Annotated in this window: 43 protein-coding genes (1 of these 43 running past the window's edge); 34 read left to right on the top strand and 9 right to left on the bottom strand. The window is 69.6% G+C overall.

Features of this window, described 5'->3' with window-relative positions; genetic code table 11:
- The 8 genes from AB0B89_RS05950 to AB0B89_RS05915 all read left to right on the top strand — a co-directional run.
- On the top strand, nucleotides 1-835 hold the 3' portion of the coding sequence (locus tag AB0B89_RS05950; protein WP_358548760.1) for a DUF1702 family protein. Its footprint begins 161 nt before the window's first position; the window shows 835 of its 996 coding nt (coding positions 162-996); the start codon falls outside the window, past its left edge; its stop codon occupies nucleotides 833-835.
- A gap of 226 nt (nucleotides 836-1,061) precedes the next feature.
- On the top strand, nucleotides 1,062-2,021 hold the full coding sequence (locus AB0B89_RS05945; RefSeq protein WP_358548757.1) for a DUF1702 family protein: 960 nt from the start codon (nucleotides 1,062-1,064) through the stop codon (nucleotides 2,019-2,021).
- Nucleotides 2,018-3,985 (top strand): CRTAC1 family protein, encoded by a 1,968-nt coding sequence (locus tag AB0B89_RS05940; protein ID WP_358548754.1) that lies wholly within the window; start codon nucleotides 2,018-2,020, stop codon nucleotides 3,983-3,985. The genes AB0B89_RS05945 and AB0B89_RS05940 overlap by 4 nt, the downstream gene beginning before the upstream one ends.
- A gap of 5 nt (nucleotides 3,986-3,990) precedes the next feature.
- Nucleotides 3,991-4,992: an enediyne biosynthesis protein gene (locus AB0B89_RS05935; protein WP_358548752.1), complete on the top strand. Its 1,002-nt coding sequence runs from the start codon at nucleotides 3,991-3,993 to the stop codon at nucleotides 4,990-4,992.
- Complete coding sequence (locus AB0B89_RS05930; RefSeq protein ID WP_358548749.1) at nucleotides 4,989-10,790, top strand: type I polyketide synthase; 5,802 nt, start codon at nucleotides 4,989-4,991, stop codon at nucleotides 10,788-10,790. The genes AB0B89_RS05935 and AB0B89_RS05930 overlap by 4 nt, the downstream gene beginning before the upstream one ends.
- Before the next feature lie 3 nt (nucleotides 10,791-10,793).
- Nucleotides 10,794-11,222: an acyl-CoA thioesterase gene (locus AB0B89_RS05925; RefSeq protein WP_358548746.1), complete on the top strand. Its 429-nt coding sequence runs from the start codon at nucleotides 10,794-10,796 to the stop codon at nucleotides 11,220-11,222.
- A gap of 32 nt (nucleotides 11,223-11,254) precedes the next feature.
- A complete protein-coding gene (locus AB0B89_RS05920) occupies nucleotides 11,255-11,794 on the top strand; it encodes a flavin reductase family protein (protein ID WP_358548743.1) in 540 nt (179 codons plus the stop codon).
- On the top strand, nucleotides 11,791-13,188 hold the full coding sequence (locus tag AB0B89_RS05915; RefSeq protein WP_358548740.1) for a cytochrome P450: 1,398 nt from the start codon (nucleotides 11,791-11,793) through the stop codon (nucleotides 13,186-13,188). The genes AB0B89_RS05920 and AB0B89_RS05915 overlap by 4 nt, the downstream gene beginning before the upstream one ends.
- Before the next feature lie 404 nt (nucleotides 13,189-13,592).
- On the opposite strand, the gene AB0B89_RS05910 is transcribed toward AB0B89_RS05915, so the two are convergent.
- Nucleotides 13,593-14,318 (bottom strand): helix-turn-helix transcriptional regulator, encoded by a 726-nt coding sequence (locus AB0B89_RS05910; protein ID WP_358548794.1) that lies wholly within the window; start codon nucleotides 14,316-14,318, stop codon nucleotides 13,593-13,595.
- A gap of 419 nt (nucleotides 14,319-14,737) precedes the next feature.
- Between AB0B89_RS05910 and AB0B89_RS05905 the strand changes: the two genes are divergently transcribed.
- The 10 genes from AB0B89_RS05905 to AB0B89_RS05860 all read left to right on the top strand — a co-directional run bounded on the left by AB0B89_RS05905 (nucleotide 14,738) and on the right by AB0B89_RS05860 (nucleotide 26,014).
- A complete protein-coding gene (locus tag AB0B89_RS05905; RefSeq protein WP_358548738.1) occupies nucleotides 14,738-15,307 on the top strand; it encodes a DUF5987 family protein in 570 nt (189 codons plus the stop codon).
- Entirely contained in the window at nucleotides 15,304-16,959 is a 1,656-nt protein-coding gene (locus AB0B89_RS05900) for a GMC family oxidoreductase (RefSeq protein WP_358548735.1), read from the top strand. Before AB0B89_RS05905 ends, AB0B89_RS05900 begins: the two co-directional genes overlap by 4 nt.
- 14 nt (nucleotides 16,960-16,973) lie before the next feature.
- Nucleotides 16,974-18,086, top strand: a complete 1,113-nt coding sequence (locus AB0B89_RS05895) for a carboxymuconolactone decarboxylase family protein (RefSeq protein WP_358548732.1) — start codon at nucleotides 16,974-16,976, stop codon at nucleotides 18,084-18,086.
- 222 nt (nucleotides 18,087-18,308) lie between these two features.
- On the top strand, nucleotides 18,309-19,112 hold the full coding sequence (locus tag AB0B89_RS05890) for a TIGR03084 family metal-binding protein (RefSeq protein WP_358548730.1): 804 nt from the start codon (nucleotides 18,309-18,311) through the stop codon (nucleotides 19,110-19,112).
- 102 nt (nucleotides 19,113-19,214) lie between these two features.
- Nucleotides 19,215-20,255, top strand: a complete 1,041-nt coding sequence (gene aroF / locus AB0B89_RS05885) for a 3-deoxy-7-phosphoheptulonate synthase (protein WP_358548727.1) — start codon at nucleotides 19,215-19,217, stop codon at nucleotides 20,253-20,255.
- 30 nt (nucleotides 20,256-20,285) lie between these two features.
- Nucleotides 20,286-21,176: a prephenate dehydrogenase gene (locus AB0B89_RS05880; RefSeq protein WP_358548725.1), complete on the top strand. Its 891-nt coding sequence runs from the start codon at nucleotides 20,286-20,288 to the stop codon at nucleotides 21,174-21,176.
- 693 nt (nucleotides 21,177-21,869) lie between these two features.
- On the top strand, nucleotides 21,870-23,468 hold the full coding sequence (locus tag AB0B89_RS05875; RefSeq protein WP_358548722.1) for an MFS transporter: 1,599 nt from the start codon (nucleotides 21,870-21,872) through the stop codon (nucleotides 23,466-23,468).
- A 169-nt stretch (nucleotides 23,469-23,637) separates the two neighbouring features.
- Nucleotides 23,638-23,967, top strand: a complete 330-nt coding sequence (locus AB0B89_RS05870; RefSeq protein ID WP_358548720.1) for a YciI family protein — start codon at nucleotides 23,638-23,640, stop codon at nucleotides 23,965-23,967.
- A gap of 209 nt (nucleotides 23,968-24,176) precedes the next feature.
- The gene (locus AB0B89_RS05865; protein ID WP_358548718.1) at nucleotides 24,177-25,250 is read left to right on the top strand and encodes a DUF2855 family protein; all 1,074 of its coding nucleotides are present in this window, start codon (nucleotides 24,177-24,179) and stop codon (nucleotides 25,248-25,250) included.
- 29 nt (nucleotides 25,251-25,279) lie between these two features.
- Nucleotides 25,280-26,014 (top strand): DUF2306 domain-containing protein, encoded by a 735-nt coding sequence (locus AB0B89_RS05860; protein WP_358548715.1) that lies wholly within the window; start codon nucleotides 25,280-25,282, stop codon nucleotides 26,012-26,014.
- A 69-nt stretch (nucleotides 26,015-26,083) separates the two neighbouring features.
- Here the strand turns inward: AB0B89_RS05860 and AB0B89_RS05855 are convergent, their stop codons facing one another.
- Nucleotides 26,084-27,430 carry an extracellular solute-binding protein gene (locus AB0B89_RS05855; protein ID WP_358548712.1) on the bottom strand — a complete coding sequence of 449 codons (1,347 nt, stop codon included), beginning with the start codon at nucleotides 27,428-27,430 and terminating at the stop codon, nucleotides 26,084-26,086.
- Between the two features lie 337 nt (nucleotides 27,431-27,767).
- On the opposite strand from AB0B89_RS05855, the gene AB0B89_RS05850 reads away from it, so the two are divergent.
- From AB0B89_RS05850 to AB0B89_RS05825, 6 genes are all read left to right on the top strand, one after another.
- Nucleotides 27,768-29,339, top strand: a complete 1,572-nt coding sequence (locus AB0B89_RS05850) for a BBE domain-containing protein (RefSeq protein ID WP_358548709.1) — start codon at nucleotides 27,768-27,770, stop codon at nucleotides 29,337-29,339.
- A gap of 98 nt (nucleotides 29,340-29,437) precedes the next feature.
- The gene (locus AB0B89_RS05845; RefSeq protein WP_358548706.1) at nucleotides 29,438-30,679 is read left to right on the top strand and encodes a cytochrome P450; all 1,242 of its coding nucleotides are present in this window, start codon (nucleotides 29,438-29,440) and stop codon (nucleotides 30,677-30,679) included.
- A gap of 26 nt (nucleotides 30,680-30,705) precedes the next feature.
- The gene (locus tag AB0B89_RS05840; RefSeq protein ID WP_358548703.1) at nucleotides 30,706-31,248 is read left to right on the top strand and encodes a dihydrofolate reductase family protein; all 543 of its coding nucleotides are present in this window, start codon (nucleotides 30,706-30,708) and stop codon (nucleotides 31,246-31,248) included.
- Between the two features lie 131 nt (nucleotides 31,249-31,379).
- Nucleotides 31,380-32,258 carry an LLM class F420-dependent oxidoreductase gene (locus AB0B89_RS05835; RefSeq protein WP_358548700.1) on the top strand — a complete coding sequence of 293 codons (879 nt, stop codon included), beginning with the start codon at nucleotides 31,380-31,382 and terminating at the stop codon, nucleotides 32,256-32,258.
- 77 nt (nucleotides 32,259-32,335) lie between these two features.
- Complete coding sequence (locus tag AB0B89_RS05830) at nucleotides 32,336-33,052, top strand: alpha/beta fold hydrolase (RefSeq protein WP_358548697.1); 717 nt, start codon at nucleotides 32,336-32,338, stop codon at nucleotides 33,050-33,052.
- The gene (locus AB0B89_RS05825) at nucleotides 33,049-33,498 is read left to right on the top strand and encodes a TetR/AcrR family transcriptional regulator C-terminal domain-containing protein (protein WP_358548792.1); all 450 of its coding nucleotides are present in this window, start codon (nucleotides 33,049-33,051) and stop codon (nucleotides 33,496-33,498) included. The genes AB0B89_RS05830 and AB0B89_RS05825 overlap by 4 nt, the downstream gene beginning before the upstream one ends.
- A 46-nt stretch (nucleotides 33,499-33,544) precedes the next feature.
- Here AB0B89_RS05825 and AB0B89_RS05820 read toward each other — a convergent pair whose 3' ends face one another.
- Together AB0B89_RS05820 and AB0B89_RS05815 are read right to left on the bottom strand one after the other, a co-directional pair.
- Complete coding sequence (locus tag AB0B89_RS05820) at nucleotides 33,545-33,994, bottom strand: ATP-binding protein (protein ID WP_358548694.1); 450 nt, start codon at nucleotides 33,992-33,994, stop codon at nucleotides 33,545-33,547.
- On the bottom strand, nucleotides 33,991-34,209 hold the full coding sequence (locus AB0B89_RS05815) for a hypothetical protein (RefSeq protein ID WP_358548692.1): 219 nt from the start codon (nucleotides 34,207-34,209) through the stop codon (nucleotides 33,991-33,993). Before AB0B89_RS05815 ends, AB0B89_RS05820 begins: the two co-directional genes overlap by 4 nt.
- 273 nt (nucleotides 34,210-34,482) lie before the next feature.
- Between AB0B89_RS05815 and AB0B89_RS05810 the strand changes: the two genes are divergently transcribed.
- The 4 genes from AB0B89_RS05810 to AB0B89_RS05795 all read left to right on the top strand — a co-directional run bounded on the left by AB0B89_RS05810 (nucleotide 34,483) and on the right by AB0B89_RS05795 (nucleotide 38,143).
- Entirely contained in the window at nucleotides 34,483-35,304 is an 822-nt protein-coding gene (locus AB0B89_RS05810; protein WP_358548689.1) for a helix-turn-helix transcriptional regulator, read from the top strand.
- Nucleotides 35,295-35,492, top strand: coding sequence for a DUF397 domain-containing protein (locus AB0B89_RS05805; protein WP_358548687.1), 198 nt, complete (start codon nucleotides 35,295-35,297; stop codon nucleotides 35,490-35,492). The genes AB0B89_RS05810 and AB0B89_RS05805 overlap by 10 nt, the downstream gene beginning before the upstream one ends.
- A 230-nt stretch (nucleotides 35,493-35,722) precedes the next feature.
- Nucleotides 35,723-36,520, top strand: a complete 798-nt coding sequence (locus tag AB0B89_RS05800; protein WP_358548684.1) for a haloacid dehalogenase-like hydrolase — start codon at nucleotides 35,723-35,725, stop codon at nucleotides 36,518-36,520.
- Nucleotides 36,521-37,030: 510 nt separating this feature from the next.
- Nucleotides 37,031-38,143, top strand: a complete 1,113-nt coding sequence (locus AB0B89_RS05795; protein ID WP_358548681.1) for a methyltransferase domain-containing protein — start codon at nucleotides 37,031-37,033, stop codon at nucleotides 38,141-38,143.
- A gap of 216 nt (nucleotides 38,144-38,359) precedes the next feature.
- On the opposite strand, the gene AB0B89_RS05790 is transcribed toward AB0B89_RS05795, so the two are convergent.
- Entirely contained in the window at nucleotides 38,360-39,529 is a 1,170-nt protein-coding gene (locus AB0B89_RS05790; RefSeq protein WP_358548678.1) for an acyltransferase, read from the bottom strand.
- Nucleotides 39,530-39,900: 371 nt separating this feature from the next.
- On the opposite strand from AB0B89_RS05790, the gene AB0B89_RS05785 reads away from it, so the two are divergent.
- Nucleotides 39,901-41,148, top strand: a complete 1,248-nt coding sequence (locus tag AB0B89_RS05785; protein WP_358548675.1) for an acyl-CoA dehydrogenase family protein — start codon at nucleotides 39,901-39,903, stop codon at nucleotides 41,146-41,148.
- Between the two features lie 65 nt (nucleotides 41,149-41,213).
- Here the strand turns inward: AB0B89_RS05785 and AB0B89_RS05780 are convergent, their stop codons facing one another.
- The gene (locus AB0B89_RS05780) at nucleotides 41,214-42,047 is read right to left on the bottom strand and encodes a methyltransferase domain-containing protein (RefSeq protein WP_358548673.1); all 834 of its coding nucleotides are present in this window, start codon (nucleotides 42,045-42,047) and stop codon (nucleotides 41,214-41,216) included.
- Between the two features lie 286 nt (nucleotides 42,048-42,333).
- Nucleotides 42,334-43,164 (bottom strand): methyltransferase domain-containing protein, encoded by an 831-nt coding sequence (locus AB0B89_RS05775; protein ID WP_358548670.1) that lies wholly within the window; start codon nucleotides 43,162-43,164, stop codon nucleotides 42,334-42,336.
- Between the two features lie 350 nt (nucleotides 43,165-43,514).
- On the opposite strand from AB0B89_RS05775, the gene AB0B89_RS05770 reads away from it, so the two are divergent.
- On the top strand, nucleotides 43,515-45,071 hold the full coding sequence (locus AB0B89_RS05770; protein ID WP_358548667.1) for a methyltransferase domain-containing protein: 1,557 nt from the start codon (nucleotides 43,515-43,517) through the stop codon (nucleotides 45,069-45,071).
- 92 nt (nucleotides 45,072-45,163) lie between these two features.
- Here the strand turns inward: AB0B89_RS05770 and AB0B89_RS05765 are convergent, their stop codons facing one another.
- On the bottom strand, nucleotides 45,164-48,256 hold the full coding sequence (locus tag AB0B89_RS05765) for a hypothetical protein (protein ID WP_358548664.1): 3,093 nt from the start codon (nucleotides 48,254-48,256) through the stop codon (nucleotides 45,164-45,166).
- Between the two features lie 585 nt (nucleotides 48,257-48,841).
- Nucleotides 48,842-49,594 carry an SDR family oxidoreductase gene (locus AB0B89_RS05760; protein ID WP_358548661.1) on the bottom strand — a complete coding sequence of 251 codons (753 nt, stop codon included), beginning with the start codon at nucleotides 49,592-49,594 and terminating at the stop codon, nucleotides 48,842-48,844.
- A gap of 520 nt (nucleotides 49,595-50,114) precedes the next feature.
- On the opposite strand from AB0B89_RS05760, the gene AB0B89_RS05755 reads away from it, so the two are divergent.
- The 4 genes from AB0B89_RS05755 to AB0B89_RS05740 form a co-directional block, all read left to right on the top strand.
- Nucleotides 50,115-51,515: an FAD-dependent monooxygenase gene (locus AB0B89_RS05755; RefSeq protein ID WP_358548658.1), complete on the top strand. Its 1,401-nt coding sequence runs from the start codon at nucleotides 50,115-50,117 to the stop codon at nucleotides 51,513-51,515.
- Between the two features lie 83 nt (nucleotides 51,516-51,598).
- A complete protein-coding gene (locus tag AB0B89_RS05750; RefSeq protein WP_358548655.1) occupies nucleotides 51,599-54,853 on the top strand; it encodes an AMP-binding protein in 3,255 nt (1,084 codons plus the stop codon).
- 5 nt (nucleotides 54,854-54,858) lie between these two features.
- Nucleotides 54,859-56,463 carry a tyrosine 2,3-aminomutase gene (gene cmdF / locus AB0B89_RS05745; protein WP_358548652.1) on the top strand — a complete coding sequence of 535 codons (1,605 nt, stop codon included), beginning with the start codon at nucleotides 54,859-54,861 and terminating at the stop codon, nucleotides 56,461-56,463.
- Between the two features lie 189 nt (nucleotides 56,464-56,652).
- A partial coding sequence (locus AB0B89_RS05740) for a condensation domain-containing protein (RefSeq protein WP_358548648.1) occupies nucleotides 56,653-57,671 on the top strand: 1,019 nt, incomplete at its 3' end.

Genomic DNA, 57,671 nt, shown 5'->3' with positions numbered 1-57,671 from the left:
CGCGCGTGACCAGTGGGAGGTGGAGCGCCGCCTGAGCATGGTCGACCAGGAGTTGCGCGGATTCGCCTATGAGGGCGCGACGATGGGTTTCACGATCGTGGACGCGATGGGCGGAGGCAGGGGGACCCGCACCCGCGATCTCCTGCTCGGCCCCGGGCAGCCGCACATCTTCCTCACCTACATCGGCATCGGCTTCGCCATGGCGCGGCTTCCCAGGCCGCTGTGGAAGAAGATCATGCCCGACCTGAGCGGCTCGGCGTACTACCCGACCATGAGCTGGCTGGCGGTCGACGGGTACGGCTTCGACCGCGCCTACTTCGACACCCGGCGCTGGGTCGACGAGCAGCGCGTCCCCGCCCCCTACGCGTGGGAAGGCTCTCCCGACTACTTCCTGCGAGCCGTCGACCAGGGCATCGGCCGCGCGCTGTGGTTCATCCACGCCGGGCAGGTCCCCGACATCGCCGCGAGGGTCAAGGGCTTCGCCGCCCACCGGCAGGCGGACCTGTGGAGCGGGGTCGGCCTGGCCGCGACGTTCGCCGGCGGCTCGGTGGCCGAGGGCCTCACCGCGCTGCGCCGCGCCGCAGGCGTCCACCACCCCGAGCTGGCCCAGGGGGTGGTCTTCGCGGCCAAGGCGCGCGACTTCGCGGGCTTCGTGCCCGCGCACACCGAGATGGCCGCCGCGATCCTCGCCGACCTGTCGATGGAGGGCGCCGTGGCGCTCGCCGACAGCACCGCGGTGGAGTCCGGCGGTACCGATTCGGTTCCCGCATATGAATTGTGGCGGCGCGCGATCCGCGCGCATTTCATTTCGTCCGGAGACCGTGTTCCGAGCTGACACGGACGACTTCCGGCGGCGCCGGCGAATTTCACAGGGGGCGGGACCGATTTGGCCGGGCGGTCTGTCTCAGGCTGCCCGGCCAACGGTTCCGGGCTTTTACTGAGCACGTTTGAAGTGGACCCGAAGTAAGCCCATATGTCTACATTTAGGCATACATTACCCCACGGTTAAAGGGATGACCCCCGCGGGGAGGGAGAGGCAATTGGCCAGCACTCTACGGTCATTGAGAAGCCGTATTCTGACACCCAACGTCTCGGAGACCAAGCTCTCGACACGTGGTTTCCACGTGAAGAGCCCGGAGGCCCGTGACCTCTTGGAGAAGGTCGGTGAGATGTTCCTCACCGGTTACGCGTACGCGGCCGAGGCACGTACGCCCGCCGAGGCCGAGGACCGTCTGGAGGAGATCCCGAAGCGGTTCCGCGGCTTCGCCTACGAGGGCGCGGGCATGGGGTTCGCCATCCTCGACGCGACGCCGCTCTCACGCGGCCCGAAGGTCGCCGGCTTCCTCGCGGGGCGGGGCGACGCCCAGATCTACCTGATCTACGTCGGCGTCGGCTGGGCGATGGCGCGGTTGCCGAAGTTCCTGTGGTCCAAGCTCTACCTGCCCGACCCGTTGCTGCGCTACCTGGCGCTCGATGGATACGGCTTCCACCAGGCCTACTTCCGCACCGAGCAGTACGTACACGGGCAGTACCAGGACCCGAGGTTCCCGTGGCCGGCCGACGCCCCGCAGGGGTACGCCAACCGCGTCATCGACCAGGGCATCGGGCGGGCCATGTGGTTCGTCGGAGGCACCGACGTCGACGTGGTCACCACGATGATCCACCGGTTCCCCGAGCACCGGCGAGGCGACCTGTACGCGGGCGCCGGCCTGGCCGCCACCTATGCCTGCGGCGCCGAAGAGGACGAGCTGCGGGAGTTCAGGGACCGGGCGGGCGTGTACCGCCCCCAGCTCGCCCAGGGCTCCGCCTTCGCGGCCGAGGCCCGGGTGAAGCCGGGACTGGTGGTGCCCGCCACAGAGATCGCGACCCAGGTGTTCTGCGGCGTGACGCCGGAGCAGGCGGCGCGGATCAGCAACGAATCGCGCCCCGACCAGCAGATCCAGGGCGATGTGCCGGCCTATGAAGTGTGGCGCCGGCGGATTGCCGACCAATTTGTCTCTCTTGGAGGTGTTAGCCCGTGACTGCGACCCTTGGATGGCTGCGCAGGCAGCTCCCGGGAATCGTCGCTCTCGTGCTGGTCACGAGCGTCTTCTTGATCGCCCGTCTGCCTTCGTACTCCGCGGCCGAGACCTCGGCCATCGCGAGCAAGTTCTCGTTCAAGCCGTTGTCGATCGCGCTGCCCAGTGGATACACCGAGCGGACGATCCGCAAGGTGAACCAGGACTACAAGCACATCGACGCCTGGATCTCCTCGGTCGGTGCGGCCATCGCGATGAACGACCTCGACGGCGACGGGCTGTCCAACGACCTGTGCCTCGTCGACACACGTATCGACCAGGCCGTCGTGACGCCGACCCCGGGTGCCCGCTCTGAACGGTATGCGCCGTTTGCCCTGAACCCGGGCTCGCTGCCGATGAACGACCACATGGCTCCCATGGGCTGCGTCCCCGGTGACTACAACGAGGACGGCCGCCTTGACCTGCTGGTCTACATGTGGGGCCGCACGCCCATCGTCTACCTCGCGAAGCCGAACGCGACCAAGCTGAGCGCCGACGCCTACCTGCCGACCGAGCTGGTGCCCGGCGCGAACTCCACCAACGGCGAGTACACCGGCCCGCAGTGGAACACCAACGCCGCCACCGTCGCCGACTTCGACGGTGACGGCCACGACGACATCTTCATCGGCAACTACTTCGCCGACAGCCCGGTCCTGGACTCCACCGTGGCCGGCGGCGTCCACATGAACCACTCGATGTCCGACGGCCACAACGGCGGCGAGGACTACTTCTTCCGCTGGACCGGTTCGACCAAGGGCGACCGGCCCACGGTCACCTACGAGTGCCTGGACAACGTCCTGTCCAAGGAGGCCTCGAAGGGCTGGGAGCTCGGAGCCGCCGCGGCCGACCTGGACGGCGACCAGCTCCCCGAGCTGTACCTGGCCAACGACTTCGGCCCGGACCGGATGTTCTACAACCAGTCCACGCCGGGGCACATCAAGCTCTCGCCCATCGAGGGCGTCCGCACGGCCCTGATCCCCAAGTCCAAGACCGTCGGCCACGACTCCTTCAAGGGCATGGGCGTGGACTTCGGCGACCTCAACCACGACGGCATCTTCGACATGTTCGTCAGCAACATCACGACGTCGTGGGGCATCGAGGAGAGCAACCTCCAGTTCATGTCCACGTCGAAGAACCAGGCCGAACTGCGCGCCAAGCTGCGCGCCGGCGAGGCGCCGTGGGTGGACGAGAGCGCCCCCTCCGGCACGGCGTGGTCCGGCTGGGGCTGGGACGTCAAGATGGAGGACTTCAACAACGCCGGTGAGCTTTCGATCGCCCAGGCGACCGGGTTCGTCAAGGGCCAGATCGACCGCTGGCCGCAACTGCAGGAGCTGGCCACGGCCAACGACCAGTTGCTGCAGAACCCCTTCTGGTGGCCCAACGCGGAGGCCGGCGACGACATCGGCGGAAACCAGACGCTGCACTTCTTCGCCAAGGGCCCGACGGGCCGCTACGTCGACCTCGCCCCCCAGCTCGGCCTCGCCATCCCGGTGCCCACGCGCGGCATCGCCACCGGCGACTCCGACGGGGACGGCCTCGTGGACTTCGCCGTCGCCCGGCAGTGGGGCGAGCCGGTCTTCTACCAGAACCAGAGCTCCTCGGCCGGCTCGTACATCGGGCTGCGGCTCACCCGCGACGATGCCCCGGTCGCCGGGACGCTTCCCGCGCCGGGCTCACCGGCCACCGGAGCGCAGGTCACGGTGAAGACGGCGGACGGCCGCTCGTTCATCGGCCGCGTCGACGGCAGCAGCGGCCACTCCGGCAGGCGCTCGACCGACGTCCACATCGGACTGGGCCAGAACGTCACCGGGCCGGTGCAGGTGCACATCCGCTGGCGTGACCGCACCGGACAGGTGCATGACCAGGATCTTCAGCTGACCACGGGCTGGCACTGCCTCGTGCTCGGCCAGCAGGCCAAGGAGAAGTGATCGACATGGCTGAAACGAAGGCCCCCGCTGAAACGAAGGCCGCCGCGCCGCCGCGTCACGACCCCAAGGTGATCATCGCACTGCGCAACTTCGCGATCTCGATCTCCGTCTTCAACATCTTCGGATACACCGTCCTCGGGTTCGAGCAGCCCTGGCTGTGGCCGTTCTTCGCCCTCGCCACCGGCTACGCGACCGAGATCGGGCTTGAGTACATCGGAGCCAAGGTCGAGAAGCGCGCGCCGCGCTACACGGGCCTGGGGTTCCGCGGCCTGGTGCAGTTCCTGTATCCAGCGCACATCACCTCGCTCGCGATGAACATGCTGATCTACGTCAACGACCAGATCCTGGTGCTGCTCTTCGGAGTCGTGGTCGCGGTCGGCGCCAAGTGGGTGCTCCGAGCGCCGGTCAAGGGCCGCATGCGGCACTTCATGAACCCGTCGAACTTCGGCATCGCGGTCATCCTGCTGCTCCTGCCCTGGGCCAGCATCGCACCGCCGTACCACTTCACCGAGCACACCGACACCTGGTTCGACTGGATCATCCCCGGGATCATCATCCTCGGCGGCACGATGCTGAACGGCAAGCTCACGAACCGCATGCCGCTGATCCTCGGCTGGGTGGGCGTCTTCGCCCTCCAGGCCATCGTGCGCGGCATCTTCTTCGGAACGTCGATACCCGCGGCACTCGGGATGATGACCGGCGTCGCGTTCGTGCTCTTCAGCAACTACATGGTCACCGACCCGGGCACCAGCCCGTCCAAGCCGGCCTCCCAGGTCGCCTTCGGCGGTGGCATCGCCCTGCTGTACGGCCTGCTGACCGCGGTGCACATCTCCTACGCGCTCTTCTTCGCCACGGCCGGCGTCTGCGCCATCCGCGGCGGCTTCTTCTGGGCGCTGCACTTCGTCAACAAGGCACGCGAGCAGCGTGAGGCCGAGGCGCGCAAGGGCGCCTCCGAGGTTCCCGTAGAGAGGGTCCCGACCGCAGGGAAAGAGGTCGCGACCGTATGACCAGGATCGCGATCGTCGGCATGGCGTGCCGGTACCCGGACGCCACCTCGCCGAGAGAGCTGTGGGAAAACGCTCTCGCCGGTCGCCGCGCCTTCCGGAGACTGCCCGACGTGCGCATGCGCCTAGAGGACTACTGGAACGCCGACCCGGCGCACCCGGACACCTTCTACGCGCGCACCGCGGCGGTCATCGAGGGCTACGAGTTCGACCGCGTCGGTTACAAGATCGGCGGCTCCACGTACCGCTCCACCGACCTCACCCACTGGCTCGCGCTCGACATGGCGGGCCTCGCCCTGGCCGACGCGGGCTTCCCCGGCGCCGAGGGCCTGCCCAAGGAACGCACGGGCGTGGTCGTGGGCAACACCCTTACCGGGGAGTTCACCCGCGCGAACGTCATGCGCCTGCGCTGGCCGTACGTGCGCCGCACCGTGGCCGCGCAGCTCAAGGAGCAGGGCTGGGACGACGACCGGCTGGCCACGTTCCTCGCCGACCTGGAGGTCACCTACAAGAGCCCATTCCCCTCGATCGACGAGGACACCCTGGCCGGTGGCCTGTCCAACACGATCGCCGGGCGCATCTGCAACTACTTCGACCTCAACGGCGGCGGCTACACCGTCGACGGCGCCTGCTCCTCGTCGCTGCTGTCGGTGACGACGGGGTGCAAGGCGCTGATCGACAACGAGATCGACGTGGCCATCGTCGGCGGCGTCGACCTCTCGATCGACCCGTTCGAGATCGTGGGCTTCGCCAAGACCGGAGCCCTGGCCAAGAACGAGATGCGCCTGTACGACCGGCACTCCAACGGCTTCTGGCCGGGCGAGGGCTGCGGCATGATCGTGCTGATGCGCGAGGAGGAGGCCGTCAAGGCCCGTCACCGCATCTACGCGACCATCGCCGGGTGGGGCATCTCCTCCGACGGCAAGGGCGGCATCACCCGGCCCGAGGTCAGCGGCTACAAGCTCGCGATGCGGCGGGCCTACGAGCGCGCCGGCTTCGGCGTCGAGACCGTGGAGCTGTTCGAGGGCCACGGCACCGGCACCCCCGTCGGGGACGCCACCGAGCTCACGGCGCTGTCGGAGGCACGGGCCGAGGCCGACCCGGACGCCACGCGCGCGGCGGTCAGCTCCATCAAGGGGATGATCGGGCACGCCAAGGCCGCGGCGGGCGTCGCGGGCCTGATCAAGGCCGCCATGGCGGTGCACGAGCAGGTGCTTCCGCCGGCCATCGGCTGCGTCGACCCGCACGACGTCCTGACCGCCGAGTCGGCGAAGCTGCGCGTCCTTCGCAAGGCCGAGCCCTGGCCGGCCGGGGCGCCCGTACGCGCCGGAATCACGGCCATGGGCTTCGGCGGCATCAACACCCACGTCGTGCTGGAGAACTCCGGGCCCCGCAAGCGCGCGCCGCTCTCGACGCGCACCAAGAGCCTGGCCTCCTCCTTGCAGGACGCGGAACTGCTCCTCGCCGACGCGGCCTCGCCGCAGGCGCTTCGCGAGCGGGTCGCCGAGCTGGCGGACTTCGTCATCAAGGTGTCCTACGGCCAGCTCGCCGACCTCGCGGCCACACTTCAGCGCGACCTGCGCGAACTGCCGTACCGGGCCGCCGTCGTGGTGTCCTCGCCCGAGGACGCCGAGCGGCAGCTCCAGCGGGTGCTGACCGCGCTCGACGCGGGCGAGACCAGCCTGTTCGCCCCCGACGGCCGGGCCTTCTTCGGCCAGGCCGACGGGCCGGGCCGGGTCGGCTTCCTGTTCCCCGGGCAGGGCTCGGGCCGCGGCACCAGCGGCGGCGCGTTGCGCCGGCGCTTCGCCGAGGCCGAGGAGATCTACCTCAAGGCGAACCTGCCCACCACCGGCGACATGGTCGCCACGGCGGTCGCCCAGCCGCGCATCGTGACCGGCTCCATGGCCGGCCTGCGCGCGCTGGCCGCGATCGGCGTGGAGGCGGACGTCGCGGTCGGGCACAGCCTGGGCGAGATCTCCGCCCTGCACTGGGCCGGCGCGATGGACGAGGAGACCCTGCTGAGGGTCGCGGCCGTCCGCGGAAAGGCCATGACCGAGCACAGCGCCTCGGGCACCATGGCCAGCGTCCGCGCCACACCCGACACGGTGACCGAGCTGGCGGGCGAGCTGCCCGTCGTCATCGCCGGGTACAACGGGCCGGAGCAGACCGTCGTCGCCGGACCGGTCGACGCGATCGAGGAGTTCGGCCGCAAGGCCGCCGGCGCGGGCCTGAAATGGACCAAGCTGCCGGTGTCGCACGCCTTCCACTCCCCGCTCGTCGCACCGGCGGCCGAGGAGTTCGGCGAGCACCTGGCCGGGGAGGACTTCGGGCCGGTCGACCGGCCGATCGTCTCCACCGTGAGCGGGGTGACGCTCACTCCGGACACCGACATCCCGGCGCTGCTGCGCAGGCAGATCACCGATCCGGTCCTGTTCACCCAGGCCGTGGAGGCCGCCGCCAAGGACATGGACCTCCTCGTCGAGGTCGGTCCCGGTCGCGTGCTCAGCGGGCTGGCGGCGTCCGTCACCGACGTCCCGGCCGTCGCGCTGGACACCGACGACGAGTCGCTGACCGGACTGCTCCGGGTGGCCGGCGCGGCCTACGTCGCCGGCGTCCCGATCGTCCACGAGGAGCTCTTCCACGGCCGGCTGGTCAGGCCCCTCGCGGTCGGCACCGAGTTCACCTATTTCCAGAGCCCCGTCGAGAAGGCGCCGCAGATCCAGATCAGCGGCACCGTCCGCCGGGCCGAGGAGCCCCTGAAGGCCGCCCCCGCCGTCGCCTCCGGCGCGGCGCCGGCCGAGGGGGACGCCGCGGAGTCGAGCATCGACCTGCTGCGCCGCCTCGCGGCCGAGCGGGCCGAGCTGCCGCTGGAGATGGTCAGCGAGGACAGCAGGCCGCTGGACGAGCTGCACCTCAGCTCGGTCACGGTGATGCACATCATCGACCAGGCCACCCAGAAGCTGGGCGTGCCCGCCTCCCAGGCGCCGACCAACCTCGCGACGGCGAGCCTTCGCGAACTGTCCGAGGCGCTCGACGCGCTGGCGGCCAACGCCGGTTCCGCCACGGCCGCCCCGGCGACGCTGGTGGCCGGGGCCGCGTCCTGGGCACGGCCCTTCTCCGTCGACCTGGACGAACTGCGCCTCCCCGCGCGGACCTCGCCCCAGGAGAACGGCCAGTGGCAGCTCTACGCGGCCGGGGACTCCCCGCTCGCCGGGCCGCTGCGGCAGGCGCTCGAAAGCGGCAAGGTCGGTTCCGGTGTCCTGGTCGTCCTCCCGCGGGACTGCGCCGAGGAGCACCTGGAGCAGGCGCTGCTGGGCGCGAAGGCGGCCATCGCCGGCCCGTCCGGCACGCGGTTCGTCGTGGTGCAGCACGACCGCGGCGCCGCGGGTCTGGCCAAGACGCTCCAGCTTGAGGCCCCTCACCTGCGCACCACCATCGTCCACGTGCCCGCGGCCCCCGAGGCCGTCTCCTGGGTCGTGGCCGAGGTGGCGTCGACCACCAGGTTCGCCGAGGCGTTCTACGACGCCGATGGCGTGCGCCGGGTGCCGACGATGCGCGCCATGCCGGTGAGGTCCGCCCGTACGGAGCAGCCGCTGGACGGCGGCGACGTGCTGCTGGTCACCGGTGGCGGCAAGGGCATCACCGCCGAGTGCGCTCTGGCGGTGGCGACCGACACCGGCGCCAAGCTGGCGGTGCTGGGCCGTTCCGACCCGGCCGCCGACCAGGAGCTGGCCGACAACCTCCGCAGGATGGCCGAGTCCGGCGTGACGGTCCGCTACGCCCGGGCCGACGTCACCGACGCGGGCGCGGTCCGGCGCGGCATCGCCGAACTGGAGGCGGAGCTCGGATCCGTCACCGCCGTGCTGCACGGCGCGGGGCGCAACGAGCCCGGAGGCCTGTCGACCCTCGACATGGCCGCCTTCCGGCGCACCTTCGCCCCGAAGGTCGACGGCCTGCGCAACGTGCTCGACGCCGTCGACCCGGCACGGCTCCGCCTGCTGGTGTCCTTCGGCAGCATCATCGGCCGCGCCGGCCTGCATGGCGAGGCCCACTACTCCACGGCCAACGACTGGCTGGCGGAGCTCACCCGCGAGGTGGGCGAGCGGCACCCGCGGTGCCGCGCGATCTGCATGGAGTGGTCGGTCTGGTCCGACGTCGGCATGGGCGAGCGGCTCTCGGTCGTCGAGGGCCTCGCGGCCAAGGGCATCGCGCCGATCTCCCCCGAGCAGGGGGTGCAGATCATGCGGCGGCTGGTCGCCGACCCCGACGTCCCCACCGTCGTGGTGATCAGCGGGCGCACCGAGGGCATCGACACCGTCCGCTACGACCTGCCGTCGCTTCCGCTGCTGCGATTCGTCGACAAGCCGCTGATCCGCTACCACGGGGTCGAGCTCGTCACCGAGGCCGAGATGAACGCCGGCACCGACCTCTACCTGGCCGACCACCTCCTGGACGGCAACCTGCTGTTCCCCGCCGTGTTCGGCATGGAGGCCATGACGCAGGTGGCCTCGGCCACCATCGGGCGCGAAGCGGTCCCGGTGATCGAGAACGCCGAATTCCTGCGGCCGATCATCGTGCCGCCGGAGGGCAGCACCACGATCCGGATCGCCGCCACCGTCACGGAGGACGACGACACGGTCGAGGTCGCCATCCGCAGCGCGGAGACCGGCTTCGAGGTGGACCACTTCCGCGCGCGGCTGCGGTTCACCGGCGAGGCGGCGCCGGAGGGCCCGCCGAGCCAGATCGGCGAGGGCCTGCCGGTCGTCCCGCTGGACCCGGCCACCGAGCTGTACGGCGACGTGCTGTTCCAGGGCGGGCGGTTCCACCGCCTGCGCCGCTACCACAGGGCCGCCGCACGGCACGTGGACGCCGACGTGGCCGCGATCTCGGCCAGGGACTGGTTCGCCGGCTTCCTGTCCGGGGAGCTGCTCCTCGGCGACCCGGGCATGCGCGACGCGCTGATGCACGGCAACCAGGTCTGCGTGCCGGACGCCACGTTGCTGCCGGTCGGGATCGACCGGATCCACCCCGGCGGCGCCGCGCTGGCGGCGGCGGGCGAGCTGCGCTACTGCGCCACCGAGCGGGAACGCGTCGGTGACACCTACATCTACGACATCGCGGTGCGCACACCGGCCGGCGAGGTCGTCGAAAGGTGGGAAGGCCTGCGCCTGCAGGCGGTGCGCAAGAAGGACGGGCGCGGCCCGTGGGTGACCCCGCTCCTCGGGTCCTACCTTGAGCGCACGCTGGAGGACCTGGTCGGCGCGCGGGTCGCGGTCGCGGTCGAGCCGCACACTCCGGACGGCCCGGACGGCGACGCCGAGCGTCAGGCCCGTACGGCCGTGGTGGCCGGGCGCGCGCTCGGCCGGCGGGTCGAGGTCCGGCACCTTCCCGGCGGAGGGCTGGAGATCGACGGCGGCACGACGGTCTCGGCGTCCCACGGGGCGGGCGTGACCCTGTGCGTCGCCGCCGAGGGCACGCTGGGCTCCGGCGTCGCGCCGGTGACCGAGCGGCCCGAGGCCGAGTGGCTGGAGCTGCTCGGAGCGCACGCGCCGCTGGCCGGGCTGGTCTCCGCGGAGACCGGTGAGGGGCTCGGCACCGCGGCGACGCGCGTGCTGACCGCCGTCGAGTGCCTGCGCGGCGCCGGCCTCCCGCTGGACGCGCCCCTGACCCTCGCCCCGGCGGGACGGGACGCGTGGGCGGTCTTCGCGTCGGGCGGTGCGCGCGTCTCGACGCTCGCCACGACGCTCCGGGACGCCCAGTCCCCAGTCGTGTTCGCAGTCCTCACGGAAGGGCGGTCGTAGGCCATGGGCAAGTACTACGAATACCAGCACACGGTCGGCTTCGAAGAGACCAACATCGTCGGCAACGTCTACTACGTCAACTACCTGCGGTGGCAGGGACGATGCAGGGAGATGTTCCTGAAGCAGCGGGCGCCCGAGGTGCTCGCCGACCTCCAGGACGACCTGAAGCTCTTCACGCTGAAGGTGGACTGCGAGTTCTTCGCCGAGATCACGGCCTTCGACGAGCTGTCGATCAGGATGCGGCTGCAGGAGCTGGCGCAGACCCAGGTCGAGTTCAGCTTCGACTACGTCCGCCTCGACCCGGGAGAGGGCGAGACCCTCGTCGCCCGCGGCCGGCAGCGAGTGGCGTGCATGCGCGGGCCGAACACCCGAACGGTCCCCGCCAGGGTTCCCGACGCCTTGGCCCGGGCGCTCGAACCGTACGCCCAGTAGGCGCGGATGCGACAGCTAGCAAGGAGGACAGCGTGAACGTCGAGAACTCCACGACAACCCGTCCGATGCCGGACGCGAGGTCGCTGCGGCGGGCATTCGGGACGTTCGCCACCGGTGTCACGGTCGTGACGACGGGTGGCCCCACCCCGCACGCCATGACCGCCAACTCCTTCACCTCGGTGTCGCTTGAGCCGCCACTGGTGCTGATCTGCGTCGATCGCGGCGCGGTGATGCACCAGTGCCTCACCGACACGGGCTTCTTCGGGGTGTCGGTGCTGGCCGCCCACCAGGAGGCGGCGGCGCTGCACTTCGCCGACCGCTGGCGCACCTTGGGCGCGGCCCAGTTCGACCACGTCGACTGGACGCCCGGGGAGGTGAGCGGCGTGCCGATGCTCGATGGCACGCTCGCCAGCTTCGAGTGCGAGCTGTGGCGCACCTACGACGGTGGTGACCACACCATCTTCATCGGAAAGGTGATCTCGCTCCACCAGCAGACCGACCGGGACGCCCTGCTGGTCTTCAAGGGAAAGTTCCGGCAGATCAGTCCTGATTGGAGCGAGGTGCCGGCGTGACTGTCACCGGACCACAGCCCCAGGAGGCACCCGAGCGGCCGGCCGGATCCCCGGCCCGCCGCCGGGTGCCCCCCGGCCCGCCTCCCTGGGCGGCGCCGAGCCTGTTCAAGAAGCTGGCGACGGACCGGATCGCGCTGATGTCGCTCGCCGCGACCTACGGCGACGCGGCCCGGCTGTCGATCGGCCCGAAGACCCTCTACTTCTTCAACCACCCCGACCACGCCAAGCACGTGCTGGCCGACAACAGCGGCAACTACCACAAGGGCGTCGGCCTCGTGCAGGCACGGCGCGCCATCGGTGACGGGCTGCTGACCAGCGAGGGCGACCTGTGGCGCAAGCAGCGCAGGATGATCCAGCCCGTGTTCCAGAACAAGCGGATCTCCCAGCAGGACGGGATCATCGCCAAGGAGGCGGAGAACCTGGTCGAGCGGCTGCGGTCCCACGCGGGCGGCGAGCCGGTCGACGTCGTCCAGGAGATGACCTCGCTGAGCCTCGGCGTGCTCGGGCGCACGCTGCTCGACGCCGACCTCGGCGCCTTCAGCTCGATCGGGCACTCCTTCGAGGCCGTGCAGGACCAGGCGATGTTCGAGCTGGTGACGCTGAGCAAGGTGCCGCTGTGGGCGCCGCTGCCCAAGCAGATCCGGTTCCGCCGCGCCCGCAAGGAACTCCAGCGGATCGTCGACCACCTCGTCGCCGACCGCCTGGAGCGGACCGGCGAGGGCGGCGACGACGTCGTGTCCCGCCTGATCGGCTCGACCCGGCAGGAGACCGACCCGCGCGTCGGCCGGCAGCGCATGCGTGACGAGCTCGTCACCCTGCTGCTCGCGGGGCACGAGACGACGGCGAGCACGCTGTCGTGGACGTTCCACCTCATCGACGGGCATCCGGAGGTCCGCGAGCGGCTGCGCGCCGAGGCGGTCGAGGTGCTCGGCGACCGGCTGCCGGTCTACGAGGACCTGCACCGGCTGCGCTACACCGCGATGGTCGTGGAGGAGGTCATGCGCCTCTACCCGCCCGTCTGGATGCTCCCCCGGGAGGCCCAGGGGGACGACGAGGTCGGCGGCTACCACGTGCCGGCCGGTTCCGACGTGCTGATCAGCCCGTACACGCTGCACCGGCACCCGGCGTTCTGGGACGCGCCCGACACGTTCGACCCCGAGAGGTTCGACCCGGACCGTCCCGCGAACCGGCCGAGGTACGCTTACATCCCGTTCGGCGCGGGACCGAGGTTCTGCGTCGGCAACCACCTCGGGATGATGGAGGCCACGTTCGTGATCGCCATGGTGGCCCGTGACCTGCGGCTCACCAAGGTTCCCGGCCACGAGGTGGTCGCCGAGCCGATGCTGTCCCTGCGGGTACGCGGCGGGCTGCCGATGACCGTGCACTCCGTGTGACATCCGCGGTGCCGCGGGCCTGAGACGGCTCGCGGCGCCGCGGCCACGACGGACCACAACCGGACGACAGAAGCACCACGACGGATATGGCGGGCGCCCGGCTCACGGGTCGCCCGCCATCTGTGGTGGCGGAGAAGCCGTGGGGGCGCGGGTTCGCTCGCGGGCCGCGGCGTTGGGTGGTGCGGGTTCGCTCGCGGGCTGTGAATGCCCTTCTCAGAGCGAGGGAAGCGGATCCTGCCCGAGCCCGGGGTCGGGACGACCGGACGGGGCTCGCTTAGGGGGCCAGGATCGGGAGGACGGGGATGCGCCCGGCTCGGCAAGGGGGCCGGAAGGGCCGGTCGCGCATCGGCCGCGGCCGCCCGCCGCTCGTGTGGGGCGGGGTTCGGCGCGCCGGCGGCGGTGGCTCAGTGGGTGAGCTGGGGGACGTTCACGGACAGCAGGTCGCGCAGGGCGAGCAACACCGGAGGGTCGAGGGGGCGCATGGGCCGCAGGTGGAGGTCGGCGACCTTCGTGTGCGTGCCAGGCCGTACCGTGATCGGCCCGTGGCGCCCGATGCAGAGCGCCTCGTCGCCTCCTGGCGCGTGGTCGACGGCGTCCTCGCGGCCCGGGGCCACGGACTGCGCCATCAGGTGCCACTCGCCCTGGGGGACGTCCTCCAGGACGTACGGGCCGGGCTTGGGGAGGATCACGTACCTGACGGGCTGGCCTTCGAGGATCCTGTCGGGGAAGAGTCCGGCGAAGATGGGCTGGTCCTTCAGCGGGGACGAGATGTCTCCCCTGACCGTCGTCACGGGCTCGTTCCCCGTCGTGTCCTCCCAGCCGGCGGCGGACATCTGCGGTGTGATGCTCTTGAGCTGCCGGTACTTGGTGGGGGAGAGCCCCACACTGCTGGTGAACCTTGAGCTGAAGGTGCCGACGCTGGAATACCCGACCCTGTGGCTGATGTCGGTGACGGTCAGCGAGGTGGAGGCGAGGAGCCGCTTGGCCTCCTGGAGCCGCACCGCCGAAAGGAAACGGCCGGGAGAAAGCCCGGTCACCCGCTGGAATACGCGGGAGAAGTGAAACTTGCTGAACATCGCCGTGCGAGCCATGTCATTGATTGTGAGTTGCTCACCGAGGTTCTCGTGCATACTCTTCACGACACGCATCACGGCTTGTTCGATTGCGTTTTCCATTGCTCCCCCCGTGCGTTGGAGGTGTGGTTGCAATTGACCCCGGATTAACACGGGAGAGCTCGTCATCCCGAGCCTCCGTCATCTGGTCTCACCCCATGGCAGCGAATTCTTCCCACCTACATACGGTGCGAAATCCGGAAAAGGCGACGCTCGACGACGCCACATCGACGGCACTTCGCCATGCCATCAGAATTGGCCGCCCCACCTCCTGCGACAACCCCTACCAGCCCCCAGCCTGCTGATATCCCGTTCCGGCGGGGGTGGGAAATGGCGCCGCGTGCGGATGTGAAAGCAACGCAGAAGATGCATCGGAGGCGGCCGTGGGCGAACGATGAACTGGTCAGCAGTCGACCTAGACGGACGAGGACACGCCTATGCGGCCGCCAACTTCAGACGAAGAGCAGACCAGGACGATGACGATCGAGGCGTACGCCGACACGATCGTCCCTGGCGAGAAGCGGTCATCCGACGACAGGGCCATCGCGGGAGCCACCACGGGCGGCGGGGCGGTGGCCGCGGGCGCCATCGAGCTGCTGGAGTGGGACGCGACGGGGCTGAGCGGCGCGCTCGGCGACCTCGCCGGCGCGCTGAACGAGCACACGCTGGCGTACGCCGCCGAGCTCGGGCTGGCGCTCGACGAGTCGGTGCCCCCGTTCGTGGCGCTGTCGTTCGAGCACAGGACCGCCATGGTGAACCGGCTCACCACGCCCGGCCACCCGGAGAAGCCGCTCTGGGTCAGCCTCGCGCTGTTCTGCAACATGGCCTTCGACTCGGCGGCCCACCTCCACACCGCCGACGCCATCGCCGCCGGGCACCCCGGGCTGATCGCGATGGGCATCGAGAAGCCCGATCCCGACGGGCGGTGGCGGTTCCCGAGCTACTCCTACGGCCGGCCGCTGGCCCGCCTGCACCCGGACACGACCCCTTCAGGGAGCCCCGCATGACGAGCACCGAGAGCACCGACGTCCTGGTGATCGGAAGTGGCTTCGGCGGCGCGATCGCGGCGTACCACCTCGCGGCCGGCGGCGCGCGGGTCGTGGTGCTCGAACGCGGCCCATGGCTGACGGGCCAGGACTTCGACCACGACTTCAAGCTCGGATCCTCGTACACGCGGGCCTTCGACTTCGTCGTGGGCGACGGCATGAGCATCCTCGGCGGCAACTGCGTGGGCGGCGGCAGCGTCGTCTACTTCGCCGCGATGCCCCGCGCGCCGCGCTACGTCTTCGAGCGCCACGGGAGCATCGGCAGGCGGATGTGGCCGGCCGCCGTCAGCCGTGACACCCTCGACCCCTGGTACGACCGGGTGGCCGAGTCGATCAAGATCACCAAGCAGGACTGGAACGACGTCTCCTACGCCGGGGGGCTGTGGGCCGCGGCCTGCAACCACGCCGGCCGTACGGCCAATCCCGTGCCGGTCGCCATCGACACCGCCCAGTGCACCAACTGCAACTGGATGATGGCCGGGTGCCACTTCGACGCCAAGCAGTCCCTGCTGTTCAACTACCTGCCCGCGGCCATCGCGCACGGTGCGGAGATCCGGCCGCTGCACGAGGTGCAGAAGATCTCGCGCACCGACGACGGCGGCTACCGGGTGCACTACGACCACATCGACGAGGAGGACTACCGGATCCGCCACGAGAGCGGCACGATCGACGCCAAGGTCATCGTGCTCGCGGCGGGCGCCGGCGCCACCCCCGTCATCCTCCAGCGCAGCGAGGAGACGCTCGGCACCATGCCGCGCGCCGTCGGCCGCTACTTCTCCGGCAACGGCGAGCGGCTGAACACCGCGATCCTCAACGAGGACCGCGTGCGCGACGTGCTCGGGCTGGAGCGCGGCGACGGCCTGGCGTACGAGGCCAACCAGATCGGCAAGGGCCCGGTCGTCGCGAGCTGGGACCGCCTGGACGGCTCGCTGCCGGAGTACTCGCGGTTCTCGCTGGAGCAGCTGTACTTCCCGCCCGGCCTCGGCACCATCCTCGCGCAGGTCCCCGGCGCCACGGGACCGAGCTGGTTCGGCGTGGACAAGAAGGAGATCCTCAAGCGCTGGCGGTCCTGGCTGATCATCTTCCAGATGACCGAGGACGACAACGAGGGGGTCTTCGGCCCGCCTCCCGCCCACGGCAACGCCGACCGGCTGTCGCAGCAGATGCTCGGCGTCGGCCGCCTCAAGTACGACCCGACGCCCAACACGCTGCGCGGCTGGGCCGAGGCGGACGCCGAGGTCAAGGACATCCTGGAGCGTGACGGGCTCGCCGAGGTGGCGGCGTGGACCAACGACGTCGTGGGCGCCTACACCGTCCACCCGCTGGCCTCCTGCCGTATCGGCGACGACCCGGCGACCTCGGCGCTCGACGACCGAAACGAGCTGCGCGGCCACCCGGGCATCTTCGTCACCGACGGCTCGGCCGTCCCCGCAGCGCTGAACGTCAACCCCGCGATGACCATCGCCGCGCTCGCCGAGCGCGCGATCCCCGGCATCGTCCAGGCGGCCCAGAGCCGGGGCGTCGACGTCACGTACGGCGCGCCCGCCCCCGACGGCTCCATCGCCGGCCGGCGCGGAGCCCTGCCCCTGGTGTCCAGCCTGCTGCGCCGGTAGGAGAGGAAGAGACCATGGGCAAGATGCTCAGCCGGGTGACGCTTCCGGGAACGCTGTCCCAGGTCCGCCATGTCTCCCCGGTGCGGCCGCGCGAGGCGACCGCACCGGTCACCCGGGTCTACGCGCAGGCCGAGCGGGACTTCGGGATGCTCGCGCCCCCCCTGCTCCTGCACTCGCCGGCCCCCGAGACCCTGGCGGCCTCGTGGACGATCCTGCGGGAGTCGCTCCTCGCCGGCGCGCTCGTCAGCAGGCCGGTCAGGGAGGCGGTCGCCACCGCGGTGTCGGCCGGCAACGCGTGCCCGTACTGCGTCGACGTGCACCGCGCCACGATGGACGGCCTGGTGCCTGGACGTCACGCCGCCGAGATCGCGGACGGCCGCGTCGAGGCGGTCACCGACCCCGTGATCCGCCAGGTGGCCGCCTGGGCGCGGGCGAGCGGCACGAGCGCGGCCGCCGCCCGCCACGAGGCCCCGCTCCCGGAGGAGCAGACCAGGGAGCTGGCCGGGGTGGCGGTCACCTTCCAGTACCTGAACCGCATGGTCAACATCTTCCTCGGCGACTCCCCGCTCCCACCGGAGGTGCCGGACAGGGCTCGCGGTGGCCTCATGCGGGTGTTCGGCCTCGTCATGCGCCCGGCGGCGCGCAGGGCCGCGGAGCCCGGCGACTCGCTCGACCTGCTGCCGGACGCTCCGCTGCCCGGGGAGCTTTCCTGGGCGGACGGCACGCCGCACCTCGCCGGGGCCTTCGCCCGCGCCGCCGCCGCCTTCGAGGGCGCCGGCCGCCGCTCGGTGCCGGCCCCGGTGCGCGAGATGGTCACCGCCGAGCTGGCCGCGTGGAACGGGGAGCCGGCGGGTCTCGGCCGCGCCTGGGTGACCGGACCGGTGTCGGGCCTGCCGCCCGCCCAGCGCCCGGCGGGCCGCCTGGCGCTGCTCACGGCCATGGCCTCCTACCAGGTCGACCAGGCGGTCATCGACGAGTTCCGCTCCGGGACGCCCGGCGACCGGGCGCTCGTCGAGCTCACCTCGTGGGCGAGCATGGCCGCGGCGCGCCGTATCGCGAGCTGGCTCGTGACCGCCCCGCTCGCCCGTACGGCCGAGGGCGGCGACGGCGGCCCGTCGCTCACCTGAGCGCCACCCCGGCGGCCCGTGGAATACGGGCCGCCGGCGGATCGGGCCGCGAATCGGCGAAAAGCACACACGGAGAAGACACCGGTATTTCAATTGATGCATGCTTGTTTCAGGAACATGAATTGAATTACCTGGATTTATTCATGAATATGAGTGGCCGCCTTTCGGCCGGCGCACCGCGCCAATCGACCAGGCATCCGATTCCAGTGAGAGGAGAGAGGCGTGACCGAGCTGGACAACGTGCTTGAGGCCCTGACCGCGGAGGGCGAGGAGCTCGACCGCCTGGTGGCCGGTCTCGACGCTTCGCAGTGGGAGCTGCCCACCCCCGCCCCCGGATGGACGATCGCGGACCAGATCGCCCACCTCGCCTTCATCTTCCGGCTCGCCGGGACCGCCGCGTCCGACGCCGAGGCGTTCAAGGCCATGATCGCGGGAGCCGAGCACGACTTCAACGGCGCGGTCAACGCCGCCCTCTCGCTCTACGCCGGCGACACCCCCGAGGTGCTGCTCGACCGGTGGCGGGCCGAGCGCGAGACCGTGACCGCGGCGCTCGCCGCCGTGCCGCCCGGCCAGGTCGTGCCGTGGCTGGTCAACCCGCTGCCGCCCATCATCCTCGCCTGCGCCGGGATCATGGAGCAGTTCGCGCACGGCCAGGACATCTTCGACGCGCTCGGGGCGCGGCGCGAGCTGACCGACCGCATCGAGCACCTGGTCGTCTTCGCGGTGCTGACCCGGGACTTCGGCTACCTGTCGCGGGGCGAGACCCCGCCGGCGACCGAGTTCCGCTTCGAGCTCACCGCCCCCTCGGGCAAGCTGTGGGCGTTCGGCCCGGAGGACTCGCCGCAGAAGGTGACCGGGCCCGCCTCCGACTTCTGCCTCCTGGTGACCAGGCGGCGCCACCGCGACGACCTGCGGGTCGTCGCCACCGGCAGCGAGGCCGACCACTGGCTGGACATCGCGCAGTGCTACCGGGGGCCCGCCGGGGCCGGCCGTACGCCCGGCCAGTTCGCGACCGCCCAGGTGTGACGACGCGCCTTCCGGTATCGCTTCCCCTGCTGTGCGCCACCGAGAACGGCGTCACGAAGACGGCCTGGTATCGGAGTGAAAACGAAGAAAGGCCGCAAATACATGGTAATCGTGATGACCGCGGACGCCACCCCGTCGGACATTCAGGCCGTCGTCTCGCTGGTGCAATCGGCGGGAGGCGAAGCGTTCGTCAGCCGTGGGGTCAGCCGGATAATCATCGGCCTGGTCGGTGACGTCGACCAGTTCGCCACGCTGAACCTGCGGGGGATGCGGGGGGTCGGCCAGGTCACGCGGATCTCGGCGAAGTACAAGCTGGTCAGCCGCGAGCACCATCCCGACCGCTCGGTCGTGCAGGTCGGGGGAGTGTCGATCGGCCCCCGCACCATGACGCTGATCGCGGGGCCTTGCGCCGTCGAGACGCCGGACCAGACGCTCGCCTCGGCCCGCATGGCGCAGGCGGCCGGCGCGACGCTGCTGCGCGGCGGGGCGTTCAAGCCGCGCACCTCCCCCTACGCCTTCCAGGGGCTGGGGGAGCGCGGGCTGCGGATCCTCGCCGACGTGCGCGAGGAGACCGGCCTGCCCATCGTCACCGAGGTCGTCGGCGCCCACGACGTCGACATGGTCGCCTCCTACGCCGACATGCTCCAGGTCGGCACCCGCAACATGCAGAACTTCCCGCTGCTGCAGGCCGTCGGGGCGGTCGGCAAGCCCGTCATGCTCAAGCGCGGCATGAACGCCACCATCGAGGAGTGGCTCATGGCGGCCGAGTACATCGCCCAGCGCGGCAACCTCGACATCGTGCTGTGCGAGCGCGGCATCCGCACGTTCGAGACCGCCACCCGCAACACCCTCGACATCTCGGCGGTGCCGGTGGCCCAGCGGCTGTCACATCTGCCGGTCGTCGTCGACCCCTCCCACTCCGGCGGTCGCCGCGACCTCGTCCTGCCGCTCAGCAGGGCGGCCATCGTGGCGGGCGCCGACGGCCTCATCGTCGACGTACACCCCGACCCCGACATCGCGCTGTGCGACGGGCCGCAGGCCCTGGTCGCGGAGGACCTGGAGGTGCTGGCGGACACGATGAGGGACCTGAGCGCCTTCATGGGCCGTCAGCCGTCCACACAGCGGGAGCTTCTGGCCGGCTGAGAGCTCGGCCAGGGCACTTGGGGAGGGCTGATGTATCCGTCCACACTTCGCCGCGTCTCGATCCTCGGCAGCGGCGTGATCGGCACCTCGATCGCACTCGCGCTGCGGCGCTCCGGCGTCCGCGTCGCGCTGTCCGACCGGGACGGCGACGTGGTCGCGAAGGCGGAGCTGATGGGAGCAGGGGTCGCGCTGACGCCCGGCGATCCCCCCGCCGACGTGGTGGTCATCGCCACGCCGCCGTCCACCGTCGTGGACGTGCTCCTCGACGCCCAGGCCCGGGGTCTCGGCGCCGTGTACACCGACGTCGCGAGCACCAAGGCCCGCATCGTCGCCGACGCCGAGCGCGCGGGCTGCGATCTGACCACCTACGTACCGGGGCATCCCATGGGAGGCCGCGAGCTGTCCGGCCCGTTCGCCGCCCGCGCCGACCTGTTCACCGGCCGGCCGTGGGCGCTGTGCCCGCACGCGGCGACGCCGCCGGAGCGCCTCCATATGGTGGCCGAGCTGGTGTCGGTGTGCGGGGCCGAGCCCGAGGTGCTCGCCCCGAGCACCCACGATCGGGTCGTCGCCGCGGTGTCGCACGCGCCGCACCTGGTGGCGGCGGCGCTCGCCGCCGGGTTCGCGGGCGCGGACGAGACCATGCTGTCGCTGGTGGGCAAGGGGTTGCAGGACGCGACCCGCATCGCCACCGGTGACCCGGCCCTGTGGTGCGACATCCTCCAGCACAACGCCGACGCGGTGGCCGTGGTGCTGGAGACGGTGGTGCGGGAGTTGTCACAGGCGGCGCACGTGCTGCGGAGCCTGGACCCCGCCGATTCCGGCGCCCTCGCCGACCTGCTGGTGCGGGGCAACCAGGGCCGCGACCGCATCGTCGAGACGTGGCCGGCCCGCCGGGCGGAGAAGGCGGGCACGCGGGCCTGACACGGCGGGCCCCGGCGAAGGCCCCGGGAAATGTCACGGAACGGTCACCTGAGAATGCGTCAATTACCTAAAAAATAGGAACAATCATCATCTTCCGCCCACGTGAAAGAGCACTTTGAAAGAAGTCTCCACCGAGTGGGCGACGAGATAATGCTGTGGAGAGCATCGGCGGGCGGTCGTCGCCCGGGTTCCGCCGGAAGGAAGGAGCGTGCCGGCCGGCATGACAGGTGGATGGCTTGGCTTCACATCACCAGGAGGTTCGCCCGTGCGCGGGATCGGTGGTGGAGCCGGGAGTATCTCGGGTCGGCTGGTGTCGGCGTGTTCCCTCATGGCTTGCTCTGACCGGTTTCTGACCTCGTCGGTGCGACTTACGAACGTCCCCGCTTTCCTGCCTTTCGTGGCGCGGGGTGTACGGGATTACTGCTCTGTCTCTCGCCGGATCCTTTCGCGGCGGTCCTTGGGCGCGCCTTTCGTCCACGCACAACACGCGCGGCAGGCGCCGTCTGAGTGACCGACCGCATCCGGGATCCCGACGAAAGGGGGCGCCGCTGTCAGCACTCACTGGCCGGTTCGCCCCCTCTCGCGTGTTCCGGAGAATCCGGCATAAAACGAGCAAATCCATGTAAATCGCACCATCTCACTCGGTACCAGCCTTTTTCGCTGATCGCGGCCGACGAAGAGAGGAACGGGAACGTGACAGACGCTGTGCAACCCAAAGCGGGGAAACGCGAGTGGATAGGTCTGGCGGTGATCGCCCTTCCCGCCATGCTCGTCTCCCTCGACATGTTCGTGGTGCTCCTGGCGCTGCCCCACCTGACCACGGCGATCCACACCAACAGCATCGAGCAGCTGTGGGTCGTCGACATCTACGGCTTCATGGTGGCGGGCTTCCTGGTCACGATGGGCAACCTCGGCGACCGGATCGGCCGCCGCAAGCTGCTCCTGATAGGCGCGGCGGCGTTCAGCGCCGCCTCCGTGCTCGCCGCCTACGCGACCAGCCCGCTCATGCTGATCATCGCCAGGGCTCTGCTCGGCACCGCCGGGGCAACGCTCGGCCCGTCCACGCTCTCGCTGATCACCAACATGTTCCACGACGCCAAGCAGCGCGCCTCCGCCATCGGCATCTGGGCGGGCGCCTTCTCGGTCGGCGCCATCATCGGCCCGCTCGTCGGAGGCATCCTGCTCGACCACTTCTGGTGGGGCTCGGTGTTCCTGGTGGGCGTGCCGCCCATGGTGCTGCTTCTGGTGGCGGGCCCGAGCCTGCTGCCCGAGTACCGCAATCCGCAGGCCGGCAAGACCGACCTCGTCAGCGTGGTCCTGTCCCTGGTGGCGCTGCTGCCGATGATCTACGGGGTCAAGGAGCTGGCCCGTGACGGCTGGGCCGTGGTGCCGGTCGTGGCCCTGGTGCTGGGCGCGATCTTCGCGGTGGCGTTCGTACGGCGGCAGCGCGCGCTGACCGACCCCCTGCTCGACCTGCGCCTGTTCAACAACCGCATCTTCAACACCGAGCTGGCGAGCATGCTGTTCTACAGCGCGCTCACCGGCACGACGATGCTGTTCGTCGCGCAGTTCTTCCAGACGGTGGCGGGCCTGACGCCGCTCCAGGCGGGCCTCGGCCTGCTGCCCGGACTGCTCCTCGGCATCGTCAGCCTGACGGTGGGCCCGCAGCTCGCCGGCCGGATCCGCCCGAGCGTCCTGATCGCGGGCGGCCTGCTGTTCGTCGTCGCCGGCATGGTGGTGATCACGCTGTCCGGCTCGGACGGCAGCGCCACGGGCCTGATCGTGGGCTACGCCATCTGGTGTCTCGGCGGCGGCCCCCTGCTGACCCTGGGCGTCGGCCTGGTCGTCGGGACCGTCCCGCCGGAGAAGGCCGGGTCGGCGTCGTCGCTGACGCAGATCGCCAACGAGTTCGGCTACGCGGGCGGCATCGCCACCGTCGGCACGATCGGCACCCTCGTGTACCGGAGCCAGATCGCCGACGCCATACCCGCCGGTCTTCCCGCGGCGGCGAGCGACGCGGCTCGCGACAGCATCGCCGGCGCCGCCTCCGCCGCCGCCGCGCTTCCCGAGCAGATCGCCTCGGCGGTCCTCGTCCCCGCGCGCGAGGCGTTCACCAACGGCCTGCACATCGTGGCCGGCGTGAGCGCCCTCATAGTCCTGGGAGTCGCCATCCTCAACGCGGTCGTGCTCAAGGACCTGCCCCCCTTCGGGCAGGCTCCCAGCGGCCCGGGGGAGGGCCCGGCCGAGGCCGAGCCCGCACCCGCGGAGGTGCCGGCCGCCCAGAAGGTCTAGGTGCCGAGGGCGGGCCTCTCCGGGGGGCCCGCCCAAGGCGCCGGGCCGAATGCGTCGACCACAGGACGCAGGACGACACGAGCCGTACCATCGTCTCCCGGCGGACGCCGGCGCGATGGTGGCCGGTTCGTTGTAGGTAACAAAGTGACGACAACGGAAGGAGAGCCTCATGGCTCAGTTCGCGATTCTGCTTTACGCTCCCGCCCCCGCCGACTGGTCGGAGACCCCCCAGGACGAGCTGGAGGCCCACGGCACCTTCGCCGAGAAGATCGGCGAGCTCGGCGGCAGCATCGTCACCGGCTACGCCCTCCAGCCCAGCTCGGGCGCCAAGGCCGTGCGCAGCGACGGTGTGACCGACGGCCCGCTCATCGACGCCAAGGAGGTGCTCGGCGGCATCACCGTGATCGAGGCGCGTGACCTCGACCACGCCGTCGAGATCGCCAAGGAGAGCCCGGGCACCTGGCGCGGCGGCGTCGAGGTGCGAGAGCTGCTCGGCTGATCCCGCGGCCCGTCCCCACGGGCCGCATGTGTACGCGGCATCGCCGCAGTGAGCCTTCAGGGGCTCGCCGCGGCGATGCTTTTTTGTTCTGGAATGCGCGGTTCACCGGGGTCCCGCCACCGCGCATTCCAGAAGGTGCGGCGCCTGACCTCGCGAGACGACGATGTGATGCGGGGTCACTCATCGCGCGACGTATCTAGGAGACGCAAGTGCCTCAGCCGGACAGATGGGATCTGGTGTTCAAGCTCGACGACCTGACGGTCAGCGAGGTTCGCGACGCGCCGCTCCCCACCCTCAAGCCAGGCGAGGTGAGCCTCGCCGTCGAGAGGTTCGGCCTCACGACGAACAACGTCACCTACGCGCGGTTCTCCGAGCCGGGCTTCTCCTACTGGGACGCCTTCCCCGGCCCCGAGGGCTACGGGCGGGTGCCGGTCTGGGGGTTCGCGCGCGTCGAGGAGTCCCGCCACCCGGACGTCGCCGTGGGGAGCCGATACTACGGCTTCATGCCGATGGCGAGCCACCACGTGGTGGCGCCGGAGCCCACGCCCCAGGGGTTCGCCGACACCACGCCGCAGCTCCACTACCTGCCGCCGTGGTACTGGAACTTCTCGCTCGCGGGCGAGCCGGACGCCCGCGACGACCGCCGGGCCGTCCTTCGCGCCGTCTACCCCGCGGTCTTCAACCTCGCCGGCATGCTGGAGCGGCAGGCCGCGGAGGGCGTGCGGTCCGTCGTCGTCACCAGCGCCTCCAGCAAGGTGGCCGCCGGGCTCGCGCAGCGGCTGTCGGCCCGGTCCACCGGCCTTTCGGTCATCGGCGTCACCTCCGCGGGCAACGCCGCCTTCACCGAGGGTCTCGGCCTGTACGACACGGTCGTCACCTACGACGCGCTGTCGTCGGTTCCCGCCACAGGGCCTGTGGTGCTCGTCGACCTGACCGGCGACGCCGGCCGGCAGTCCGCCGCCTGCGAGCGGCTGGCCGCCGACCTGCGCCACACCGCGCTGGTCGGTTTCACCCACCCCGGATCGAGCATCGAGCCGCCCCCGCTGCCCGGGCCCGAGCCGGAGTTCTTCTTCACCCCGCTGGTCGAGGCGGAGGCCATCGAGAACGAGGGCGCGGAGCAGTACCACGCCCGTTACACCAAGGCCGAGGACGGGTTCGTCGACAGTACCGAGTCGTGGCTCACCATCCGGCACGCACAGGGCCCCGGCGCCGTCGCCGACGTCTTCGGCGCCCTGCTCGCCGGAAAGCAGCCCCCGGACGTGAGCTACGTATTCCGCCCCTGACGGATCCCGTCGAGCAGGAGGAACCAACCGTGACCCTTGACACCCACAACGCCGGCGCGCCCGCGCTCCCGGCCGGCGAACCGGAGGGGCGCCCCCGCCCACCGGCCGCCGCATCCCCCACCCGGCCGACGTGGTGGCGGCGCCCCTGGATCATCCCGCTGCTCCTGGTCGTCGTGGCGTTCCTGTTCTACCAGGTCAGCCCGTACGTGCCCGAGCGCACCGCCCCGACGCCGCCGCACGACGGCTTCCCGATGTACTACCCCTTGCTGGTCGTCCACATGGTGGCCGGCACGCTGGCCATCGTGACCGCCGTCTTCCAGGTGTGGCCGTGGCTGCGCAAGCGCCACCCGGCCTTCCACCGGGTCGCCGGCCGGGTGTACGTGGTCTCGGCCGTGGTCGGCGGCGTGGTCGGCCTGATCATCGTGCGGTTCGCGCCGCAGGTCGGCCAGATCGGCGTCGCCATGGCGACGATCCTGTGGATCGGCACCACCGTGGCCGCGTACGTCTTCGCCCGCAAGAGGCGCTACGACCTGCACCGCCGTTTCATGCTCTACAGCTTCGCGCTGGTCATGAACAACATCTGGGGCGTCCTGATCGTCAACGTCGGGATGTCACTCGCGCTCGACATCGGCTTCACCTACTACCTTGAGGCGGCCCGCTGGATCGGCTGGACCGTCAACCTCATGCTCGTGCAGTGGTGGCTCTACCACACGGCGGGACGTCCCCTCGACGTCCCCTCACCCAAGAAGTTGGTCGCCTCCTGAGCGGCGCCGACAAGAAGAACGGCCGGCGGGGATCCCCCGCCGGCCGTTCTCGTTGTGACAGGACCCGGTCTAGCTGTCGATGAGAAGGCAGTGGGAGGCGCGCGGGCCCGTGCCGCGGCAGTTGGCGCCGTAGTCGTCGAGCAGCAGGGTGGCCTGGCCGGCGGCCTGGGTGAACCGCTCGATCGGGTCGGCGCCCCGCCCCATGACGTCCTCCATGGCGTCCATCATGGCGTGCTGGATCTGGGCGAAGTGCCCGAGCATCGCCCCGCTCGCGCCGGGTGTGCCGCTGGTCGAGGCGAGCTGGTCGATGGTCACCCGGTGGTAGGAGTGCTCGCCGAGCCAGCCGTCCCGCTCCAGCAGGTCGATCGCGCCGTACGTCACCGGGGAGGAGCCGTACACCTTGTGCCACTCGGCGGCGTTGCGCGGGCTGTTGAGGTACTGCATGAAGGCCAGCGCGCCGTCCTCGGTCTCCTTGTCGAGCCCGTCGGCCAGCCAGATGGCGTCGCCGCCGATCCAGTTGCCCCCGAGCGGGATGTCGCCGTTGTGGGGGGTCGGGCTCACCTCGATGTCGAACCCGCCCGCCTTGGCGGCCTTCACCATGTACGGGGCGTCGAAGGAGGAGCTGAACCGGAAGACCACCTGCTGGTCGGCGAAGGCCTTGAACGAGCCCTCCCAGTCCTCGGTCTTGCCGGTGTAGAGGTAGTGGCCGTCCCGGTGCAGGCGGTGCCACCACGTGACGTACGCCAGCATCTCGGGGGAGGCCAGGTCGATGGTCGTCGCGCGGCCGGTCCTGCCGTTGTCGCCGTCGGTGAGCGGGGCGCCGAGCTGGGCCATCGCCTGCTGGAAGAACTTGCCGTCGTTCGCCCAGCTGATGCCGTGGGAGGGGCCGCCGTCGAGCTTGGCGACCGCCTCGCACGCGGCCTCGATGCCCTGCCACGTACGCGGCACCTCCCGCACGCCGGCCGCGCGCAGCAGCGTCGTGTTGGTGTAGAGGTGCATGGTCGACAGGGTCAGCGGCATGGCGCAGAACGTGCCGTCGATCGTGTAGAAGTCTCGTCCCGCCCTGACCACGTCGCCGAGCACGACCGGCTGCCCGAGGATCTCCTCGCGCCCGCCGATGGCCTTCTCCACCGAAGTGAACAGCGGCCTGCCGTCCTGCGTCAGCGTGTCACGGGCCAGCTCGCTCGCGCCGCTGTAGTACGACGCGATCGTGGGCGGGCGGCCGGCGAGGGCGGCCTTGGAGACCTCCTCACCGAGGTTCTGGAAGTAATGGCTGCCGATGTCGATGCGGTACCTCGGGTACAGCTCCTCGAATTCCCTCGCCCGCTTCTTGATGGGGTCGAGGAAGTTCGGAAACGTGTATTCGGAGAACAAGGCGTCGATGACGATTTTGCCGGAGCGGTTCGCCTCATCCACGTGCGCGTCCTTTCATCAGAGGCAGGAAGGCCGGGCCCGCGCAGCACGATCGGCCTGGCCGCCTTTCCGGGGCCAGGCTCGCCGGACGCGAAACTGCCTGGATTTCTGAGCCCAATGCTGGTCACCGTCAGGGGGCGCCGCATCTTTGCGGTTGCTTTGTTTTCACGCCGCCACGCCGTCAGATGCGGGAACAGCGGAGCGATATCCCGCGCCCTGTGTGAAGAGCACACCCGGAGATGACACCCATATCGCCGTGACCGCACGCTGGAAACAGCCGAACTGACCATGACCGGTCGGGCGGTGATCGACGCCGCCGGCCGCCACGGGAGGAACGAACATGACCGACCTACAGAGCCGCGGCTACCCGAACGGCCTTCATGGCGAGGAGGCCGGCGAGAGGCGTCCCGCGGCGTTCGGGGCCTCGACCATCACCCCCGACGACCCCCGCTACCAGAGCATGCTGCGAGGCACCAACCACCGGTTCGTCGGCAGTCCCGACTTCGTGCGCGTGGTCACCTCGACCCAGCAGGTCGTCGACACGGTCAGCGAGGCGGTGGCCACCGGGCGGCGGCTCGCGGTGCGGAGCGGCGGGCACGGCCTGGAGGACTTCATCACCAACCCCGAGGTCAAGATCCTTCTCGACATCTCGGAGATGCAGGACGTCTACTACGACAGCGCGATGCGGGCCTTCGCCATCGAGTCCGGCGCGATGCTGAGCCACGTCTTCCGTGTGCTGTTCAAGGGGTGGGGAGTGACCATCCCCGCCGGCATGTGCCCCGACGTCGGCGTGGGCGGGCACTTCGCGGGCGGTGGGTTCGGCCCGCTGTCGCGCAGCCTAGGCGCGGTCGTCGACTACCTGTACGCGGTGGAGGTCGTGGTCGTCGGCGAGGACGGGGAGGCACGCGCGATCGTGGCCACCCGCGAGCCGGGCGACCCGCACCGCGACCTGTGGTGGGCGCACACCGGCGGCGGTGGCGGCAACTTCGGCGTCGTGACCCGCTACTGGATGCGCAGCCCCGGCGTGGACTCCTCCGACCCTGCCGACCTGCTCCCGAAGGCTCCGTCCGCGACGCGCAGCGGCATCGCCATGTGGTCGTGGGACGCCATGGACAAGGCGGCCTTCACCAAGCTGATGCGCAACTTCTTCACCTGGTGCGAGAACAACAGCGCGGCCGGGACGCCGCAGGCCCGCCTGTTCCCCTACTTCCACGCCACCCACTCCGCCACCCCGCCCGGGATGATGGTCGGCGCCCTGATCGACGAGGGGACGCCCGGGGCGGAGGATCTCATGTCCGCCTTCCTCGACGAGTGCGCCGAGGGGATCGGCGTGGAGCCGTCGTTCCGGTTCCAGGAGGTCCAGCCGTGGCTGTACGCGGCGGCCTACCCCGGCTACGGCGACCCGGGCAACCCGGGTGTGCGCCGGTTCAAGATCAAGGCGGCGTACCTGCGCAAGGGGTACACCGACGGCCAGATCGCCGAGATCCACAGGCACTTCACCGCCGAGGTGTACAACCCGACCCAGCTCCTGCTCGTCGGCTACGGCGGCCAGGTGAACACCGTCCCCGCGGACGCCACGGCGACCGCGCAGCGCGACTCCATCCTCAAGGCCGCCTTCCTCGGCGCCTGGGCGAGCCCGGCCGAGGACGACACCAACCTCGCGCTGATGAGGCGGTTGTTCGCCGACGTGTACGCCGGGAGCGGCGGCGTCCCCGGCCCTGACGAGTACAGCGACGGCGCGTACATCAACTATCCCGACGCCGACCTCGCCGACCCCGTGCTGAACACCTCGGGGGTGCCCTGGCACACCCTGTACTACAAGGACAACTACCCGCGCCTCCAACAGGTCAAGAAGAAGTACGACCCCCGCAACCAGTTCCGGCACTCGCTGTCGATCCGGCTGCCCGAATAACCCGCGTCCGGGTCTCCCGGCGTTTCGGGGGAGGCCCGGTCCGATCGTCCGCCTGTTCCCGCTGGCGTGCGGGCCAGCGCCAGATCTTGGAGACACTCATGGAACAACGCTGTCCCGCCCTCGACATCACCGGCAAGGACATCCACGGCGAGGCCGACAGGCTGCGGCCCCAGGGTCCCGCCACGCAGGTCGAGCTCCCGGGTGGTGTCCTCGCCTGGTACGTCAGCCGTCACGACGTCATCCGGCAGCTGCTGACCGACCCCCGGGTCACCAAGAGCGCCCGCGCCCACTGGACGGCGTTCCTCACCGGCCAGATCCCGCCGGACTGGGAGCTGATCAGCTGGGTCGCGATGAACAACATCTCCACCTCCTACGGCAAGGACCACATGCGCCTGCGGAGGCTGATCGGCAAGGCGTTCACCCCGCGCCGGGTCGAGGCCATCCGGCCGCGCATCGTGGAGCTGACCAACCAGCTCCTCGACGGGCTCGCGGCCACCGAGCCCGGCCAGGTGGTGGACCTGCGTGAGCGGTTCTGCTTCCCGCTTCCCGCCCGGCTGGTGGCCGACCTGATCGGCATGGACGAGACCGCCCTCGCCAAGACGGCCGTGGTCATCGACATGATGGTCGACACCACCGTCAGCCCCGAGCAGGCCGGATCGATCCTCGCCGGCTGGCGGGACGCGATGGCCGGGTTCATCGCCAGCAAGCGCGCCAACCCCGGTGAGGACATCACCACCGACCTGATCGCCGCTCGCGACGAGGACGGCTCACGGCTCAGCGAGGACGAGCTCACCGACACGATCTTCGCGATCCTCGGCGCCGGCTCGGAGACCACCATCAACTTCCTGGACAACGCCACCACGGGCCTGCTCACCCACCCCGAGCAGCGCGACCTCGTCCTCAGCGGCGAGATCTCCTGGGAGAACGTCATGGAGGAGACGCTGCGCTGCCAGGCCCCGCTGGCCAGCCTGCCGCTGCGGTTCGCCGCCGCCGACATCGAGCTCGACGGCGTCACGATCCCCAAGGGCGACCCGATCCTCGTCAACTACAGCGCGGTCGGCCGTGACCCCGCGCTCCACGGGCAGGACGCCGGCAGCTTCGACATCACCCGCCCCGACAAGGAGCACCTGTCCTTCGGCTACGGCCCCCACTACTGCCTGGGCGCCGGCATCGCCCGCCTGATCGGCGCGATCGGCCTGTCCACGCTGTTCGAGCGCTTCCCCGAGCTGAGCCTCGCCGTCCCGGCCGACGCGCTGGAGCCGCTGCCGACCTTCATCATGAACGGCCACCGCAGCCTGCCCGTCCTGCTCGACGCCCGGGTGCCCGCGGACGTGCACTGACGGCCGCTCCACCGTCTGGAGGCTCCATGAGGAAAGTCATACTCGCGCAGTTCGTGACGCTCGACGGCTTCGTCGAGGGTCCCGGCGGGGAGCTGGACTGGAACATCGGCGTCTTCGACAGCGGCATGGAGGGGTACGCCGACGAGCAGATCACCGGGGTCGACACCCTGCTGCTCGGACGCAGGACCTACGAGGTGTTCATCGGGTACTGGCCGGAGCAGACCGGTGCGTTCGCCGACAAGATGAACGGCGTCGAGAAGGTCGTCTTCTCCCGCACGCTGAAGAAGACCGCCTGGGCCAACTCCAGGATCGCCGTGGACCCCGCCGAGGAGATCGCGAAGCTGAAGGAGCGGCCCGGCGGCAACATGCTGATCTACGGCAGCGCCGGGTTCGCGCAGAGCCTGATCCGGCAGGGCCTGATCGACGAGTACCGGATCTGGGTGCATCCCGTCGTGCTCGGCGAGGGCAGGCCGCTGTTCGCCGGACTCAAGGAGCGCGTCGACCTCAAGCTCGTGGAGACCCGGACGTTCGACTCCGGGGTCTGCGTGCTGCGCTACCAGGCGGTGTAGAGCCCGCCCCGGCCTTCCGGAGGAAGGCCGCCGAGGTTCGCGACGGCTCGCCCGCCGCGGTGACGAACCCCGGAGCCGTACGGCTCCGGGGGTGACAGGCAGTGATCATCGAAAGCCGATGGGAGGCCGGCGTGAAAGTTGGCTTGGTAATCGGGGACTTCGCCTGGGAGGGCGGAACCACCCGGATAGCGGACACGCTTGTAGAGATCGCACAGACCGCCGACGACACCGGCTTCTCGCTGATCGGCGTCGGCGACCACGTCTGGCAGGGCCCGCACGCGGGCGGCCCGGAGGCGCCGCAACTGGAGTGCTTCACGACGCTCACCCTGCTCGCCGCCCACACGCGGCGCTGCCTGCTCGCGCCGGTGATGGCGGGCGTCCACTTCCGGGAGCCCGGCGTGCTCGCCAAGACGGTGACGTCCCTGGACGTCCTGTCCGGCGGGCGGGCCATGCTGGGCCTCGGCGTCGGCTGGTACGAGGACGAGGCCCGCGGGCTCGGCATCCCGTACCCCTCCCTCGCCGAGCGCTTCGAGAGGCTTGAGGAGACCGTCCAGATCTGCCATCGCATGTGGGACGGCGAGCAGGGCGACGAGCGGCCGTTCACCGGGGCGCACTACCAGCTCGAACGGCCGCTGAACCTGCCGCAGAGCATCACCCGCCCCCACCCGCCCATCATGATCGGCGGTGGCGGCGAGCAGAAGACCCTGCGCCTGGTGGCGCGGTACGCCGACGCCTGCAACCTCTACCCCGGTCCCGAGCTGCCCGCCAAGCTGGACGTCCTGCGCGGGCACTGCGAGGCAGAGGGCCGCGACTACGACGCGATCGAGAAGACCTGCATCTTCCCGTTCGACATGGGCGCCGGCGTCGACCCGGCCGGCCTGATCGAGATGCTGCGCGCGCTCGGCGAGCTCGGGGTGCGGACGGCGATGGGCATCGTCGCCGGCCCGGACCCGGTCCGGCAGGTGGAGCTCATCGGCAAGCGGGTCATCCCCGCCGTCGCCGGCTTCTAGAAGAGAAAGCCCTTCGTTCATCGATGACGGTAAAACAACACGCGCGACGCGCGAGGTCCGGGGCATGGACGGCCTACATGCGGGCGGCCAAGGGAGAGCCCGAGGGCCGCATCGTCCTCTTCCCCCACGGTGGCGCGGGACCGAACGCCCTGTCACCGCTGCTGGCCGTCCTGCCCCAGGAGTACGACATTCTCGGCGTCACCCTGCCGGGCAGGGAACGCCGCTTCAGCGAGGGCTTCGCCGAGACGCCCGGCGATCCCGGGGCTGTGGTGAACGGGATCGTGGAGGAGCTGGCGCGGCTGCCGGTCCGTCCAACGGTCTTCTTCGCCCACAGCATGGGCGTGGCGGTCGCGGTCGCCGTCGCCCTCGCCGACCCCGGGCTGCGCGCCAGGCTCGTCCTGAGCGCGCACCCGCCGGGCGGGACCAAGGTCGCGCAGGCCGCGGAGTACGACGAGGAGACCCTGCTCGCCGTCATCAGGCTGGGCGGGGGAACCCCCGACGAGATCCTGGAGAATCCGTTCTGGCGTGACTACGTGCTCGGCCTGCTGCGCTCCGACCTCGCCCTGGCGGCCCGGCTGGCGCGGCAGAACCTCACCGGACGGCTCTCGGTCCCGCTGACCGTGCTGGGCGGCGACCGCGACGAGCTAGTGCCGGTGGAGGAACTGCTGCCGTGGGAGGCGAGGACGGACGCCGGAGCTCGCATGCGGGTGTTCCCCGGCGGCCACTTCTACCTCCTCGACGAGGCCAACCGCGACGCCGTCGCCAACGAGATCATCCTCGCCGCGAAACGCTGAACACGAATGCGATCACCGACCTGCGCGGGCTCGCCGTGCGCAGCCGTCAGGCGATACGCGCTCACCCCTGGCTCGCGCCGCTGGCCGCCGCCAGGCAGGCGGCCGGCCCCAACCAGATCCGGCTGATGGAGACGGCCCTCGGCATGGTCGACGGGCTCGGCCTCGGCATCGACGGCATGCTGACCATGGTGGGAACGGTCGCCGCCTACGTCAACGGGTTCGTCGCCTCCGAGCTGGCGGAGGCCGAGGCGCTGCGGCGCACCGGGCTCGATCTCGGCCAGTGGATGGCCATGCAGGTGCCCTACATCCAGTCGGTCATCCAGAGCGGCGACTACCCCCTGTTCACGCGGATGACGGTCGAGGGCGGCCGGACGTACACCGACCCGGAGGAGCGGTTCGCGTACGGCCTTGACCACCTCCTCGACGGCATCGCCGCGAGCCTCTGAAGTCCGTCACCCACCTTCCGGCCACGGATGCCGGATGGACAGGTCCTCACGCACGCTCTGGGCGAGCTACGCCGGTATGCCCGGCGCCGGAACTCACGGTCGCGATCTCGAACCACACCGCGCGTCCCGCTGGGGCTTCTCGCACCCCCCACGACGAGGCGATCTGGTCGACCAGCCACAGTCCCCGCCCGCCCTCTCCGTCGGCGTTCGCCTGCTGGACGCGCGGCGTGTGATCGGAGGACCCCTCATCGATCACCTCGACCCGCAACGCGTGACCGGTGTGGGTCACCACCACCCTCACCACCCCGGACTCCCGGCGTCCGGAGTCCGAATGCCGCGCGGCGTTGGCGAACAACTCGCTCACCAGTAGCTCCACCTCGTCCACCTCCCGCCACCCCGCCGCGCCGAGCAACTCCCGGACGTACGCGCGTGCCGACGAGGCCGAGGCCGGCGTACCCGGGAGGTCGATGGAGCCGAGCAGTCCCGCCGTCCTCACCGCGCCACCTCCCACACCCGCTCGGCCGCCTCGCCCGCGAGCGCGCGTACCCGCTGATCGCGACCCCGGCCCCAGGTGAAGAACCACGTGCCGTTCAGCACCAGGGCCATGACCCTGAGCGGACCCGATGGCCGGGTGACCAGCAGGATCGGCTCCTTCCCTCTCGGCAGATCGACCGCGGCGCTCAGGCCCCGCTTATGCAGATCCCACGCCAATCGGACAAGATGAATGAACTGCTCTTCCTGCCGATTGTGCGCTTTCATTGGAAATCCTCCTGAATCCTCGCCTATTCGCGATATCCGGGGCGCCGAATCTTGTTCAGTGGCGATCGGCATCGCGATACCCCTCACTTGTCGGGAAATTGCCCTTCCAAGGGTGCAGGTGAGGCGGTAGTTTAAAAAGAGAAACAGCCTCACGGTCTCACCACAATGCAGGTGAGATCTTGGCCAGATTAGTGAGACGGTGTGAGACCATAGGAGAAGAAGGACATGCCTAACCCGATCCAGATCAACCCGGACGAATCCCCTCAGGCCCGCTTCGCCTATGAGCTACGCGAGCGGCGGCTTCAATCCGGCTGGACCCAGCTGAAACTGGCACGCATGCTCACCGTGTCGGTCAGCACGGTAGGCATGCTGGAGACGCTCCGGCGCCGGCCCGACCGAAGATTCGCCGACGCCTGCGACAAAGCGTTCAAACTGGACGGCGTCTTCCGCGAGCTCTGGAAGGAGACGAGATGGGAGTCGGCTCCCGAGCATTACCGGAATTTCATGGAGCTGGAGACACAGGCATCAGCGCTGCAATGCTGGGATCCTCTCTTGATCCCCGGTCTATTTCAGATCGAGTCGTATGCCAGGAGGATCTTCGAGGACGAGCCGGGGATCACGCCCGAGCTGGTGGAGCGACGTGTAGCGAACCGCATGCAACGTCAGGCCATCCTCACTCGCGAGAAGTCCCCCCTGATCTGGAGCCTTATCGACGAAACGGCTCTTCGCCGGCCCATGGGCGAGGCCGACATGATGTGCGAGCAACTAGGTTGGCTCCTGGAGGTCGCCAAGAATCCGCGAGTGACGATCCAAATCGTCCCCTGCGCCGCGTGGTCCGCCGTCGGACTGCAAGCCGCTTTCACCATTGCCGAGCTTCGCGGGGCACCGTATAGCGTGTATGTCGAGAGCGCACCGCGCGGCCTCACCGCGGGAGACCGCGAGACCGTAACAGCACTGGTAGGGCGCTACGACTCCCTACGAGCTGCGGCCCTCCCGCAGAATCTATCCCTCGGCATCATCAAGGAAGTGATGGCGCAATGGACCTGAGTAAGGCGGAATGGCGTAAGTCCTCCCGGTCTAGCGGCGACGGAGGGCAGTGCGTAGAGGTGGCCTCCAACCTGCCCGGCATCGTCGCGGTCCGTGACAGCAAGAACCCCAGCGGCCCCTCCCTCGTCTTCACCCCCACGCAATGGCGCGCGTTCCTCCACGGCACGAGGACCGGAGAGCTCGCCTGACTCGATCACCATCGACTGCCCCGCCAGGTGGCGAACAGAGATGCCCGATCGCTTCGGCGGTCGGGCATCGTCATCTCCACGGAACACATCCATTGGGAGTGGAGCCATGCGAGCGGCGCGCACCTCTCCTGGTCGATGCGTTGAGCTCGGACCAGGCCGACCACAGCATGGCCTAGTCGCGGCTTGTGTGTGACAGTCTGTAGCACGTCTGCTGACGAGTGGAGGGGAACATGTCGGCCCACCAAATTGTGCTTTGGGACATCGACCACACACTCGTCGATACGCGGGGCGTAGGTCGTGATTTGTCTGCCCAGGCATTCGAGAAAGTCACCGGACTGCCGATGCGGCAGCAGGCGAAAATCGACGGTATCACCGAGGCGGTGATCTTCCGAGAGACAGCGAGATTGCACGGTCTGACGGCCAACCGACACGACTTCGAGCGGTTCGCTGATGCGCTTGCTGAGGCGCACATCGAACGGGAGGATGAGCTGCGGCAACGCGGACAAGCGCTTCCAGGAGCGGGCGATGCTCTCAATGCCCTCGCCGCAGTGCCCGGTGTTGTCCAAACGGTTCTGACTGGCAATGTCCGTCGCGTCGCTGAGATCAGGCTCAAGACATTCGACCTGGACCGCCATATTCGTTGGGATATCGGCGCGTTTGGCGAGGATAACGACCAGCGCGCCGGGCTGGTTCGGATTGCGTTGACACGCGCGACATCGGCATTCGATGAACCGGTCTCTGCGACAGATGCTGTGCTGATCGGCGACAGCCCAGCCGATGTCGAGGCCGCGCTGGAGATGGGTGTGCCGGCTATTGCGGTGGCGTCGGGCCGCAGCTCCGCAGAAGACCTCCGCAAAGCTGGTGCCCTTCGCGTCTTGCCCAGCCTTGAAGGGACAGATGCTTTCATGGCTCTGATATCTGAGTCAGCATGCGGTCGGCGGGAACTGCATGACGAACCACATCTCCGACTCGGTCATGCCGAAGCCGGACCCCGCTACATCGGCCGGATCCGTCCCGAGCGGCTCTGAGCGTGGGCGGGCATCATCGGGGTTCACCCCCAACCAATGGCGCGCGTTCCTCCAGGGCACGAGGACCGGAGAGCTCGCCTGACTCGATCACCATCGACTGGCCCGCCAGGTGGCGAGCGGTGCTGCCCGATCACTTCGGCGGTCGGGCGTCGTCATCCTCACGGGAACACCTCCATCGGGAGTGGGGCTATGGGAGCGGCGGGTTGCCGCTAGTGTGCGGCTCCTGTGTGTACAAGGCTTCTATTCAATTCTGATCGCCTTCGGGAGTCTGTGCCCAAATTCGTATGGATGAATATGGAACAAATTTCGCATGCCCTTGTCGTATTCGGCTGGCCGAATTACGATCAGCCTGCGAGTTAACCCGAAGAGAAGAGCGCAGGCGGAAGGCGATCAACCAATGGGCAAGCATGACGGCGATAAGCCATCAGACAAGCCGGTGGAGAAGCCGAAACCGAACTCGGACGGATCCCGTCCCGACCAGCCCGGCCAGCACGAGAAGCCGACGAAGAAGTGAGCGTTGATCAACGCGTCACTGCCCTGATTGATCGACTGACAGACCTGGATGAGAGCTGGCGGGGCGTGTTTCACGCTGTGCCGCGTCACATGTTCGTCCCCGACAGAGCATGGTGCGATGCTGTCGACGGCCCCGGCCATCTCATCGACCGGGGAGCCGATCCCGAGGCGTGGATGGACGCCGTGTATTCCGATGCGGCGATCATCACGCAGCTCGACGACGGCGCGACCGAGATAGCGGAAGGGAAAGGCGACTACACCTCTTCGTCGTCCTCGCCGGTCGTCGTGGCGGCGGCCTTGGGATTGCTCGATCCCTTCGACGGCGATGAAGTCCTGGAGATCGGCACGGGCACGGGCTGGACGGCGGGATTACTGGCGCATCGTCTAGGAGACGGGAATGTGACCAGCATCGAAATCGATCGGGCTGTGATCACCACGGCGGCCGAGAACCTGAGAAGGGCGGGACACGCGCCTCGGCTGGTTCAAGGGGACGGCGCTGTGGGATGGGCCGAGGGTGCGCCATACGACCGGATACACGTCACCTGTGGCGTGTGTGAGGTGCCGTACGCCTGGGTGGAACAGACCCGTCCCGGCGGGGTGATCGTGATCCCGTGGACGCCTCGGTGGGAGGGCGGCTACCTGACCGTGCTCACCGCGGCCGGAGACGGCACGGCCGTAGGGAGGTTCTACGACGGCGTCGGGTTCATGCTGCTGCGGTCACAGCGATGGGATCTCCCGCGGCTTGAGGGAAGCTACCGGAAGTCCTCGACCTACCTCGATCCGCGTCGGGTGGTGCGTACCTCGACCGGGGCCGATATCGCCGTGGCCGGACTGCTGCCGGATGTGTACGGCGCACATGCGTACCAGGAGGGCGGCGAATTCCACCTGTCACTGTGGTCGGGGGAGTCCGACGCCCAAGTGCACTACGCGCCCGACTACAAGGCCGTGGCGGTCCTGCAGCGGGGACCGCGCGATCTGTGGGACGAGGTGGAGGCCGCCTATCTGCGGTGGGTCTCCTGGGGCACGCCATCCAAAGCCCGGTTCGGGATGACGGTCACCCCCGAAGGCCAACACGTCTGGCTGGACTCTCCAGACAACGCGATCGCGTAGCGAACCGCGCGCGACGTCAGCCCATCCTCGCCCGCGAGAAGTCCCCCTGATCTGGAGCCTTAGCGACTCGCCTAGCTCGATCACCGTCGACTGCCCCCTCAGAGAGATGCCCGATCGCTTCAGCGATCGGGCATCGTCGTTCTCTCTGGCACGCCGCCGCGCCGACGCCGGTTGAAGCGCGCCGTCGTGGCCTGGGCCGCGCGTGACGGGAGGTGGCTAGGGCGCGGGGGTCGGCGCCGTGGAGGTGACAGGAGAGGCCGGCTCGGCGGTGGCGGCTTGGGTGCCGGCGGGGGGGCCCTCGATGGGGGGTGGGGGGAGGGCGCCGGGGCGGGGGCGGCGCTTTGAGGAGGCGAAGCGCTTCATGATCGGGTCTTCGACCAGGGTGAACAGCATCCACGCCAGGGCCAGCGTGATCGCGAACAGCACGCCGAGCATGAGGAACCCGACCGGGGTGCTCCAGCCCTTGGGCGAGCCGAACCACTGGCGGGCGTAGATCAGGATCAGGTAGTGCCACATGTAGAAGGCGTACGACCACTCGCCGAGCTTCACCATGGGGCGGCTGCCGATCCAGTTCGTCTCGCCCTTGGCGTCCGCGACGGCCCCGGCGGCGATGATCAGGCCGAGCGGGATGATCGAGGTGGCGACGACGTTGTAGCTCAGCGGGAAGAACGGCGACAGCGCGTACAGCGCGATGCCGAGCGCCAGCGAGCCGCCGAGGCCCATCGGGAGCTTCCTGCCGGTCATCACGATCCGGGCCAGGACCATGCCGAAGACGAACTCCAGCATGCGGGTCGGCGGGAACTGCATGACGAACCACATCTCCGACTCGGTCATGCCGAAGCCGGGGATGGGCGGCTGGCTGGGCAGCAGCATGGACAGCAGCGGGACCGCGAAGATCGCCGCCACGACGATGCCCGCCCACGCCCAGAGCCGCTCGGGACGGATCCGGCCGATGTAGCGGGCCAGCAGCGGGAAGCACAGGTAGAACAGCGCCTCACACGACAGCGACCAGGCCGGGGAGTTGAAGGCGATCCTGATGTCCATCGTGGGGAAGTACGACTGGAGCAGCAGGAAGTGCAGCAGCGCCACCTTGCCGTCGATGGCCGTCTTGGCCACCACGGCGACCAGGATCAGGGCGGCGATGAGGGTGATGGCGTAGTTCGGGTAGATCTTGAGGAAGCGGCGCCGCAGGAACGTCTTGGCCGTGTCGGTCGAGCGCTGCGCGTAGGTGAGGACGAAACCGCTGAGGATGAAGAAGTAGCAGACCGCCGCCCAGCCGCCCTGGATGACCAGCATCCCGTACGTGCTGGTGAACTCGGCGGAGGCGAACAGGTTGGCGCCCAGGGCGTGGGTCAGGAACACCATCGCCGCGGAGATGAACCGCATTCCGGTCAGTGACGGAAGCCGGGACGGCAGGACTACGGGACTGGGCCCGACAGGTTTCGACAACTCGACCAATTCGACGCACCTTCTCATGTTCTGGCCGGCTCAGGCCGATCGAGGGGCGGTCCCTGATGTCGTCGCGTGGTCAGGGAGCCGCCCGGCATCGATCGGCAGGTCTTGACCTTTGCATCCCGGTGGGCCCCGCGCATTTCCCAAAATGCGCTCTTTCCCAGGCCGTGCACGGGAAACGGCACAGCGCACTCCGGGAGATGCCCCGCCCGGCCGGCGCGGGTGAGGCTTGGTCGTATGGCCGGATGCGAAAGAAGGCCGTGCGACCGGATGACCGCCCATTCGAGATAAGGACCTGCGCAGCGATGGCAGTAGCCACGAATGTCTCCGAGTACGGAGTCGTCTTCCCGCCCGAGCCCGGACTCACGCCTGCGGAGATCATCGCGCGGGCCGAGGCCATCGCACCGACGCTGGTCGCCCGCCAGGCGGAGACCGAGGAACGGACGTTCTACGCGCCGGACACCCACGAGCAGTTCCTCAAGGCCGGTTTCTACCGGATCCTCACCCCGCGGCGTTACGGCGGCTACGAGTTCGGCGTCGACACCTTCATGCGGGTGACGATGGCCCTCACCCGGGGGTGCCCCTCCACCGGCTGGATGTACTGCCTCGGACACGCCCACGCCCTGATGGCCGCCTCGTTGTTCGGCGAGGGGGCCCAAGCCGAGCTCTTCGAGGGCGGCGACTTCATCTGCCCCGCCACGGTGATGCCGAGCGGCACCGTCGAGCGCACGCCCGACGGCGACTGGCTGCTCAACGGCACCTGGAACTACTGCTCGGGCTCGCCGTACGCCACCCACTTCATCGGCCACACGCTGGTGTCCCCCGCCGAGGGGGAGCCGCCGGCGCCGATGCTGTTCGTGGCCCCGCGCAGCCAGTGGCGGCGCCTGAGCGACTGGGGCGGGCAGCTCGGACTCAAGGGCAGCGGCTCGCACAGCATCGTCATGGAGAACGGGCTGGTCCCGGCCCGCTACACCCTTCCCACGCACGTCAGCCAGGTCACCGTCACCGACGGCACCCCCGGGCGCGACCTGCACGGCAACCCCCTGTACGGCGGCGGCCAGCTCAGCTTCATGGTCATCGAGGACGCCATCCTCGCGGTCGGCATGGCGCTCGGCGCGCTCGACGCGTACGAGGAGCTGATGCGCACGCGGACCACCGCGTTCCCCCCGACCATGACCCGTGCCGAGGCCCCCGACTACCAGTTCTGGTACGGCGAGGCCGCCGGGATGATCGCCACCGGCCAGGCGGCCGTCTTCAACGCCGTCCAGCAGTGGGACGAGGCCACGGCCAAGGGCGCGGCGTCGGTCACCAAGGAGCAGGAGCTGCGGATCGCCGCCATCTGCCACGAGGTGGTGAAGCTCTGCTGGCACGCGGTCGAGAACTTCCTGTTCCCCACCGCCGGCTCCAGCGCCGTCCGCCAGGGGGAGCGCATCGAGCGCGTCTGGCGTGACATGTCCATGTTCCACAGCCACGCCGGGTTCGCGGTCTTCCTGTCCACCATCGCCAAGCGTGAACTCGCCAAGGCGCACTTCGGCATCGCCGACGAGCACTGAAGGCCCCCATCCCCTGCCGACCGTGCCCACCGACGAAGCTGGGCACGGCCGGCAGAGCATTCGGGTCAGGCGGGTCTGCGCGCGACGGCTACGAGGTAGCCCATCTGCGGGAGCAGGCCGACCGGGTTGCGGAAGACCTCCAGCACGCCGGCGACCTCCGGGCCGTACCGCTCGATCATCTCGTCGTGACGCTCGTTCACCGCGTCGTACACCCGCCAGGCCGTCTTCTTGGTGTTCTCGCTGATGTCGGTCAGCTCGTCCACCTCCAGGCCGGACTCGGCGACCAGGGCGCGGTAGGTCTCCTCGTCCAGCAGCGGGCTGGCATGCATCTCCCGCATGTGATCTTCCACGGTCCGCACGTCGTCCTCGCTCATGGGACCGTGCTGGAGGAGGTCGGTGACGATGACACGGCCACCCGGGCGCAGCACGCGGCGGATCTCGCGCAGGGTCGGGAGGCGCTCCATGTGCATCAGGGCCTCGAAGACCCACACGACGTCGAAGGACTCGTCGGCGTAGGGCAGCGCCAGCACGTCGGCGTTCTCGAAGCTCACCCGGTGGTCCAGGTCCTTGGCCCGCGCACGGCGGTTCGCCTCGTCGATCTGCGCCTGGTTGTTGGAGATGCCGACGATCTCCGCCGGCGACGACTCCGCCAGCCGGAAGACCGAGGTGCCGATTCCGCAGCCCACGTCAAGCAGCCGCCCGCCCCGCCCGAGATCCGACTTCTCGATGAGCAGGTCGGTCAGGCGGTCGGTGGCGATCTGGTTGGAGCTCTCGTCGTCGTCCGAGAGCCAGTATCCGTGGTGGAAGTTCTCGCTCCACAACTCGATGAGGATCAGGTTGGAGACGTCGTAGAACTCCGAGGTGCGCTCAGGCTCGTGTAAAGCAGGCTCTGTGGTCATGTCAGCTCCGCTGGTTCGGCTCGATGGGGGTCGGACCGCGGGCGTCGACGACCGGCGGATCCATGGCTCCCCGGCTGTGAACGGTGCGGACCCGCCGGTCCCTGTGCGAATGCGCCTCGGGAGGTGCCGGCAGTCGAAGGCCGGCGTCGTCGCTTGTGGCGGAAGCTCGGGAGGCGTGGAACGTGACGCGCATCACCATCATGCATCCACCGTGGGCCACCGTCACCCCCGCGTGCCGGGCGTAGGGGTACGGGAGTTCCCGCGCGCGAGCGCTAGGGGGACGGGTTCAGCGGAGCGGCTTGCGGGCGGACAGGATCACGTAGCCGATCTGGTCCTTCCTCGGGGCGAAGAAGCCCAGGTGCCTGCGTGAGAACTCCGCCAGGGCCTCCTCGCCGAACTTCGAGGCGATCGAGTCTCTCTGGTCCATCGCGGACTTGATGTACTTCGACTTCTTGCCGAACACCCTCGGGCCGCACTGGGTGTACTCCTCGACCTCGAACCCCGCACCGCGCGCGTGCTCGATCCACTCCGCCAGCGTGGGCAGCTCGCGCAGCTTGAGTGTCTCCATGAACTTCGCCACTCGCGCGGGCTCGGCCGCCGACTCCAGGCTGAAGTCCGAGAACGAGATCCTCCCGCCCGGACGGAGCACGCGGTAGAGCTCCCCGAGCACCCGGCCGAGGTCCTGGGCGTTCTGGAGCGATTCGAGCGCCAGGACGGCGTCGAAGGAGCCGTCCGGGTAGGACAGGTCCATGTAGTCGCCGTACTCGAAGTGCGCGCGGTCGCCGACGCCGGTGGCGGCGGCCCGCTCCTTGGCCTTGTCGATCTCGAAGGCGCTCACCGTGATGCCGGTGACGTGTACGCCGAAGTTCTTCGCCAGGTAGACGGCCGTCTCGCCCGGCCCGCATCCGGCGTCCAGCACGCGCTCTCCGGGGCGCAGGCCGAGGGTGTCGGTCACCTTGCGGCTGATCCGGTGGACGGCGTCCTTGAGCGGGGTGTCGTCGTCGTTGTCGTACCAGTACCACATGTGCAGCTGGCCGTTGCGGAACTCGTCCCCGATGGGAGAGCGCTCGTCGTAGTGCGTGCCGATGTCGGCTGGGTCGATCAAATCCCTGGTCATTAATCCGACACTCCAATCGAGTGGCCTCATACGCCGTACCGAAACCGAGGAACGCCCACGATGATCCTTATGGTGTTTCGCCACCAGGCCCGGCCGCATCTTTATGGTTGCTGTGCTCCTGGTGAGGAGTCCTGACGAGGCCAGGCGAAATGCCGGTAAGCAAGCTCGGAGAAGACGCGGACGGACGCCGGTGCGAGGATTTTGTAAAACGGATATCTCGCCGGACGAGCGCGGAGTGAGCTGGGCCCGGAAGCGGCCGGCTGGCATTGCACCTTGGGCGCGGTAGTCGCACACCGCTTATCGAGTGCGGACTCAAAGCCCCGTCTTACCTTTCGTGAAAGGACGCGCACATGAGTGTTTCCACCACGCAGCTGACCGTCGCCGATCTGCTGGAAGATTTCACCAACGCCGGCCCCGACGACCTCCACACGGAGTACCAGCGACTGGTCGGCGCGCTGTGGAACGACGGCGAGCTGACGGAACAGGCGCTGGCGGCGACGCCCGCTCTCGTGGCGTACCTGGACGAGGCCGGCGACGACCGCAAGGGCTACGTGATCATCCTGCTCGCCCTTCTCGCCGAGGCGGAGTACCCCGCCGTCGACGGTGAGGTCGCCACGGCGGTCCGGCAGGGCCTCGACCGGTACCTCGACCTGGTGGGCGGCGCGGTGAAGGGACGTCCGCTGACGCTCGCCCTGCTCTACCTCCTGTCGCACTTCCCCGGCGACCGCGACCGCATCCTGGCCGCCGTCGAGCACCTCGACCTGGACCCGGGCGACCAGAGCAGGCTCGACCGCGCCCTGCGCACGCTGGACCTCGACGCCCCCGACCTCGGCGCCCTGTGGCCCTCGCCTTCGGTGTGGCAGCTGACCGACGACGAGCGCGCGTTCAACCAGGAGTGGGTCCGGACCCTCACCCCGGCGCAGGTCACGACGAACTGGGAGAACGACACCCGGACCCTGCTCGGCTACACGGGCGCGAAGGCGTACTTCGCGGTGCGGTACGGAGCCCCCGTGGTGGCCGGCGGAGCGGTCTCGCCCGGTGACGCCACCGTGCCCGAGGTTCCCGCGGATTCCGGGACCGAGCTCTTCGCCCGCCACGCGGACGCCTTCCACTGCCCCTCCTGCGGCGGCCCGCTCGACTTCACGCCCGACGTCGTCCGGTGCGACGCCTGCGCGACCCGGTACCCGCTCGCGCGCGGCATCCTCGACCTGTCGGAGGGTGTGAGCGAGTCGGCGGCGGACGTCGAGGACGACGCGACCGCGAACCTGCTGTCGAAGCTGGCGGAGATGCCGACCATGGGCATCTACTACGAGTCCGTGCTCCGGCCGGCGTTCCTGCGGATCGCCGGCGGGAACTGGGGCGGCGCGGTCACCCTCGCCGACGAGGACGCCTACGTCGCGCAGCACATCCGTCCGGTGGACGGCCCGGTGCTCGACGTCGCGGCGGGCGCCGGCCGGTGGACGACCGTGGTGGCCGAGACGGTCGGCCGGGACCGGCTGATCGCCCTCGACATGGGCCTTCCGATGCTGACGGTGCTGCGCGGCAAGCTGCCCGAGGTGCCTGCGGTCCGCGCCAGCGCGCTCGACATCCCGTTCGGTGACTCCACCATGGGTGCGGTGAACTGCTGGAACGCCCTGCACGCCTTCCCCGACGACGCTGCCAGGGCCATCGCCGAGGTGGGCCGGGTCCTGCGGCCTGGCGGCACCTTCACGCTGATGACGTTCCTGTTCGACTCCGACCCGATCGCCCGGTACTTCCAGGCCTCCCACTACTTCCCGAGCCGGGTCGAGGGGATGCTGCTCTTCGAGCTGGACGAGCTCAAGCGGTGGCTGTCCGCCGCCGGGATGACCGTGCGGGACGTCTCCGGTCCCGGCAGCTTCGCCTTCATCACGGCCGTACGGGACTGATCCCGCGGGCCGGTCGCCGTGGACGGCGGCCACCCATCGCTGGTAGGACACGCTCCGGGGCGCTCGGCGTACGCCCCGGAGCGTGGTCGTTGTCAGCTCCTGATCAGGTCGAACGACTCCCAGGGGCCGATGGCGGTGCGGTTGGCGATGAGCGGCTGGGCTCCGGCGCCGTCCGCGCAGACGTACTTGCCGTTGACCTGGGCCTTGAGGCTGACCGTCCCGTCGGGGTTGCCGACCAGTTGGAAGGTCTCCCAGGATCCGGCGGAGGGCCGGTTGGCGATGAGCGGCTCCGCGCCGGCGTTCTCCGCGCTGACGAACTGGCCGTTGCTCTTCGCCTTGAGGGCGATGGTGCCGTTGCCGAGGTCGACGCGCTCGAACTGCTCCGCGGTCCCGGCGGTGGACTTGTTCGCGATCAGCGGCGAGCCGCTGGGCGCGGTGACGTACAGGTTGTTCGCCCTGGACCGCAGGCTGATCGTCGGGGTCCCGGACGTCCCGGTGAGGACCCGCAGGGCGTCGACCATGCCGACCGCGGTGGCCTTGTTCACGATCTTGATCGTGTGCTGCCCGCTGGACAGGCCGGTCTTGCTGAAGACGACCTGCTGGGCCTGCCTGGCTCCTGAGACGTACAGGTTCACGTTGGTCTGCAGGACGTTGTCGAGGTAGACGTCCACGTTGCCCATGTCACCGTTGCGCTCCGAGAGGTACTCGATGCCGGTACCGGTGAAGGTGTACTGGGCCGTCGCCCCCACCGTGTTGGTGTGGTGGGTGTCGTCGTTGTAGTCGCCGTAGCCCCTGGCGGTCGTGTGGTACCAGTTGGCGTCGTAGGTGAGCTCGGTGTCGTTCACCAGCGCGTTCCCCGTCGCCCCGATGCCGAGGGCCGAGGCGGTGCCGCTGAGCGTCTTGGCGCTCTGGTTGGCGGTGCCGGTGAGCCGGGCCGAGGAGTACGAGCTGAGCGGCTTGGCCGTGCGCTCCACGACGTAGACCGTGTTCGCCGCGGTGGCGAAGGAGACCTCGGCGCCGGAGGAGGTGGCCAGGATGGCGTTGTCCGAGGCCCGGCGCACGCGCACCTGCTGGGTGCCCCAGGGATTGACCACCGTGGCCTGCTTGCCGTACAGGCTCTTGAGCCCGACGTACTTGACCTCGCCCGCCTCGCGCTCGGAGCTGACGAGGAAGCCGTCCTTGGCCAGGAGGGTGAACTTCCCGACGAAGGAGGAGTCGGCCGGTACGGCGGGGAACACCCGGATCTTGTCGTTGTAGCTCTGCATGAGCGACTCGTTGAGCGCCGACAGGTGTACGCCGAGGTACTCGAAGACGCCGTTGGTGTTGTTGGTCATGCCGTTGGGGTAGTTCTGGTACTTCTGCAGCATCGTCTTCATGCCCTGGTACGCCTGGTCGCCGAGGCCGAGGCGGGCCGCCTGGACCGCGTCGTTGGACCACACGTTGCCGTAGGGGAAGGGCCGCTGGTTCCAGGTGTTGACCGCGGTCTGGTAGTCGGGGTACCCGATGCCGGTGATGTTGTAGGGCCAGATCAGCTCGGCCGAGACGTTCTCGTTGTTCCTGGTCTGCGAGATCGGCGGCTGGTGCGGCTGGTAGGCGCCGCCCGCGACCTGGTACGGCACGAGGTGGTCGAGCACGTTCTGCCATCCGGCGCGCAGGCCGGTGTCGACGCCGAGCTGCTGGCTGACCTGGATGGTCAGCGGGAAGATGCTCCGCACGGCGGCGAGGTCGGTGATCGCGTTGCGGACGTTCCAGTACGTCTCGTGGGAGTTGGAGTTGGCCATGTAGTACGTGTTGGTGGCGGTGTCGAGCGACAGCATGGCCGAGTAGAACTTCGCCGTCTCACGCATGTACGGGTAGGCGACGTCGCGCAGGTAGGTGGCGTCGTTGGTGTACCGGTAGCGCAGGTACATGTTGTACGCGGCCTCGTAGCCGGTCGACAGGATGTTCTTGGTGTAGTCGCTGCCGACCGTGCCGCGCGCGTTGCCGTCCCAGCCCATCGTCTCCGGCACCCACAGCCCGTCCACGCCGTACCTGGTCTGCGTGTACGACTTCAGCGCGTTGTAGTTGCGGCTGTAGAGCTTGTTGAAGCCGTCCATGAGGTCGGTGTGGTTGGACGCCAGGAAGGAGTTGTAGACGTCCCGCTGGTTCCAGTACCAGTAGGCGTTGCTCCACTTGGTGGCGTCCTGGGTGGCGCGGAACACCCCGTTGATGAAGTGCAGCGGGTAGTTGCCGTAGCCCCCTGCCGCGATCATGTAGGTGCTCAGGTAGTAGACGTTCTCCATGTAGTCCGCGTCACGGGAGCCGTTGGAGTACTGGACGAACGACTTGTTCCAGAACGAGTGCCACCAGTTGCGGTAGTTGGTGTACGTGGTGGCGTACCCGGTGCTCTTGACCGAGGAGAGCTGGTTGCGGGCCTGGGTCACCGAGTCGCGGTTGGGCGCGTTGATCCGGCTGGAGGCGGTGATCCAGATCGTGTAGCTGGAGGTGGGCGTGATGTTCAGCCGCACCTTCCTGCCGTCGACGACCTGGGTGGTGAAGCCGGCGCCCTCCACGGTGGCGGCCAGGGTGTAGCCGAACCCGTTGGCGTCGGTCTGCCCTCGGCTGAGCCCGGCGCTCGCCGAGTCGGCGTAGGTGGAGATCGTCTTCCACGTGTTCAGGTCGGGCACGTCGCCGCTGTTGGTGACGGTCGCGGGATCCCACATGCTCAGGTCCATGGCCACGCTCGACACTCCGCCGCGGGTGTCGTCCACGTGGATGCCCATGACCTCGGAGTTGGGCGACCCGAGGATGGTGACGGTCCGGTTGGAGTCGTACTTGGTGGTCAGGGTCCCGTCGTACAGCGACAGCCGCTGCTGGTAGTTCGTGTACCCGGTGTCCATCCCCGGGTTGGAGTACAGGTTCACGAGGCCGGCCGCGAAGGCGGACTGCTGCGACAGGTCGACGCCCGACACCTGCATCGTCAGCCCGTTCTGGTTCCACACCATGGCGCCCGTGCGGCCGTTGCCGACGGTGAGGCCGTAGTTGGGATTGGTGTTGGGCCGGTTGTACACGATGTCGTGCTTGGACAGGTACCCCTGGTAGTCGACGTTGAGCGCCCCGGCGGCCTGGTCGAACGCGGCGTCGGTGGTCGAGGCCAGGGTCGGCGGGGCCGCGCCGACGGCCAGCAGGCCTACGGCGAGCGTCAACGGCGGCAGGCTACGTAACAGCCTCTTCAGCATGGTCTTCCTCTCCCGCGGCGGGCCGCCCTCGCCTTCACTGCGGCCGTCGCCGCACGGAGCAGTGCCGAGGGGGTTTGGATGGCGCAGACCCGATACGGAACGGCGGTGCCTCCCGCCGGGACGCCGCACAGTTCCGTTTTCAGACTGTCAGGCGCAGTTAACATTGGATGTCTTCCAACGTCAATACCTAGCAGACAGGCTGATGGATCAACAAAATCCCCCATAAGGGCCTGAAATCATGTAACTGGGAGGGAAAATCGCCTGCTACCAGCCACAATCGCCATGCGAGCCGTCGCGATACCTCCGATGTATCGGGGCTCGGGTGGGGAGGAAGACGCCATGCTGAAGGCGTGAGGGCCGCGGCGCGCGTGAAGCGGGCCGGGCGGAGTTCAGGAGAGGCCGAGCGGGCGTCTGCGCGCACACACACCGGGGAGCCACCGCTCTTCTAGCTCAGCGGTCGGCTCCCCGTACGTGGCGCTCGCCAGAGGCGTTGTCCGAAGCGGCGTCCTAAGTGGTGTCCTAAGCGCTTTCCGAAGCGTTTCCCGAAGCGGGTCAGAGGGCGACGGAGGTGGTCAGGCCGCCGTCGACGGCGATCTCCTGGCCGGTGATGTAGGACGAGCGGGAGGAGAGCAGGAAGACCGCGGCGTCGGCCACGTCGTCGGCGCTGCCCAGCCGGCCCAGCGCGACCTGGCTGCGGCACTGCTCCTGCGCCTCGTCCGTGCTGGAGATGGCGGTGAACATGTCGGTGACGATGTAGCCGGGGCTGACGGCGTTGACCCGGATGCCCCGGGTGCCGAGGTCCGGCGCGAGGGTGCGGGTCAGGTTGATCACGGCGGCCTTGGTGGCGGCGTAGATCGAGGTGAAGGCCAGGCCGCGGTGGGCGAGCCAGGACCCGTTGATCACGATGGAGGCGCCCTCCTCCAGCAGCGGCAGTGCCTTCTGGATGGTGAAGTACACACCCTTGAAGTTGATGCCGGTGATGTGGTCGAAGTCGGCCTCGGTGGCCTGCGCGCTCAGCCCGAACAGGGCGATGCCCGCGTTGGCGAAGACACCGTGCAGGCGCCCGAAGCGCTGCTCGATCTCGCCCACGAGCCGGTCGAGGTCCTCGGTGACGGAGACGTCGGCGGCCACGGTCAGCACGCGGTCCCCGGCGTCGAGGTCCTTGGCGGCCGCGTCGAGGCGGTCCTTGTCCCGTCCGGCGAGGATGACGTTCGCGCCTTCGGCGAGGAGTCGTCGTGCGGTGGCCAGGCCCATGCCGCTGCCGCCACCGGTGATCAGTACGTTCTTACCCTCAAACTCGGTCATGCGGTCAGCGTCACATTCACGCCCGCGACGTCACATCTCCTGAATTGCGCTCTTGTTTCAGGCCCGCACGATATCTCTTCCCGCGCCCGTGAAGGCGTCCAGCACAGCATTCCGAAAGATGCGGCACGGCGCGACAGGACGTGACGATGTAGCGGTGCTGATCGGCGGATCGACTGTTTCTCGCTGAACAGGTGAAGGAAGGAGCACCCCGTGTCTCTTAACCGTGGACGGCGTCGTCGCCGGTGAACCGTCACGGGCCGGACGGGTACGACGTGGGCCGTCATCACCCCGCCCGACCTGCGGATCGTCCCGAATGCCTCGCGACCACGGCGAGATGTGAAGTCCATGCGGACCCCCGTGAATATTCCGGCCGGCACGCTCCGCCGCCAGATCAGATACCGACCAGGGCCGGCGTGAAATCCATACGACGCTGGTGGTCATCAGGAAAAGAACCGGCACCGGTTAACGACCACCGCAAAGACGATGCCTGAAGAATACGGAATTTCGAGGAGATGACACGATGGGCAACGACGCCAATACCCGCGCGGTGGTGCTCGGTGGAAGCCTTGCCGGACTGTTCGCGGCCAGAGTGCTCGCCGATGCCTACGACGAAGTGGTCATCGTCGACCGCGACGAGCTGATCGACGTGGAGGGGCCGCGACGCGGCTGTCCCCAGGGAAAGCACATCAACGGCCTGATGACCCGCGGCCAGATGGCCATGGAGGAGATGTACCCGGGGATCACCACCGAGATCTTCGAGGACGGCACGCCCCAGGGCGACCTGGCCGGCACCGTCCGCTGGTACGCCCTCGGCAAGCACCTTCGGCAGCAGCCCGCCGGCATGATCTGCGTCGCCGCCAGCCGGCCGATGCTGGAGAAGCACGTCCGCCAGAGGACGGCGGCCCTCGGCAACGTGGTCTTCCTGGAGCGGCACGACATCCTCGGCCTGGTCGCCACGCCGGAACGCAGCAAGATCACTGGTGTCCGCGTGCAGAACCTCGACGGTGAGGGCGTCGAGGAGGTCCTCGACGCCGACCTCGTCGTCGACGCCACAGGCCGCGGCTCCCGCACCCCCATCTGGCTGGAGGACCTCGGCTACCAGCGGGTCGTGGAGGACCGTAAGAAGATCGGCCTCGGCTACGGCACCCAGCACTACCGGCTGCGCACCGACCCCTACGACGGCGACCTGTCGATCAACACCATCGCCCACCCCAAGCTGCCGCGTGGCGCGATCTTCACCAAGACGGACGGCGGCCGCGTCGAGCTCACCGTCTACGGCATCCTCGGTGACCACCCGCCGACCGACCAGCAGGGCTACTACGACTTCGTCAAGTCGCTCGGCATCCCCGAGATCTACGAGGCCGTCATCGCCGCCGAGCCGCTGGACGAGCCGACCGCGTTCCGCTTCCCGACCACCCTGCGGCGCCGGTACGAGGACATGGACCGCTTCCCCGACGGCCTCCTGGTGGTCGGCGACGCCGTGACCTGCTTCAACCCGATCTACGCCGGGGGGATGACGGTGGCGGCGATGTCGGCCCTCGTCATGCGCGGCCACCTGCACAGTGGCGCGGCCCCGCAGCCGCTCCAGTACTTCCGCGACCTCGCGCGCGACGTCATCGACCCGCCGTGGGAGGTCACCCACGCCGTCGACCTCGGCTTCCCCGGCGTCGAGGGCGAGCGCACCTTCGCGGTCCGCATGCGGCAGGTGATGACCAACCTCATCTACCGGGCGGGCACCCGCGACAGCAGGGTCACCGCGGCCTACTTCCGCGTCGCCGGCCAGGTGGACCGGCCCGAGACGCTGATGAAGCCGAAGTTCCTCCTGCGCGTGCTGCTGGCGGCGGCGGGCCTGTCCAAGGTCCGGGAGGCGAAGGGGCACTGGACCTGGACCGGGGAGAAGGCGAAGGTCCCCTCCCTCTGAAGGTCGTCTCAGGCCGCCGAACCTCGAAGGGAACATGAGTGACTGAGGCATCTCGTACCCGTGGGTCCCACGCTCGGCGGGCCGTGACATCGCGCGCGCAGGACCGCGCGTGGTTCCTGGACAGGCTGGTCCCCGGTTCGCCGGCGCACAACCTGTCCAGGGCCTACCTGGTGACCGGCGAGCTGGACCTCTCGGCCCTTTCCGCCGCGTGGCGCGAGGTGACCCGCCGTCACGAGATCCTCAGGACCACTCTGGCCGAGGCGGGCGGGCGGCCCGCGCAGGAGATCGCCGCCGTGGGCGGGGCCGCCGTCTCGTTCACCGATCTCGGCACGCTCGCCCCGCCCGCCGAGCGGTGGTGCGCCGAGCAGGCGGCCACGCCGTTCGACCTGGCGAGGGGGCCGCTCGCCCGGCTGGCCGTCGCGCGCCAGGCCCGCCTGGAGCGGCGACAGGCACCTTCGGAGCATTCGCAGTCCCTCCCGGAGCATCCGCAGGCCCCTTCGGAGCGGCGGCGGGGCGAGCCGGTTCACGCGGTGGTGCTCGTGTGCCACCAGGCGGTGGCCGACGAGCGGTCGATGGCGATCCTGGTGGACGAGATCTCCGCCTGCTACGCCGCGCTCGTGGCCGGCAGGCCGGCCGGGGACGCGCTGCCTGACCCGCGGCGCCAGTACGCCGACCACGCCGTCCGCGAGCGCGACCGGCTGTCCACGCCGGAGTTCCGACGCCTGCTGGACGGGTGGGCGGAAACGCTGTCGCCGCCCCCGGCACCGCCCGCGCTCCCGGTGGACCGGGCGCGGCCCCCGGGCCCGTCGTCCCACGGCGGCGTCGTGCGCTTCGAGTGGGACGGGGAACTGGGCGGTGCCCTCGCCGAGCTGTGCCGGGCGGAGGGGACCACGCCGATGGTCGCCCTGCTCGCGGCGTTCCAGTGCCTGCTGGGCAGGTACGGCCGCGAGGAGCGTCCGGTGGTCGCGGTGCCCGCGCAGGCGCGCCCCGGGCCCGAGTTCGGCGACGTCGTCGGACCCTTCGACAACCTGCTGATCATGCGCGCCGACCTGTCGGGACGCCCGGCGTTCCGCGAGCTGCTCGGCAGGACGGCGCGGGTGGCGAGGGAGGCCTTCGAGCACCGGGAGCTGCCCTTCGACGAGCTGGTACGGGCGCTCAACGTGGACCGTGACCCCTACCGGATCCCCATGGGCGACGTCATGTTCGTGTTCGAGGAGTCACCCGAGCCCGGACTGAGGCTGCCCGGGGCGGCGGCCCGCCGCCTGCGCGACGGCGGCGGCTCGGCCAGGACCGACCTCACCCTCACCATCGAGCGGGCCGGTCCCTCGGTGACCGGTTCCCTGGAGTACCGCGACAGCCTGTTCGACGCGGAGTCCGCGCGGCACGTCGCCGAACAGCTCCACACCCTGCTGACCGCCGCGCTGCGGGACCCCGGGCTGCCGGTCGACGCCCTTCCGCTGGAGGGAGCGGACCGCATCCAGGCCGCGGTGGCCGAGGCGGACCTGATCGAGGCCGCCGCCCCCGTGGACCGGCCGGTCCACGAGCTGGTGCACCTGCGCGCCCGTACGGACCCGGACGCCCTCGCGGTGGTGTGGGACGGGACCGGCCTGTCCTACCGGGAGCTGGAGGAGCGGGCGGCGGCCGTCACCGGCGCGCTGGCGGCGCTCGGCGGTGTCGAAGGCCAGCCGGTGGCGGTGCGGATGGCACAGGGACCGCGCCAGGTCGCGACGCTGCTCGGAGTGCTCGACGCCGGGGCACACCTGGTCTGCCTCGGCACCGGGGACGCGGGGGAGCGGGGCAAGGCCGTGCTCGACGACATCCGGCCGGCCGTGCTGGTGCTCGACGAGGAGCCCGCCGGCGACGAGCTGGCCCGGTGGTACCGCGACGAGCTGGACGGCCGGATCCTGGACCTCGCCCTTCTCGGCACCGGCCGCCCGGCGAACGCCGGCCCTGTGCCGCCTTCCGGTGGCATGACCGGGCGGGCGTACGTCGCCTACACCTCCGGCTCGACCGGCAGGCCCAAGGGCATCGCGCAGTCCCACGGCAGTTTCGCGCAGTTCGTCACCTGGTTCGCCGGGGAGTTCGGCCTCCGCCCCGGGTCCCGCATGGCCCAGTGGGCGGCGCCGGCGTACGACGCGAGCCTGGTGGAGATATTCTCCGCCCTCGTCGCGGGCGCGACGCTGTACCCGGTGCCCGAGCGGACCCGTGCGAATCCGGAGAAGATGGCCGGATGGCTCGCGGACGAGCGGATCACGGTCTTCCAGACGGTCCCGAGCTTCGCGCGCCAGCTTCTCGGCGTGATCGCCGCCGACGGTCCGGCGCGGGGGCTCCCGGCGCTCGGCCATCTCCTGCTGGCGGGTGAGCCGCTGGCCGGAGAGCTGGCCAACGGGCTGCGCGCGGCCCTGCCCGCGCTGCGGCTGGTCAACCTGTACGGCCCCACCGAGTCGATCCTGGCGACCTTCCATGAGGTCACCGGCCCGGTGTACGGCGTGGTGCCGATCGGCGGGCCGATCCCCGGGCGGCAGATCCTCGTGCTCGACGAGCACGACCGGCCCTGCCCGGCGGGGGTCGCCGGGCAGATCGTCATCCGGGGCCCGCACATCACGCCGGGGTACGTCGGCGCGGCGTCGGGCGAGCGGTCGCCCTTCCTGCCCCTCTCCGGATTCGAGGACGGCCGGAGGTCCTACCGGACCGGCGACCTCGGCCGCCGGAGGTGGGACGGCTCCCTGGAGTTCGGCGGACGCAAGGACTTCCAGGTCAAGTTCAACGGCGCGCGCATGGAGCTGACCGACATCGAGGCGGCGCTGGCCGCGCACGAGTCGGTGGCCGAGTGCGCCGTCGTCGCCGTGTCCGACGCCGACGGACTGGTCCGGCGCCTGGTGGGCTACGTCGTCCCCCGCACGCCGGACGCCGCCGCGGACCTCTGGCGCGCAGCCTTGCGCCGGCGGTTCGGCAAGGCCATGCCGCCGGTGTCGTTCCGGACCCTGGACCGCCTTCCGCGCAACATCGGCGGCAAGGTGGACCGGGCCGCCCTTCCGCGTCCGGCATCCTCCCTCGCCCGTACGTCCGCTCCGGCGCGGACGCCGGTGGAGAGCGACCTGGCCGCGATCTGGTCGGAGCTGCTCGGCACCGGGCGGGCGGAGGCGGACGTCACCTTCTTCGCGGCGGGCGGGCATTCCCTGCTCGTCCCCGTGCTGCTCGATCGGATTCACGGGCGCTTCGGCGTGGCGGTGTCGCTCGCGCAGTTCTTCGCCGATCCGACCCCGGCCGGCCTCTCCGCTTTTCTTGAGTCGCAAGCCGTAACGACAGAAGTAATTACCCAAACCATGATGGGGTGAGAAACGTGACTCTGGTCGAAACCGAGCTGTCCGTTGATTTCAACGGTGAAAGCCTGGAAATCGCCGATGTCCGAAGGGTCGCAGAGGACTGGGCGACGTGCAGCGTGGCCCCGTCGGCTCTGGCCAGGGCCGCCACCAGCAGGGCGATGTTCGAGGACACCGTCCGCCAGAACATCCCGGTCTACGGTGTGACGACGGGTTACGGCGAGATGATCTACATGCTCGTCGACACCTCCAAGGAGGTGGAGCTCCAGACCAACCTGGTCCGCAGCCACAGCGCCGGCGTCGGCCCGCTGTTCGCCGAGGACGAGGCCCGCGCGATCCTCGCGGCCCGGTTGAACGCTCTGGCCAGGGGCTACTCCGCGGTCCGGCCCGAACTGCTGGAGCGCCTGGCGCTCTACCTCAACCTCGGGATCACTCCGGCCATCCCGGAGATCGGCTCGCTCGGCGCCAGCGGCGACCTCGCGACGCTGGCCCACATCGCCAGCACGCTCATCGGCGAGGGCTACGTGCTGCGTGACGGCAAGCGGGTCGAGACCGCCACGGTCCTGCGCGAGCACGGCATCGAGCCGCTGCAGCTGCGGTTCAAGGAGGGTCTGTCCCTGATCAACGGCACGTCCGGGATGACGGGCCTCGGCGCCCTGGTCGTGGGCAGGGCCCTCGACCAGGTGCGTCAGGCCGAGATCGTCACGGCGCTGGTCGTGGAGACCCTGCGCGGCTCCACCAGCCCGTTCCTCGCCGAGGGCCACGACATCGCCCGCCCCCACAAGGGGCAGATCGACACGGCCGCCAACATGCGGTCGCTGATCCGGGGGAGCGGTCTGACCCTGGAGCACGCCGAGCTGCGCCGCCAGGCGCAGGAGGCGAAGTCGGGCGAGGGCGTGCACCGGACCGAGGTCTACATCCAGAAGGCCTACACGCTGCGCGCCATCCCGCAGGTCGTCGGCGCCGTGCGCGACACCATCTACCACGCCGTGGAGAAGCTTGAGATCGAGCTGAACTCCTCCAACGACAACCCGCTGTTCTTCGAGGGCAAGGAGATCTTCCACGGCGCGAACTTCCACGGCCAGCCCATCGCCTTCGCGATGGACTACGTGACCATCGCGCTCACCCAGCTCGGCGTGTTCTCCGAGCGCCGCACCAACCGCCTGCTCAACCGTCACCTCAGCGACGGGCTCCCCGAGTTCCTGGTGGCCGGGGACCCCGGCCTGAACAGCGGATTCGCCGGAGCTCAGTACCCGGCGACGGCCCTGGTCGCCGAGAACCGGACCATCGGCCCGGCCAGCACCCAGAGCGTCCCGTCCAACGGCGACAACCAGGACGTCGTCAGCATGGGCCTCATCGCGGCCCGCAACGCCCGCAGGGTGCTGTCGAACAACAACCGCATCCTCGCCGTGGAGTTCCTCGCCGCGGCGCAGGCGGTCGACGTGTCCGGCCGGTACGACCAGCTCAGCCCGGTCGGCAAGGCCACCTACGACCTCGTGCGCTCGCTGGTGCCGACCCTGGACCGCGACCGCTACATGTCCGACGACATCGAGGTCGTGGCCGCCGCCGTGTCCCGCGGGGAGTTCCTGCAGTCGCCCGTGAGCAAGGACGTCGTGCTGCGCTGATCCGCCCGCGGCATTCGTTATAAGGCATACGGCATTTCAAGAGAAACGTAATCCGGCTCGGGGTTCGTACAGTTAGTCAATATGGCTGGACGCGATGCCCCGAGCCGGCCGACCCCCGGGAAACGACTTTCCGCACCGAGCCCGGCGGTGCCGATCTCGCACGAGGACCTGAAGGAGACGTGGCGCATCATGACCATTTCTGAGGCACCGCATACGACCAGTGACACGACGGAACGGATTCCACTCTCCTTCAACCAGGAATTCCTCTTCAATTTCGACAGGGGCGAGGAAGAAGGACCGTTCGGCCCCAAGTACAACATCGTCTGCGGCTGGCGCGTCAGCGGGAAGATCGAGGACGCGATCCTGCAGGACGCCCTCAACGACGTGGTGGTCCGCCACGAGGCGCTCCGCACGCTGATCGTCAGGGACGGGGACGACAGGTACCAGAAGGTCGTCCCGGCCACTCCTCCCATCCTGGTCACCCACGACTTCACCGACATCGCCCCCGACGGGCGCGAACTGCGCGCGGAGGAGCTGCTGGTCGACATCGAGCTCGGCGCCTACGGCATCCGGGAGCTGCCCCTCCTGCGGGCCGTGCTCGGCCGGTTCGACGACGACGACTCGGTCCTCGTGCTGATCGCCCACCACTCGGCCGCCGACGAGTGGTCCATGCGCCTCATCATGCGCGACCTCGCCGGCTTCTACGCGGCCCGCACGGGCCACACGGCCGAGCTTCCCGAGGTGACCCAGTACAAGGAGTTCGCCCGCTGGCAGACGAGCGAGGCCGGGCAGGCCGCGAGCTCGAAGCGCGAGTACTGGCGGGAGAAGCTGGCGGGCGGCGGCATCCTCGCCACCCCGACCGACCACCTGCGGTCGGAGGGGCTTCCCAAGACGACGGCATGGCACCGCTTCTGGCTGCCCGCCGAGCTGACGACCAAGGTCCTGGAGATCTCCAAGAGCAGGCGCAGCTCGCCCTTCATGGTCCTGCTCGCCGTCTACGCCACACTGCTCCGCCAGACGACGGGGACCACCGACATCGTGGTCCCGACGTTCACCTCCGGCCGGGGGCAGACGCGGTTCCACGACACGGTCGGATCCTTCTTCAACTTCGTCCCCCTGCGGATCGACCTCGCCGGGTGCGACACCTTCCTTGAGGCCGTCGACAGGACCCGGGCCACCTGCATCCAGGCCTGGAGCAACGACATCCC

Source organism: Sphaerisporangium sp. NPDC049002 (assembly GCF_040649355.1).
Lineage (GTDB): Bacteria > Actinomycetota > Actinomycetes > Streptosporangiales > Streptosporangiaceae > Sphaerisporangium.
The sequence above is the reverse complement of the archived record's forward strand: the minus strand, read 5'-3'. Positions and strand labels throughout refer to the sequence as shown.

What these genes read in the sequence shown, in the direction of transcription:
- AB0B89_RS05930 (WP_358548749.1), top strand. Translation starts at nt 4,989, where the DNA reads ATGACCAGGATCGCGATCGTCGGCATGGCGTGCCGGTACCCGGACGCC.
- AB0B89_RS05850 (WP_358548709.1), top strand. Translation starts at nt 27,768, where the DNA reads ATGACCGACCTACAGAGCCGCGGCTACCCGAACGGCCTTCATGGCGAG.
- AB0B89_RS05800 (WP_358548684.1), top strand. Translation starts at nt 35,723, where the DNA reads ATGTCGGCCCACCAAATTGTGCTTTGGGACATCGACCACACACTCGTC.
- AB0B89_RS05785 (WP_358548675.1), top strand. Translation starts at nt 39,901, where the DNA reads ATGGCAGTAGCCACGAATGTCTCCGAGTACGGAGTCGTCTTCCCGCCC.
- AB0B89_RS05760 (WP_358548661.1), bottom strand. Translation starts at nt 49,594, where the DNA reads ATGACCGAGTTTGAGGGTAAGAACGTACTGATCACCGGTGGCGGCAGC.
- AB0B89_RS05840 (WP_358548703.1), top strand. Translation starts at nt 30,706, where the DNA reads ATGAGGAAAGTCATACTCGCGCAGTTCGTGACGCTCGACGGCTTCGTC.
- AB0B89_RS05780 (WP_358548673.1), bottom strand. Translation starts at nt 42,047, where the DNA reads ATGACCACAGAGCCTGCTTTACACGAGCCTGAGCGCACCTCGGAGTTC.
- AB0B89_RS05845 (WP_358548706.1), top strand. Translation starts at nt 29,438, where the DNA reads ATGGAACAACGCTGTCCCGCCCTCGACATCACCGGCAAGGACATCCAC.
- AB0B89_RS05905 (WP_358548738.1), top strand. Translation starts at nt 14,738, where the DNA reads ATGCGGCCGCCAACTTCAGACGAAGAGCAGACCAGGACGATGACGATC.
- AB0B89_RS05830 (WP_358548697.1), top strand. Translation starts at nt 32,336, where the DNA reads ATGCGGGCGGCCAAGGGAGAGCCCGAGGGCCGCATCGTCCTCTTCCCC.
- AB0B89_RS05805 (WP_358548687.1), top strand. Translation starts at nt 35,295, where the DNA reads ATGGACCTGAGTAAGGCGGAATGGCGTAAGTCCTCCCGGTCTAGCGGC.
- AB0B89_RS05880 (WP_358548725.1), top strand. Translation starts at nt 20,286, where the DNA reads ATGTATCCGTCCACACTTCGCCGCGTCTCGATCCTCGGCAGCGGCGTG.
- AB0B89_RS05895 (WP_358548732.1), top strand. Translation starts at nt 16,974, where the DNA reads ATGGGCAAGATGCTCAGCCGGGTGACGCTTCCGGGAACGCTGTCCCAG.
- AB0B89_RS05810 (WP_358548689.1), top strand. Translation starts at nt 34,483, where the DNA reads ATGCCTAACCCGATCCAGATCAACCCGGACGAATCCCCTCAGGCCCGC.
- AB0B89_RS05925 (WP_358548746.1), top strand. Translation starts at nt 10,794, where the DNA reads ATGGGCAAGTACTACGAATACCAGCACACGGTCGGCTTCGAAGAGACC.
- AB0B89_RS05775 (WP_358548670.1), bottom strand. Translation starts at nt 43,164, where the DNA reads ATGACCAGGGATTTGATCGACCCAGCCGACATCGGCACGCACTACGAC.
- AB0B89_RS05755 (WP_358548658.1), top strand. Translation starts at nt 50,115, where the DNA reads ATGGGCAACGACGCCAATACCCGCGCGGTGGTGCTCGGTGGAAGCCTT.
- AB0B89_RS05900 (WP_358548735.1), top strand. Translation starts at nt 15,304, where the DNA reads ATGACGAGCACCGAGAGCACCGACGTCCTGGTGATCGGAAGTGGCTTC.
- aroF (WP_358548727.1), top strand. Translation starts at nt 19,215, where the DNA reads ATGGTAATCGTGATGACCGCGGACGCCACCCCGTCGGACATTCAGGCC.
- AB0B89_RS05790 (WP_358548678.1), bottom strand. Translation starts at nt 39,529, where the DNA reads ATGCGGTTCATCTCCGCGGCGATGGTGTTCCTGACCCACGCCCTGGGC.
- AB0B89_RS05910 (WP_358548794.1), bottom strand. Translation starts at nt 14,318, where the DNA reads ATGCACGAGAACCTCGGTGAGCAACTCACAATCAATGACATGGCTCGC.
- AB0B89_RS05935 (WP_358548752.1), top strand. Translation starts at nt 3,991, where the DNA reads ATGGCTGAAACGAAGGCCCCCGCTGAAACGAAGGCCGCCGCGCCGCCG.
- AB0B89_RS05870 (WP_358548720.1), top strand. Translation starts at nt 23,638, where the DNA reads ATGGCTCAGTTCGCGATTCTGCTTTACGCTCCCGCCCCCGCCGACTGG.
- AB0B89_RS05770 (WP_358548667.1), top strand. Translation starts at nt 43,515, where the DNA reads ATGAGTGTTTCCACCACGCAGCTGACCGTCGCCGATCTGCTGGAAGAT.